Raw genomic sequence first — 41,764 nt, 5'->3', positions numbered from 1 at the left:
GGACCGTAGCTACGGTCCGGCTCTTTTGTAATGGTGCAGCCAGGGTTAGCGAGCTGCTATAGCCTAGCAGCAGTTTACAGCTTTTCGTAGCGTGAAAGCGTGCGGGCTAGCCCAGTATCTCGCCCACCTTCGTGTACCGAATATCGGGGTAGCGAGCGTTGTCTAGGCGGTCTAACTTCGCCACGCCGCTAAGCATGTTGTGCAAGTACTGCATGCCCTGCCAAGGCGGAAATATCTCGTTGGGGGCGGGCATTAGGGTGCGCGTCACCTTTATCATGGTCGCAAGGGTGCCCAAGCTGCCCGCCCGAAAGAGCTTGAAAGGATGCCCCAGAGCAGCGCTGGCAATTGCTTGCAGTTCACGAATACTGGCTACCTCACCAGCTACGCGCAGGTAGCGGGGCGTGGTAGGATCGAGGGCCGCGGCGGCCGTGAAGTTGGCCGTATCCACCATCGTTGTAAAATCCAGGGGCTGATCGGCGTCGCCCCAATACACTACCCGGTGCGGGCCTGGCAGGATAACCGGGGCTTGGCCTTTCAGCAGATCCATGAACATGCCGTTGAGAATGGAGGTGGCCTGAATAGGGGCCTGATCGAGCCGCTGCTGAAACTCTCGGCGCAGGTCGAAATTGCGGTTGGAGCCCTCGGGCAGCTTCGTGAAGTCGGCAGAATAATCGGAAGGAATGAAGCGCGGTACGCCGGCTGCTACGGCCGCATCAAGCAGCCGCGTTTGCGTATCCACAATAGTATCGCGCAGCCCCGATAGGCCGATACAACGCAAGCGGCTCCGGTGCAGGCTTGGGTTAGGTCAGGGAGGCTGTTGTAGTCTACAGCTACTACTTCCGCACCTTGCACGCGTAAGGATTCAGCTTCGGCCTTATGGATGGATGCGGGGCGGATGAGCGCCCGTACGGTGGCACCCCGCTGGCGTAGGTGGTGGGCAATGAGCAGGCCAAGGGCCCCGGTGGCGCCGGCCAGCACAACGGTAGCGGGCGCAGCAGAAGAAGATTGATCAGGCATATGCAAAGACAGTGAAGGCAGGCGAATGATACTGGCGGTTGAGCAGGCCGCTTCCGTACTAGAGAAAGGGTAGCGTGCCTGCGGGCCGCTAGTAATACCGTAATAGCCCCTTGGTAGTTGTGCCGCCGAGCTTAGTAGTCAAGCTAGAGGGGGGAGAAATCGGTAGGGAAAGTCAGTCTGTATAGAGGTGCTTTACAGCGTTGCTGTGGTGAGGGCCATACCCACCCAAGGTTCCGCTTGAGTGGGTGCCGCACCAGAACTAGCAAAACAATCGGGTTGCCGCCCGGGTAACTATCCATACATCAATCTTTACGCCGCTCCTCGCCGGGCTGCGTGGGTGACAGTGCTCCTGGCGCTGCACCCAGATACTAGCTAACCTTACTGCATGGACGTAACTAAAAGCCACCGCTCCACCAAGCCCTACATTATAGCCTGGGTGTTTTCCCTGATTTTCTATTTTCTGGAGTACGCCGTGCGCTCGGGGCCAGCGGTGATGATATCGGAGCTGGCTGGCGTGTTTGGGGTTAGCAATGTGGAGGTAGGCACTATTCTCGGTACGTATTACTACACGTATTCCTTGGCGGGGCTGGTAGCCGGCATTGCCCTAGACCGGACGGGAGCCAAATACGCCTTACCAACGGGGGTGGCAATTGTGGCTCTGGGGTGTTTGCTGTTTGCGGTGCCCGGCACGGTAGCCGGCAATAGTGGGCGCTTGCTACAAGGAGCGGGCTCGGCATTTGCCTTCACCGGCTCGGTGTACTTGGCCTCGCGCGGGTTTCAAGCTCGGTCTTTGGCTACGGCCATTGGCGCTACGCAGTGCTTGGGCATGCTGGGGGGCGCCCTGGGCCAGTCACTGGCGGGTCCGCTAATTCACGGAGGCTTCGCTGTTCGCACCTACTGGTTAGTGATGGGCCTTGCCAACCTTGCTACGGGGCTGGCCTTGTATTTCATCACGCCAAATGATGCGCCCACCCAAGCCCAGCCAGCAGCGCCCAGCACGGGGCTGCTGCAGCCCTATAAGATTGTATTTAGCAATTCACAGTCTTACCTGTGCGGTCTGATTGCGGGTCTGCTGTTTGCTCCTACTACCATCTTCGCCATGAACTGGGGCGTAGCGTCCTTGCAGCAAGATCAGAAAATGAGCTTCGAGGCAGCGGCCTGGGCGTGCTCCATGGTGCCCCTGGGTTGGGTAGTTGGCTGCCCGCTGCTAGGGTGGGCTGCCGACCGGTTGGGCCGCCGTAAGCCAGTCCTGTTTGCCGGGGCCGCTGGCATGATTCTCATGGGCTTACAGGAGCTGTACTTGCCCAATGTCATGCCCCTGTACGTCAGTCTTTTCCTCTTTGGCGTGGCTTCCGGAGCGGCCATGATTCCGTATTCCATCATCAAAGAAGCTAATCCTGACCATGTGAAAGGTAGTGCCACCGGAGCTATGAACTTTCTCACCTTTGGCGTGACGGCCGTACTCGGCCCCCTGTTTGCGCGGTTGTACGGGCAAACCCTCGGAAGCGCCACCGACCCAGTTGCTCACTTTCACACCGGTGGCTTCTTCTGGGTTGGTACTACCAGCTTGGCTCTCTTGGCGGGGCTGCTGTTGCGCGAAACCGGAACGGGCCGGAAAGAAGCCCTTGCTGGCAGCCACTAAAACACCCGTCCCGATGGGGCGCCATGACCACTTCTGCTGCCTAGCATAGTGGTCGGCAAATCAGCCGGGAGAATTTAGCGAGGGTCGGCAAGTTGCAGGGCGTTGGTCCATTCTAGCTCGGTTTTGGGCGAGGCACTTTTAAGCGCGCTAGCCAAATCTGGGGCCGCTGCTAGTATGCTCTTACTGGTTAGCTTAACGGGAACAAGTTGAGCGTTGGGCCGCCGCAGAAAGTATTCACTTTTGTCCTCCAGTTCGGCGCCCTTGCTTTCCACGCCGTAGCCCGTGTGGGCCGGGGCTTTGCGCACGTGCACAACGTAGTGCTTTAGCAGCTCATAGCGCCCGGTGTGTAATACTTCCACAAAGTCGCTGCTCTGATTCGGGAGAGGTGCTTCCGTGAACCGCCGAAAGGTCCGCTGCCGGGCAGGCATGCCACCCGCCGCCGGCACCTGCAAGGTAAAACGGGTCACGTACCGGTCATCGAGCTGTAGCGAGTCAGTAGTGCCGTGTTTGCGCATCAGAATGCGGTGGTTGAACACGTCATACTTGAGCGGTACCACCGCCAGGGGCGTGTTATTCTTGGTAGTCAGCTGCCCGGGCAGCCAGCGTGCATCCACATAAGGGTTGCCCACTACGCCATCGTTGCGGCCTAAATACAGCGGGGCAGGAGCACCGGTAGCCAAGGCATCCAGGTTGGATTGGCCGGCCGCGCCGGACTGCTCGGGGCTGGCCTGCTGCGCTTGGGCAAGTTGGGCAGTAGCCACCAGTACGGGCAGGAGTAGGGCAGAAAGACGCATAACTGACACAAAAATTAGCGACACAATTAGGAGTAGCGTGAGGCCCCAAGATAACGGGAATTTCTACTGTATAATACCCGCCCGCGAGCAGAACACGGCTGTATACTACTCCTTGCTTATCAGAAGCTGACCGGGAAGCTGGCGTCAACTCGCGCGGAGGTTTGAAGCCGGCAACCGTCGTTAAAAGACGGAAGATGAGCCCGCCCAGCCACCATTCTTGGAGTGCTACCCACGGGCAAGTAGCTGCGTTGCGTGCTGGCGTGCCCGCCTCTCGCCACTGCTCGTATAGGGAAGTAAGCGCCACTATTCCCTGCCCCGCCCAATGAACCAAGACACCACCTCCGACTTTCCTGCCGGTGCCTTCCGCCGCCAAGACGAAACTCCGGACGCAAACTTCTACCACTTTCCGCGCTTCGTCACGCACATAGACGATGCCGCCATTGAGGCCGTTACGCAGCTATACCGGGAGTACTTTCCGGCAGGTAGCACTCTGCTAGACCTGATGAGCAGCTGGATTAGCCACCTGCCGGCGGAAGTGGCCTACCATCGGGTGGTAGGCCTGGGCATGAACGACGCGGAGCTGCGTGCTAATCCTCGGCTGACGAGCTACGTAGTGCAGGACCTCAATCAGCGGCCCACCTTGCCATTTGCCGACGCCGAGTTTGCGGGCGCCGCTATTTGCGTTTCTATCGACTACCTGACTCAGCCCGTAGCGGTACTGCGCGAGTTAAGCCGGGTGCTGAAGCCTGGGGCGCCCTTGGTTATTACCTTTTCCAATCGGTGCTTCCCAAGCAAGGCTATTGCCGCCTGGCATGCCCTGGACAGCCGCGGCCACCTAGCGCTGGTGCAACGCTTTTTGGAAGCCGCCGGGGGCTGGCACGCCATCCAACTCCTCGACCGTAGCCCCCAACCCGCTGGAGTATCCGACCCCTTATTTGCCGTCGTTGCCCGGGCTGGTTCTGCGCTAGCAGGAGAGTAGCACAAGAGAAAAACGGAAGGACCCGTTGCTATCATTCGCCAGGATGATTGTGCGCGCTAAAATTTCTTCGATTTGCTCTGCCGTTGGCGTATTTTCTTGCCTACCTATCAGTCTCTATCCACCTGCTCCATGCAATCTGCCAGTACCGTTTTTGTAGTTCGTCCCGCCCGCTTCGGCTTCAACGCCGAAACGGCACCCTCTAACTCTTTTCAGCAATCGGTGAGCGGGTTGAGCATGGAGGACCTGCAAAGCCAGGTGGCGGCCGAGTTTGACGGAGTCGTGTTGACGCTACGGAGCAAGGGGGTGCAGGTCCTCGTGTTCGATGACACGCCCGAGCCTCCAAAGCCCGACGCCGTGTTTCCCAACAACTGGCTGACCCTGCATGCGGATGGCACTGCGCTGCTCTACCCCATGTGTGCTCCCAACCGCCGCCCCGAGCGTCGCTCGGATATTGTAGCTGCACTGGGCGCGCAGTTTCATATTCGCCAGGTACACGATGTATCGGCGTACGAAACTCAGGGCCGCTTTCTGGAGGGTACGGGTAGTATCATCTTCGACCATGAACATCGGATTGCCTACGCGTGCTTGTCGGTGCGCACTGACGCGGAGCTGCTGCTGCAAGTAACGGCTCGCCTTGGTTTTCAGGCAGTCACCTTCCACGCCGAGGACACCCACGGGCAGGCCATCTACCACACCAACGTAATGATGTGCATTGGGACGCGTTTCGCCGTGATATGCCTGGAAAGCATTCCTGATGCGCAAGAGCGCGCTACCGTAACGGCTTCTCTGGCTAGCACTGGGCACGAGCTAGTGGCCATTACGCTGGCCCAAGCGGCTTGCTTTGCGGGCAATATGCTTACGCTGCAGCCCGCCGGTGATGGGCCGGAACTGTTGGCGCTGTCGCAGCGTGCGTACGATGCGCTGACGCCCCAGCAGTGTGCAATCTTGGCCCGCTACTGCGAGCTGGTTCCGCTGGCTATTCCTACCATTGAAACTATTGGCGGGGGGAGTGTGCGCTGCATGCTGGCCGAAGTCTTTTTGCCCCGAAAGAACTGATTGTGAACTGCCGAGTCAAGTAGTGAAAAATTCTTTTGAATTATTAGTATGTTGCTCATAATCAGAGAGAATAAACTGCTACATTCTCGTGTTTTATGGGTTTTACGGGAGCTATCCTGGGGGCTGTAGTGTTATAACTAGCTATGACCCAAACCCAGCTGTTTCCCTCGCTCGATATTCTTGCCCCAACCCCCGAAGTGCGTCAGCACAGCGCCAAAGTGTGGCTGCCGAAGCGCGTAGTATTCACGCCCGATGCCCTAAACCAGCCCTTCGGACAGCAAATCCTGGAGCGCGTTACCCGCCACGGGCTGGAAGTAGAACTGCTGAAAAGCAACCGTCTAACCGGCGTGCGTGGTGAAGACCCGCGTGAAACATACCGCCGGGCCAAAAGCACCCTGGCCGTGGTGTGCGCTCCGCCTAGCGCCTTACGCTTGCAGCCCACTCCACCCTCCGCCGACTGGCAAATGAACTTAGCCGAGGGCTGCCCGGCCCACTGCCAGTACTGTTACTTGGCGGGTAGCTTGGCGGGGCCGCCGGTGGTTAAGGTGTTTGCCAATCTGCCTCAGCTGTTGCAGAACACGGCCACGTACGAGCAGCCGGGCCGTGTCACGAGTTTTGAGGTAAGCTGCTACACCGATGTACTCGGCATTGAGCACCTGACGGGCAGCTTGGCGGAGTGCATTCGCTACTACGGGCAGCGCGAAGGTGCCCGGTTGCGCTTCGTGAGCAAGTACGACCATGTTGACTCGCTGCTGGCGGTGCCGCACAATGGGCACACCCGTGCCCGTTTCAGCCTGAATGCCGAACCGGCCGTGCGCAAGCTAGAAGGTGGTACGGCGTCCGTGGAGGCTCGTTTGCAGGCATTGCGCCAGATGGCGTTGCCGCGGGAGCAGGGTGGGGGCGGCTACCCGGTGGGGGTGGTGCTGGCGCCTATCATGCCCATCCCTAACTGGGAGCAGGAGTATCGGTCGCTGCTGGACAGGCTGCACGCTACCCTCGACTTCCCCTGCGACCTGACGGCTGAGTGCATTACCCACCGCTTTACGCCCGGCTCTAAGGACGTCTTGCTGCAGTGGTACCCCAATACCTCCCTGGACTTGGAGGAAGCTACCCGCGCCGTGAAGCGGAATAAGTTCGGGGGAACTAAGTACGTGTACCAGCCCACGGATATGCGTCAGCTGAAAGAGTTCTTTTACCATGAGTGGCAGCAGCGCTTTCCCAACGCTCCGCTGCTGTACTGGACCTAGTAAAGCCCGGCTGACCACAGACTAGGTTAGTATCAACAACGCAAAAGCCCCTAGTATTACTAGGGCTTTTGCGTTATCACCTTGTTCTGAAACCCAGCTAAGCAGCCGGTGAAGCTTCTTTGAGACCCAGCACCGAACTGGTGCGGCTGCGAAGCTCCGCTACCATTTGCGGATTGGCATTCAAATCTAGCCCAAAGGAAGGTATCATCTCGCGCATCTTGGCTTGCCACTCGGGCGTAGCAGCCTGAGCTGGGAAGCAGCGCTGCACCAGCCCAACCATAATGCTCACAGCCGTGGACGCACCGGGCGAAGCACCTAGCAGCGCGGCAATAGAGCCATCGGCGGCGGCTACTACCTCGGTACCAAATTCCAGCACCCCGCCTTGCTTTTCATCCTTCTTGATAACCTGCACCCGCTGACCTGCAATTTCCAGCTGCCAGTCCTCGGCGCGTGCTTCTGGTAGATACTCGCGCAAGGCCTCCAGCCGGTCTTGCGGCGACTGGCGCACCTGGTTGATAAGGTACTTCGTGAGGGGAATATTCTTTAGGCCCGCAATAATCATGGGGCGCATGTTGCTCAGCTTCACCGACAGGGGCAGATCCAGGTAGGAGCCCTGCTTCAGGAACTTAGTGCTGAAGCCCGCATACGGACCAAACAGCAATTCCTGCTTGCCATTGATAACGCGCGTGTCGAGGTGAGGCACCGACATGGGCGGAGAGCCCACCGCGGCTTTGCCGTACACCTTAGCGTGGTGACGCGCAATTACCTCGGGATTCACACACTTCAGCCACTGCCCACTCACGGGGAAGCCGCCAAAACCCTGGCCCTCTGGAATGCCTGACTTAATTAGGAGAGGTAACGAACCCCCTCCGGCGCCAATGAATACGAAGGGCGCACGGATTTTTACCGCCGCACCAGTAGATAGGTCTTTTGCCTTAAGACGCCACCGGCTGTCTTCCTTGCGGCTGATCTTCTCTACGTCGTGGTGGAAGTAGAACGATACGCCGGGCTTTTCCTGCAGCAGCGTAAACATGCCGCGCGTTAGGGAGCCGAAGTTTACGTCGGTGCCCAGATCCATGCGGGTAGCGGCCACGGGTTGGTTGGGGTCGCGCCCATCCATTACCAAGGGCATCCACTGCTCCATCTGGTCCCGGTCTTCGGTGTACTCCATGCCCTTGAACAAGGGCGATTGGGTGAGGGCAGCGTGACGCTTGCGCAGAAAGTTTACGTTCTTATCGCCCCACACAAAGCTCAGGTGCGGAATATGATTGATGAAGCGGCTAAGCTCCTTCACTTCGTATTTCTCCGCCAGAAACGACCAGAACTGCTTTGACTGCTCGAACTGCTCGGCAATCTTGATGGCCTTGCTGGTGTCAATGCTGCCGTCGGGCTTTTCAGGCGTATAATTTAGCTCGCAGAAGGCGGAATGGCCCGTGCCTGCATTATTCCAGGCATCGGAGCTTTCGGCGGCGGCCACATCGAGACGTTCGAAAATGGCAATGGTGAGGTCGGGTTGCAACTCCTTGAGCATCATGCCCAGTGTCGCACTCATAATGCCGGCGCCAATCAGCACAACATCAGCGGAAAGGCCAGCAGCAGGTTCGGTCGTACTCATGCGTAATCAGGAAAAGGACTAACGAAGTACGGTGAAAGTTGGAAAAGGTGGCTTCTGTTTCGGTAGGGAACCCAAAAAAAATTAGCCGCCGACTTCGTGTAAGAAATGCGTACGTGAGGATTATAACAGCTTGTTTTGCGCAATATACGGCCTGCGCTATATCATTTCTATGGTAGAAACCACGGCCCTGTGATGTCGGCCCGCACAGGCAGCACGTACCAACAATGGGGCGGCTTGCCTCGGTTCCATGCTAGCTACCATAGTACCAGGAAGTTTTGCCAGTAGGCTACCCTAAGTAGGCGGACGTAAGATAGTATCTGCTAGCAGGTGCTATCGGCGGTAGCTGCGCCGGCCAAGCCGCATAGCTAACCAAATGGGCGCGTGGGGAGTTACTACGTGCTGAAACTTCATCTACTATCCCCTCATCCTATGAATCTGGCAGAAAACACGGTATTGATTACGGGCGGGGCGTCCGGTATTGGGCTGGCGCTAGCCGAGCGGTTTCAGCGGGCCGGAAGCACCGTCATCGTGTGTGGCCGCCGGGAAGATAAGCTTCTGGAAGCCCAGCAGCACCTACCCGGCCTGCACACCCGGGTGTGCGACGTGGCGGTGGCAGCCGAGCGCGTGGCGCTACTTGAGTGGGTGCAGCAGGCTTTCCCTCGCTTAAATGTGCTGGTAAACAACGCTGGGGTGCAGCGCCGCATTCAGCTTGCCGACGACGAGGCCTGGGAAGTGCGCCGCCAAGAGCTGCTCATCAACGTGGAGGCGCCCATTCATTTAGCTACGTTGTTTATTCCGCATCTGCGGGAGCAACCAAACCCCGCAATTATCAATGTCACGTCGGGTTTGGCGTTTGCGCCCATGGCGCTGGCTCCCATTTATAGCGCCACGAAGGCTGCATTGCATTCCTTCACTATTTCCCTGCGTCATCAGCTGGCCGCTACTCCCATTCAGGTGCTGGAAATAGTGCCCCCCGCCGTGAATACCGACCTGGGCGGCGCTGGCCTCCACACGTGGGGAGTGCCCGTAAACGACTTTGCCAACTCCGTAATGGCGCGCCTGGCCGCCGGCGAGCAGGAGGTAGGCTACGGCACCTCCGAAGAAATTCGCCGTGCTTCCCGGGAACAGATTGACGCCCGCGTTGCGGCCATGAACAACCGGTAAGTGCAATACCCTCCTCAGGGTAGAAAAAAAGCGAGGGAATGGCGAAGGCACTTGCGCCTTCGCCATTCCCTCGCTTTTTAAATGCTAGCTACTACGGCTTCTTATCCAGCCATATCCACGGTAGGGTCCAGGGTGAAGGGTTGGTCGGTGGGTTCTACTACGGAGCGGGTTTTGGGCAAGCTAGTAGGGTGCTGCTGCTGAATGAACTTGATCAACTGCTCGCGCACGGCGCAGCGCAAATCGAAAGCTTGGCTGGAGTTGGCAGCACTCATCAGGCAGCGTAGCTCTAAGGTACGTTCCTTGGAATCAGTAACCTGTAGCAAGCACACGCGCCGGTCCCAAAGCGGGTGGCTTGCTACCACGCGCTGAAGCTCCGCCCGCACGGCATCAACAGGATGGTATAATCGGTGTACAAAAACACGGTGCCTAGCAGTTGAGATGTAGAGCGCGTCCAGTTCTGAAAGGGCTTCTCTATGAAGTAATTGAGCGGGAGTACCAGTCGACGCTCATCCCAAATGCGCAGTACTACATACGTGAAAGTAATTTCCTCAACCCGTCCCCATTCGCCCTCTACCACCAGCACGTCATCCAGCCGAATGGGTTGAGTAAAGGCAATCTGAAAGCCCGCCAGCAAGTTGCTGAGGGAGCGTTGAGCCGCGAAGCCGATAATTACGCTGGCAATACCGGCTGAAGTGAGCAAGCCAGTACCAATTTTGCGAACCGTAGCAAAGCTCATCAGAACCAAGGCAGTAGCCACAAAGATGATAAGCGTAACGGCCAGCTTCTTGACAAATTGCAGCTGCGTGAACAGCTTCCGCACCCGAAAATTATCATCCTGGTCGAGGCGGTAGTGCTCTTCCACTAGGTCCTGGGCTACGTCTACCGTCTTCACGAGGCCCCAGGCAAAGGTGGCAATCAGGGCGGTTTCTACCAGGCGCCGCACTACCTCGAAGGGGCGGTCCTCCAGGGGCGTAAGCGGGAGCATGAACGACAGCGCCAAGACGGGAAAAAACCAGGCACTCGGGCTGTTCAAGTGGCGCGCAACGGACTGGGTGAGCAGGGTTTGTTCGCGCCGGTTGTAGGCATTGAGTAAGGCAAAAATGATGACTTTCACTAGCCAGCCCCCAAATAAGCTAGCGGCAATGATGCCTGCCGTTTGCAGAAGAAAGCGTAGGTGGTCGGTAAGGTCAGGAAAATGGTCCATGCGGTAAGGTCAGGCGCAGGCAGTAGAGGATTCAGCCAGATGTACCCCGAACGGTACGCAAAGGTTGAACGAAACCGAGCAAATGGGCTGTTGAGCTTGATGCTGGCACACCAACCTAGCGTATTATTTCCACGTAACATGGGTTAGATGATGAGCTTGTATCAGATTACCTATACCAGCGTAGCAACTCAGCAGCTAAGTGAAGCCCAGCTGGCTGCGCTGCTCGAACAGGCTCGCTCCAAGAACGAAGCCCAACGCATTTCGGGCCTCCTGTTGTACAGCCAGCAGCGCATTATTCAGGTGCTGGAGGGAGAAGAAACGGCGGTGCGAACTATCTACGAAGTCATCCAGCAGGATCCCCGCCATACTCAGGTAGAAACCCTCATGGCAGGGCCAGTTGCCCGGCGCTCCTTTCCCGACTGGAGCATGGGATTTGCCTCCGTTAGCCCCCAAGATTTTGCGCCTCTAGTGGGCTACATCAACCCACAACGGCGGCACTTTCTGCTGCCTCGTGCCCACAACACCAGCCCTGAACTGCTGCAATTGCTAGAAGATTTTGTGGCCTCCCAGCCGACAAGCCACTAGCCATCTGCGGAAGTAAATTGTGCTACCGCAACTCTGTGCTAGTAAGCACTTTGCCGCCGCGACTGCGTAAGTCGGCGCGCGCTTGCTGGTAGCCTTCTGCCGAAATAGCACGGGTGGCGTCTTCCAGAAAGAAAACCTCAAATTGCTGCTCTAGGGCATCCTTGGCGGAAAAGTACACGCAAAAATCGGCGGCTAAGCCAGCTAGGTATACCTGCGTTACGCCGCGCCCGCGCAGGTAGTCCGCCAGCCCAGTAGCTTTCCGGTGCCCATTATCGAAGAATCCGCTGTAGGAGTCTATTTCGGGCGTAGTGCCTTTGCGAAAAATGGCCTCAATCCGGTTTTGGTCGAGGTCAGACGAAAACTCGGCACCTCGGGTACCCTGCACGCAGTGGTCAGGCCACAGGGTTTGGGGCAAGCCGTGCAAGTCAATCTGGTCGAAGGCATGATGGCCTGGGTGCTGGCTCGCGAAGCTTTTATGGCCAGCCGGGTGCCAGTCTTGCGTAGCTACTACCAGCTCAAACTGCGGCTGCAAATGGTTCACCAACGGTATAACCTCGTTGCCACCGGCTACGGCTAGCGAGCCGCCCGGCAGAAAATCATATTGAATATCAACTAGCAGAAGAGTGCGCATGGGTTGGCATGAGTGATAAAAAACACGTGGTAAGCAAACCCGGTTGTTGCTTCGCAAGACCGGACAGCTGCAACGTACGATGGTTTGCAAAATAGGACAATGGATTCCCACGGAAAGAATTTATACTCGCCACGTGAAATACCATTTTTGCCTTCGCTAACGTACTTAGTTCATCTTATTTAGTTTATGTATCATATTATTTATCAGAGTATTGAGAGTATTAATTTGTCGGAGGAGGATTTGTGTATAATGCTAGAGCAAGCCCGAACTAAAAACCGCCAGTGCGGTATAACCGGTCTGCTGTTGTATAGTGAAGGACAATTTCTGCAAGTTATTGAGGGGGAGGAAGCCACAGTACGGTCCTTGTACGAAGTAATAGAGCAGGACTCGCGCCACGCCTATGTGCAAAAGCTGGCCGATGGTCCTATCCCGCGGCGGTATTTTGCCTCCTGGGCCATGGGTTTTGCTGCCACTGGGCCGGTAGCGCTTACCCAGGTGGCTGGCTACTTGAACACCCAAACGTCGGGTGAGCTGCTAACCCGCACCATGGGGTGCGATGATGAGTTGGCTAGCTTGCTGCATTCCTTTGCGAAGGATGCCAGGGAACAGGTATACTAGGTAGGGTCCTCCACGGGAGTTGTTGCGCATTTGCCTCGCATTCCTGCCTACCTTGCGCCCTGCTGACAACCTTTTGGGGCTGGATAGCATCACTGGTTTGCTATGAGTACAATGCGCGTTTCGTTTTTCTTGCTGCTTCCGGGGGCTTTGCTGTGGGGTGCTACCACCGTTCGGGCCCAACAAGCTCTTCCTCGTCTTATTCCGGGCACCCACGTGGTGCTGGTGCCACCCGCCGGATTTAATCCTGCCCCCGGGCTGACGGGAGTGCGCAAGGGCGATGCTGCCATTCAGGTATTTGACTTGGTGGGCGGCAACTACTACAAAAACGCGGCCTCCTTTAGCAAGGCTCGGTTTGAAGCTCGCGGCACGAAGGTGCTAGACTACCAGGAGCTGACGGTGCAGGGCTACCCCGCCCGCCTGGCCCGTGTGCAAACCACTCCCACGCAGGAGTCGGCCCAGCTTATGTTTGGCGACTCCACGTTTGCCGTGCAGCTAGTAGGGATTTACCCCGCCGCCGATGCGGCCACGGGCACGGCCGTCCGGGAGGCACTCCTGACGGCCGCCTACCAGAAAAATCTGGCTTCTGACCCATTTGCGCGCGCCGTATTTGCCTTCGACGAGAAAAAGTCGAGCCTGGCCTTTGCCAAAGCGAGCGGCAACCTCTACGTGTATGCCCCCGGTGGCCAGCGCAAGGACGACTACGGTATGGAGCCCTTGCTCACCGTTACACCCTTGCCCTACAACCCCTCCCTTACGGCCGCTTCCATCAGCAACGAGCTGCTGCGTGGGCTAGATCGGTTCGGCTTCACGGGCTTCACGCCTCGCAAAATGTCATCTGCCAAGGTGAACGACTTGCTGACCTACGAAACAGAAGGTTTCGGCCAAATGCAGGGACAGCGGGTGCTTCTCTACCAGCAAGTCACCATCATCGGCAATACGGCGGTAGCATGCAGGGCTTAGCCCGCCAAGAGTATGAAGCTGCTCTCACCCAGTTCAAAGCCCTAACGCATACCATTACTGCGCGCAAGAAATAAGCGACCGGGAACATCTGCAGCTCATTGTTTTCGCCGGAATTCAAGCCACCGGCAAGTCTGCTTTCTATCAGCAGCAGTTCTTCCACTCGCCCGTGCGCAACCGGGAGCGGCACTTCCTGTCCCTGTGCCTAGATACCCAAATGCGCTGCGTTATCGACAGTACAAACCCCACTGCTGTTGAGCGAGCCCGATACATTGAGCCGGCCTAGGCGGCGGGTTTCCAAATTGTGGGTTACTTCTTTCAATCGGTGGCGGCGGAGGCGCCGGTACGGAACCAGCAGCCCGCCAAGTACCCGAGGTGGGCATTCTGGCCACGCTACGCGACCAGTTGGAAGTACCTCGCTACGCCTAGGGCATCAATGAACTGCACTTTGTGCAGGTAATAGGCAACCTAAAATTCAGCATCAGCCCCTGGCAAGATGAAGCTTGCTGACTACGACGCCATATGCGCGTCGTGGTTGCAGCGCTACTTTCTCGGCGGACTACGCCCCGAAGGGGAACTGGTGGAGCTTTTCCCAAGGCCCGCCTTTGTAGGCCCACAGCGTGAGGCCCGTTCCTGTGGCCTGGAAGGGCGCAAACTCTTCGGTAAGTTTTTGGTGGAGGGCGCGGGCCTCGGCCGGGTCTACCTTGTTTTGTACGGTGATGTGAGGCTTAAGCTTCTGCTGGTCCTGGGGGGTAAGCAAGCCAGCCCAGGCGGCTTGCAATTGCTGGTGCAAGCGAGGTAGCTCGGGGTTGTGCAGGTCGTAGGCCACGCCCCGGCCCAGAAAGCGCAGGCCCGTTACCTGAAGAGGCAACTGCGGGGTAGTAGTCGTTACGTGCGTGAGGTGGTCTGCAATGGCAGATGCCTCTGGGCCAGGCAAGTGATGAAATAAGGTTACGTGGGCGCGCAGATAATTCCGCTCCGGCGGGAAGTAGCGCTGGCGCAGGGCATCAAAGTGAGCCTGCGCGGCTTCATCGAGGCTGAGAGTGAGAATAAGCGGAGCAGAAGTAGGCGCAAGCATAGTACGGAGGAAAACTGCCTATACGTAGTTCGCATCTAGCAAGGCGAAGCCCCACGGGAGCACAAAAACAACGAGCGTCGTGTAAGGCCTCATGCCTCTCCACGACGCTCCATTGCGTGAAGCACTACAGCGCCTGAATCTCCGCTACCAGTTCGGCTTCCGTCACGGGGCGTAAGGTGGGCCTGAAGGTATGGCTGGGACCCACGTTGGCAGTTTGCTTGCCGAAGTACAGCTGGTTGTTTTCTCGCCGTAAGACTACTGCCGTAACGGTGCTGCCCAAGGGTATAGCGTTAGAAAAAAACGTCGAGGAATTAGAGAAACTGCGAAAGGCGTAGAGCATACCGTTGAACGTGTTTAGCACTAGCATTACCTGCGTATTGTCGAGGGTTATATCGGTTGCATGCACTTCTACCTCCACGTTGGTGGTAGCCATTCCAATAAATCGGTCACAGTTAATCCAGTTAAGACTAGTACGGTTGGTGTTGTAGAGGTAGCTGTTCAGTGAAACAAAATACTGGGTGTTGCCGGCGGGAGTAGTTTGGGTAACAAGCCGGCTGGTATCTGGCTGACCGGTGGTGGGTGCCAGAGCCCATCCACCTACTTGCTGGCGCACGGCACTATCGGGGAGGGCCGTAAACAGCTCCATGTTGGCCGATGAACTGGTTGCGCCCGGCTTCACAGTCACTAGATTCAGCTTGGTGCCCGCGGCTAACTGTAGGGGTTGGCCATCCTGAGAAAAGCGGATATTAAACATGCCCCCCGATTCTAGCGCCCGCCCATAGGAGACAGTGGGTAGCTGCATGAAGACCATTTCACTCCGCGTGGTCACTTCCTGCACTTCTACCTGAATACTGTTATTCGAAAGAGCGGTGCCATCTACGCGCTGTAGTCCGCTGGGAACGTAAATAGTGGCGCCCTTGGCCGTAGTTAAGATAGTAGTCACCCTGGGCTGCACGGTAAATTTCTGGGTAGGCACGCGGTGCTCCTGCAATACCGCGCTGATGCTATTGGCCACTGGAGAAGCAGGGTCTTCACACACAATAGCATCAGCTTCCTTCTGGCAGCTGCTGAACAGAGGAAAAGCTAAGAATAGGGAGTAAGCGAGGATGCGTTTCATAAAAGCGTTGGGTTAATAAGTAGGTTATCGTTTAAAAGGAAGCTCAACGGAGATGCCCCCCTGGATACCTACGCTCCAAGGACGCCGCGGCGCCTGGCCGTAGGCGGGGTCAGTAATAGAAGTAAAGAAGTACTGTGCTTGGGGCCGAAGCATCAGCCATACTCCCGGCATGGCTTGGTAGCTTACCGAGCTCCCGCCGTAAACGTCAGATTGAGGCGGCCAAGGCCCGTGCTGTCGTTGGGCTGCCACTGTTGCTGTTGGCAATTGCAGGCCGTACCCTCAGTAGTGCGGGCGCTAAAGAGAAGCGCGGGCACTGCCCCCGCCTGCACCCCATAACGCCAGCGGTGGGTGCTGCCTACCTGGTACTGGGCTTCTAAGGGCAGAGTAAACAAGCGGAAGTAGTTGCGGAAGTCTACGGTGCGGGAGCTAGCTGCTGCCGTCAAGCTAGCGGGCTTCTGAATACGCAGGTGCAGGCGTGAGGCAAACCTGGCGTAGCCCAGGCCGCCGCTTACGGAAAAGCGCGGAGTAATTGTCCGCGTCAGGCTGAGTTGGCCCCCGAAGCCCGCGGCAGGCCGCTCTAGCTCTTCCACTTGCTGGGCGCCACTGCCTAAGGTTCGATACGATAGGGTAGGGCCAGCTAGCAACTGCACGCTCCAGTTCTGCTTGGGAAGCTGCTGCGCCTTTCTTTCGGTCGCAACGGCATACGCCAACTGCGGAGCTGATACCTGCGGTACTTGTAGCCGCACCAGCAACAAGGCTAGCCGCTCCTGGCTACCCGGTGCGCTTACGGAGGCTCTCGCTAACCCCAGCCGGTAGTGGCTACTAGGCCTAGTAACAGATAGCACACTGCGTGCTTCCGGCTGAGCTGCTGAGGTAGATAAGGTAGCCGCCGAGTGAGAATTGATGGTAGCAGTAAGAGAAGGCAGGGTGGGCTGCGGTGCTGCATGCTGCCGACCACTCGGGCGAGTTTCCCCACGCTCAGGATGGCTAACAGCTAGTAAAGCCTTGGTGCGGCGCCGCTGGCGGGCAGCTCCCTGGGAAGCTACTAGCGGAGTTGTTCGGGCTGTTTCGTGCGGGGTCAGCTTACCAGCAGGTTTACCGACTGCGGCAACATAGCGGCCCTTCGTGCCCGATGTAGAGGTTGTGTCTACTTTGGGTAGGGTAGGGGCAGGCTGCCCCGCTAGGGTACCCATCTTCCCTTCATGAGAAGAGGAAACTTCTGGTGTAGTAGCTAGTTTCAGCGGGGGGCGTTGGGAGGCGGAAGCACTACCCATACCTACTGTTGCATCGGGTGCAGTAGTCCTGCTACCGTTGGGAGAAATTGTTGTCGCGGGCGATGCTGAATTTGGGGCGGTACCCGCAGTAGGTGCCCCAGTAGCAACAGGCTGGCGGGAAGTAACGCTTGTAGGTTTAGTAGTCGAGACTGGGGTAAGGGAGCCCGTACGCCAGAAAGAAGGGCCAGTAGTGACGTACGCAACGGTGGCTATCAATACAACCAACACCGCAAGCACCGCGCCCCGCCCCCAACGGCGACGCACAGGCACCTGCTCCCGAATGCCGGCCCACACCGATTCGGGCGGCGCACTGCCGTAGTCCTCCAGCTTGCGCCGCAGGTCGTCGTAGAATTGTTCCGATTCGCGTTCAGTCATGGTAGGGAGAAATATTGGCTTGCGCGTGCAGCCGTTCCTCCAAAAGGCGGCGTGCCCGCGAGAGCTGCGACTTGCTGGTGCCCTCCGAAATACCCAGGAGTTCCCCGATTTCGGCGTGCGTATAGCCTTCGACGGCGTAGAGGTTGAGCACTGTGCGGTAGCCCGTTGGCAGAGTATTAATCAGGCGCACCAAGTCGGTTGCGGAAAGCTGGTCGAAGGGAGTGCCATCGGTTTGGTGTAAGTCGTGAGCCTCATCAGTATCTACCTGATGGCCGCGCTGCTGGTGCTGGTGCCACAGGTTGAGAGAGGTAGTCACGGCAATGCGCCGCGCCCATGCTTCAAAAGGTCCCTGACCACGGAATTGGTCAAGGCGGGTAAATATTTTCACGAAGGTGAGTTGCAGTGCGTCTTCGGCCTCTACCCGACTAGGGCAGTAGCGCAGGCACACCCCCATCAGTCGGTACGCTAGGTGGTCGTATAGCGCGCGCTGGGCCGACGGCCGACCCCGGCGGCAGCCATCCAGAATCGCGTCGAGAGAATCAGCCATAGGCAGCTGCAATAGATATAATCAGGATGTCGTACGCTAGCGTTGTGCCCCCATGACCGCCGGACCCGGGCAGGCGTTGCGTGGGAGCTAAGAAATACTTGAGGGCCCTGCTTTCTGCCCGCCGCAAGTAGCGAATAGGGCTGGCTCAGGTAGTGAGATAAGTATTGATAATGAGGTTATCTGGCCTGTTGCGCGCAAAATATCCCAAGCAATATCTAGCTTCGCTGCACCACTTTCAACTCTGGTTGCTTTTCTCTTCTGCCATGTCCCAGCCCATTTACCAGGTAGATGCTTTCTCCAACCGGCCATTTGCCGGTAATCCTGCCGCCGTGTGCCCGCTTGAAAGCTGGCTACCTGCCGAAACCATGCAGGCCATTGCCGCCGAAAATAATCTAGCTGAAACGGCCTTTTTTGTGCCTCTTCAGGGCGCCGAGTACGAAATCAGATGGTTTACGCCCGCCGTGGAAGTAGAGCTTTGTGGGCACGCCACGCTGGCGTCCGCTCACGTGCTCTACCATCACCTCAGCTTCCAGGGGCCGGAAATTGTGTTTCATTCTAAAAGCGGCCCATTGCGCGTAAGCCAAGGCACGGAGGGCCGCCTCACCCTCGACTTCCCGGCCCGGCCTCCGCATCCTATCCACAACCACCCGGAGGGCTTGCTCGATGGTCTGCGCGCTACCCCACTTGCCATTCTGGCTGGGCCCGATTTGGTGTGCCTCTTTGCCACGGAAGCGGAAGTGCGGGCCCTGCACCCAGATATGAGCCACTTAGCCAAAGTAGACTACCGGGCCGTTATTGCTACTGCGCCCGGCCCCGATGGCGTCGACTTTGTATCGCGCTTCTTTGGGCCTCGCGTGGGCGTGCCCGAAGATCCCGTTACGGGGTCGGCTCATACCACCCTGGTACCCTACTGGGCCGAGCGGCTCGGCAAGACCGTTTTGCATGCCCGCCAGGTATCGGCCCGTGGGGGCGACTTATGGTGTGAATTGCGCGGCGACCGGGTGCTGATGAGCGGCCACGCCGTTACGTACCTGCGCGGCGAAATTGAGGTGTAGGTCTTCGGCTGCCACGCACCACTACCTGTCTCTTTATTGGGTACCCGCTCACGGGTTGTTATGCAGGAAGCAGTGCGGCCGGGCAATGGCTTGTGAAGGAGGGCCTAGGGCAGGCGGCGGTACCGTAACTGCTCAAACACGTGTAGCTCCGGCGCCCAGATTGGAAACTCAACCTCTAGTAGTTTGCGGTTCAATCGGATGATGGTTTGGGCGTCGGCCGCCGCGGCATCCTGCGCGGTGGCATAGCTACGCAGCACGCCGTTTTGCACGGAGTAGCGGCCGTGCTCCGTGTAGTAAGGCTGGGCCTCCAGGCGGCGTTGCATAGAGTAGTTGTACGTGCCATCGGCTCGGTATTCTACCTGAACGGTGAGGGTGCCGTTCCTGATGGCATTGTTGGTTTCGCCGGCTGGGCTGTGGTACAGCTTCTCAACTAAGGAGTCGGGTAGGGTGTGTCGGGCTTCATAGGAAATGAGTTCCAGCGCCCAGCGTCCCACTACGTTGTCTTGCGCCCAGGCTGGCAAGGCCGCTGCTACTAGTAAGCAAACAAGAAGTAGATAGCGCATATAAACGAATGAAAACGGTGAAGGTGTACTTTGCATAATGCTATCTATAATTGTGGTAGAGCGGCTAAAAAATTGCTGGCCAGACGGAAAGTGACAGATTGTGAATAGGTAAATGTCCTTTTATCGGGTGCTAAGCCCTTGTTCTTGATTATGCAATATTGTTGCATAAATAACTGTTCGTAAATGCATCAATGTTTCATAATTGATAAAATATAGTTTTCAGTTATTAGCTGCACAACTGGGGTAAAATAAAAAAGCCAACCTCCCAATGGTGTAGTGGAAGGTTGGCTTCAAGAAAAGCAGAAAATACTGATATTACGGCGTGCATTCTCGGCACACTCCTGCCAGCAGATAATCGCGTGTTTTAGCCTCGAACTTAGCGGGCAGCGTCACGGCCGGAATGGCTACCTGATTAAGGCAGTAGATGTGATGACAATTGGTGCATTTGAAGTGCACATGGTTGTCGAAGTGCTCGTGCGCGCTGCACTCTATAGAGCAGGAGGCGTAGCGCACAATGTCGCTGGTGTCAACTACACGGTGAATTAGGCCACTGTCCTCGAAGGTTTTGAGCGTCCGATACAGCGTAATCCGATCAGTGTCGGCACCGATTCGCTCCTCGATTTCGTGGCCGGACAGTGCGTAGGAAGAATCCAACAGCACTTGCAGCACAGCGCGCCGCACGGGCGTCTGGCGAAGCTCGTGGCTGGTAAGGGTCTGGGAAATACGGTCGGGACTAGGCATGACAAAACAAAGATACGGGGAATGGATGGCCGCGCCACTGGTTACGTGCGCTAACTACGCCCAGCGTAACCGGGTTCCGCTGGGCGTGTAGGGCTAGGCGGCAGGCTTCTTTTTAACGGCCGTAGCTTTCTTACCAGCTACTGGAGCGGCCAACTTGCCGGGGTTGTCGGCTAAGAACTTGCCCCAGCTTTTGCCGCCGGCTTTCGCGTTGTTGCCCTTCTGGTAGTGGTGGCACATTGCCACGGCCAGGGCATCGGTAGCGTCCAGAAACTTAGGTGCTTCCTCAATGGGCGGTAGCTCTAGCGTCTGCCGAAGCATGTGCGCCACCTGCTCCTTGGTCGCGTTGCCCGACCCCGTTACGGCCTGTTTTACCTTGGTAGGAGCGTACTCTACGTAGGGAATCTGGCGGGAAAGGCACGCCGCAATGGCTACCCCCTGGGCCCGGCCTAGCTTGAGCATGCTTTGCACGTTCACCCCAAAAAATGGTGCTTCAATGGCTAGCTCGTCGGGCAAAAATTCCTCAATCAGCTCCGTCATACGCTCATAAATACGCTTAAGCTTGAGGGCATGGTTGGTGCCCAGCTTCTTCATATCAATGACGTCGTAGCGGAGCACGCGCACTTTCTGGCCTTGCACCTCAATCACGGCGTACCCCATAATCTGGGTGCCAGGGTCGACACCCATGATGACTTTGGGAAGTAAATCGGTAGAGGCCAGGGGCAGAATCATGCGCGTACGGAGTGGTGGGAGTAGGGAGCAGGTGCGCCGTTGACTTTCCGGCGGTAACTTGCCGCCTGTATTCCAGCCTAGCACATCCTCGTCTTGCCCGACCACCTTCTACAAAACTACGCCCAAAAGCCGGAACGTGCTACCCACCGTCGGCGCTGGCTCGTTGTGGGAGGCAAGCTAGTCGTGACGCTGCTTACGCTGGGGCTGCTGTGGCACTCCGTGTTTCAAGACGCCGACACGGCTGCCGCTTGGCGTGAGCTGCTGGCGCGGACGCTAAGTGGGGAAGGGCGCGGTCCCGTGCTGCTCGCCCTGGCCCTGGTGCCCGTCAATTGGGGGGTTGAGGCCTGGAAGTGGTGGCGCCTAGCCCGCCACTTGGAACCCGTATCGTTTGCGCGCAGCTTCCGGGCCGTGTTAGTTGGCCTGACCTTGGGCTTCGTAACGCCCAATCGGGTAGGCGACTATGCCGGCCGTATTATTGAATTGAAAAGCCGCCGGCTTGATGCGCTGGGGGCCGTGTTTCTGGGGCGCTACTGCCAATTGGTAGTGACAGTGCTAGCTGGTACGATAGGGCTACTATACTTTCTGCTGCGATTTTACTTGCGCGGCTACCCCGCCACCGCGCTTGGGCTAGTAGTAGCCACTTTGCTTATCCATGCGGGGGTGCTGCTGCCTTTGTACCGCTCCCGCATTCTGGTGGCCGCCGTTACGGCAGTGCGCCCATTGCGCCGGTTTCGTCGGTTTCTAACCATCATGCCTACCTATCCGGCGCGGGCGCTGCACGCCGTCCTGCTGCTCTCGGGCCTGCGCTACGCAGTGTTCTGTACCCAGTTTGGCTTGCTGCTGTGGGCCTATGGGTCGCGGGCGTCTGTGGGGCCAGGCGCGGCGGCAATAGCCAGTACTTTCCTGCTTAAGTCGCTGGTGCCCTCTTTGAATGCACTGGCTGACGTGGGCGTGCGGGAGCTGTCGGCTACGCACCTGTTCGGGTTGCTAGGTGAGCCCGTATTGCCCGTGCTAAGCGCCAGCCTGAGCCTGTGGGTGCTCAATATTGCGCTACCCAGCGCCACTGGTCTGGCCTTTGTGCTGCGGCTACGGGTGTTTCGCAAGCGTACCAAACGCTTGGCCTCATGAGCAGTTGGGCGCTGAATACCTTGCTAGCCGGGCAGGTGGTCGTAGCGGCCGTGTACCTGAGCCATATGTTACGCTTACGGCACGCCTGGCTGCACTCTGCCTACGTGGCCGGCGGGCAGCCGACGGTAGAAACTGGGGCAAATGAGAACCAGCCCGCCACTGAGATACCCCACGCGGCTACGCCCAGCCTCCCAAAAGATAAGCAAGCTCTTGCCTTCTCTATTCTGGTAGCCGCTCGTAATGAGGCTGCTACGCTTCCGCAGCTACTCCACGACATCGGCCAACAGCAAGCAATAGCCGGAGGCTTTGAGGTGATAGTGGTGGACGACCATTCTACGGATGCCACTGCCGCCATTGTGCGGGAAGCCACTCGGCGGGTACCTTTCCCTCTTCGCTTGCTACAGTTGGCCGCCGAATCGGGTGGGGGGCGCACCGGCAAAAAAGCCGCCGTAGAGGCTGCCGTGCGGGTCGCTCGCGCCCCGTGGGTTTTGTTGACCGATGCAGACTGCCGCGTGCCCGTAGGATGGGTACGAGCCTACGCCGAGCTGTTGGAGCAGCATCCAGATACGCAGTTTATAAGCGGCCCAGTGCTGCTGACGGGCAGTGGGTGGCTAGCTACCTTGCAAGGCCTGGAGTTGGCGGGCTTGGTAGGCGTAGGGGCCGCATCGGTGGGTGTAAGCCAACCTACCATGTGCAACGGGGCTAATCTGGCGTATGCCCGCGTTGCCTTCTACGCCGTGGAGGGCTTCCGCGGCAACGAGGCTATACCCAGCGGCGACGATGAGTTCCTCCTGCACAAGCTGCACAAGGTGTACCCCACGGGCATTCGGTTTCTGCGCGACGCGCGCGCTATCGTCAGCACGGCAGCACAGCCTACGCTCCGTCAGTTGCTGTGGCAGCGGGTGCGCTGGGCCAGCAAGTGGCGCCACTACCAGGCGGCCGCCCCCCAGCGGCTGGCAGTGCTGGTGCTGCTCGCCAACCTTACCTTTCCGGTAGGAGCGGCCCTCTGGTTGGCGGGTGCGCAATACAGTTGGCTCGCTCCGCTGGCGTGGGCGCTCAAGCTAGCCGCCGATGTGCTACTACTGGGGCCCGTGCTACGGTTTTTGGGGCGGCCGGGCTGGCTGGCCTGGGTGCCCGTGCTTCAGCTCGCCTACGCTCCCTATGCCGTAGCTACCGGCCTGCTGGGTTTGCGCGGCGGCTACGAGTGGAAGGGACGAAGCGTAAAATAAAGCCGCTAGGGTAGTTGAATTTCTAGCAGTTGGCGCCGTACTTATCCGCCGAAAGTAGGTGTCGCATTGTAGAAAAAACAGCTATGAATAGGACGTGGTTAGAAATAATTTTCCCGGCCAGCCTGGCCCTACTGGTGTGTACTATTGGGATGCTGCTACTAACTATGATGGGCGTGTTGGAAGTACCGCTCACGGAGGATGCAGGTGCCGTAAGCACGTCGCCATCTCCCGTAGCACTAGCAGACTCTGCTGCCAGCGCCCAGGGCATTACAAACCCGGAAATAGCGGCGGGCGATGCTCTATTTAAAAGCAATTGCGCCCAGTGCCACGCCGCTGATGAGGTAGTGGTTGGGCCGGCCCTTGCGGGCATTAGTCGGCGCCGCCCGGAGAAATGGGTGGTAGCGTGGGTTAAGAATTCCTCCAAGCTTGTAGCCAGCGGCGACGAGTACGCCGTTAAGATTTTCAACCAGTACCAAAAGCAGCAGATGCCCAGCTTTCAACTCACGGACGAAGAAATTCGTCAGATCCTGCTGTACATTGATGATAATGCCCCCGTCTCTAACACAACTAGTACCGGCAAAACGGTATCTCTGCAGGCTGTATATTGCCAGTAGTGTCCCTGTCTCAGCAGTTGCTTACTGCCAGTAATCCCACCATGCTGGCGCGCGAAAACCAGCCGGCAACGTTACCTTTGCTCAATACAGCATCCTTCCTGCCTTCTGTGACTGACCCTGAATTTGACATTCTTGACGAACTGTACTTCGTCACCTCCTTCCCCGATTTAGCGCGCAAAACGGGTCTTACCCCGCCCGAGCTAGAGCGCCATCTGCGCAGTTTGCTAGAGCAGGGCTTGGTGCGTAGCTACTGGCCCGACCCTGATACGGAGCTGGCTTTCGAGGAAAGCTCCTTCGGCGCTATCGTGCGCGACTGTTTTTTTCTGGCTTCCAAGGAAGGCCTCCTCCAGCATAATACTCGCTAACTGTGGCCGTAGCCGCTGCTCCCGCCCCGGCCGTGGAGGCCCCCGCATCGGTTGCCCGGCCGCCCGGGTACTACGTTCGCCGGCGCCTGCTTCAAAATAAGCCGGCCATGCTGGGGCTCGGCTTTATTTTGCTCTGTACCCTAGTAGCACTCCTGGGCTACTGGGTTTTGCCCGATAACTCGCCGAGCGCCAACCACGGATTTGCGCAGCTGCAAAAGCAGCCTCCGGGCTTACACGTGCGCTTCTTACAGCGCGGCCAAGCCGATTCGGCCCAACCAGTTGGCAACATCTTCACTACCTGGTGGCGAGGCCAGGATGCTCCCGAAGAACTACCCATAACTAGTGCTCGTGTAGTACCAGGGCCTGTCGATTCGGTGGTGGTTCGGCCGTGGTCGGCACCGGGTACTCGTCCTCTTGCCGAGCAACGGTTGGTCCTGCGCGATTGGGTAGGCAGCCGGCCGGCAACTTCGCAGGGCCTGCGCTACACGGAGCGCACCTATTGGCTGGGCACCGACAAAGCCGGCCGCGACGAACTGAGCCGGCTGTTGCTGGGCACGCGCGTGAGCTTGGGCATTGGCTTGGTTGCCGTGCTGATTTCTCTGGCCCTCGGCATGGCTATTGGAGCAGTGGCTGGTTACGTAGGCGGCTGGGTTGATAGCTTATTGCTAGGCGTAATGACGGTAGTTTGGAGCATCCCGGGCATTATGCTGGTCATTGCTATTTCTTTGGCTCTCGACAGCAAGGGCGTCTGGACATCCTTCGTGGCCGTGGGCCTGACGATGTGGGTAGACGTGGCCAGGGTAGTGCGCGGGCAAATGCTTAGCCTGCGTTCGGCAACCTTCGTCGAAGCAGGCCGCGTACTAGGGTTGACCCAGAGCCGCTTAATCTGGCGCCACTTGCTGCCCAATATGACCGGCCCGCTGATTGTATTGGCAACAAGTAATTTTGCGGCGGCTATCTTGCTGGAAGCAGGCCTGAGCTTCTTGGGTCTGGGTGTGCAGCCACCGGCTCCTTCGTGGGGGCTGATGGTAAACGAAGGCTTCCAACTGCTGGGCACCGAGGCTGGCTTGTGGCTTACGCTCATGCCCGGCCTGGCTATCAGCCTGCTGGTGCTGAGCTTCAATCTGCTCGGCAACGGCCTGCGTGATGCCTATGACCCCAAAACGCCCGTGGGGTAGTAGCGAAGTAGCGGAGCAAGCAGGTCGCGCTGTACATCTACAGCAATCCTACTTCCTACACTGCTTCCTTTCCTTACTCTTTCACAACCTTACTTTATATGTCTACTCCTCGCGCTATTACTCCCGAAAAGCGCCTTTTTCTAAAAGAACGTGAGTTGGGAGCCCTGCTGGAAATCACCCAGGCCATCAACCAGGATCCGACGGAAGGCGCACTGTATAAGATTTTCCAGTTCACGTTGCTGGGCCAGCTCAACATCCGGCGGCTGGTGCTCTACGTGAAAGAAGAGGGGCTGTGGCAGTGCATGGTGTCGTTCGGCGCTGGGCTGCCCGATTTCCGAAAGCTGACGTTGCCCGACGCGGTGCTGGAGCAGTGCACGGCTCAGCCAGGGCCCATTGCCGACTTTGATCTGAGTAAGGAATGGCAACTGCTTGAGACGATTATTCCAGTGGTGCAGAACGGAGAGGTCTTAGCTTACGTGTTTATTGGCAACGTGAATGAGGATTACGCCAACGAGGAAGCCACCAAGTTCTTGCAAACCCTGGCCTATATTCTCATCGGGGCCATTGAAAACCGGCGCCTTGCGCGGCAGCGAGTAGCCGCCGCGGCCATGCGCAAGGAAATTGAAATTGCGCAGGAGGTGCAAACCATGCTTTTCCCGCGCAAGCTGCCCAACGATGCCGCCGTGGCCGTACATGCCAGCTACGTACCCCACACGGCCGTAGGAGGCGACTATTACGACGTAGTAAGTCTCGATGATAACCGTTTCCTGTTCTGCGTTGCCGATGTGTCGGGCAAAGGGGTGGCCGCTTCCCTGCTGATGTCGAACTTCCAGGCAGGCCTACGCACCTTGCTGCGTCAGCAGGCCGACTTAGCAACGGTAGTGCAGGAACTCAACAACCTCATCTTCCGCAATGCCGGTGGCGACAAGTTCATTACAGTATTCTTTGGACTTTATGACCGCGCAACCCGCCGCTTGCAGTACGTGAATGCCGGCCACAACGACCCGCTGCTGGTGCCTGACTACGGCCCCGTAGTGTTGTTGAAGGAAGGTACCATTATGCTGGGCGTGATGGATGAGCTACCCATGTTGAAGGTAGGCGAAATTGAAGTGCCGCCCCGCGCCTTGCTCTTTACCTACACCGACGGCCTCACCGAGGTATTTGATGCTGACCAGGAAGAGTTCGGGGAAGAGGGCGTTCTGCGCGTGGTGAACCACAACCGCTATGCTCCGCTAGCAACCATGCACAAAGAGTTGCTCCGCGAAATTGAAGCCTACAACCTCAATGGCAGCCGGTTCGCCGACGACGTAACCATCCTTAGCTGCCGGTTTAAATAAGTTGTTAAAAGCGGGACTACTGGTTGGCTACCGAACAATCTGTTCGGTAGCAACCAGTAGTCCCGCTTCTTTTTGCTCTTATAAGCGAGCATGCCAACCGTCATCCAGACACATATCAGCCGCATTCAGATGGCGGTGCAACAGGTGTTTGCGCAGCTAGATGCGTGGTTTCAGGCCCCCGCCGAGGTATGCCACTTCCGGCCCGCCAGCGGCGGCTGGACGATTGATGAAATCCTGGAGCACACCGCCCTGACAAATCATTTCTTACTCGTGCTGATTGAGAAAGGAGCAGCAAAAGCACTCAGGAATGCGGGGGGCTTACACTTGCAGGAGGAACTAGCTACCTACTCGTTCAAGCAAACGAAGCTTGATGAGGTAGGCCTGCACCAGTATTTTCCATGGATGCGACCCAACCACATGGAGCCCACCGGGACCAAGCCTAGTGCGGAGGTGCAGACTCAACTGCACCAGCAACGTAAACAGTGTGAGCAGGTATTGGCGCGGCTGCCTAATGGAGAAGGCGTGTTCTACCGCACTACTATGTCGGTGAATGAACTCGGGAAGCTGGAAGTATACGAGTACGTATACTTCCTAGCCAAACACGCCGAGCGCCACTTGATGCAAATAGCGAAGACAGCCGCCGAGTATCACCACCAAGCTACGCAACCTACCTAGTCATTTACGGCCCAGGTGTACGCTTAGGTGGTCGGTTCTCCTTCGCGTATCCAGGTGCTCATTCGAATTAGCAGCGCGAGATTCACGAAGAAGAAGGAGCCAATCTTATCAACTTCCACCAATTCGTTTAGCAGGAGGTGAAATACAATGATGATAAAGCTCATACTGGCCGCCAGCACCACATAGCGTAACTGCGTTTTGGGAGAGGTGCGGTGGTAGAGACTCTCAATGATAATGATAACTGAGCCTAGCAAAACCATAAATAGCAGCATGCCCGGGAAGCCCTGCTCGGCTAGCAGCAGCAGAAAGTAGTTGTGCGTGGTTGACTTTTCGGGGTTGCCGCTCACGTAAGTGCGGAAGCTGCGCACAGTGTAGCGCTTGTACTCGGGATAAAATGTACTGGGGCCACTACCTACTATTGGCTTATCGGCGGCCATGCGGCTGGCCGCTACCCAGCGGTACACTCGCTCCATGCCCGACATGTCCTGCAACTTATAGGTTGCCTCCAAGTGCTTCTCGAAGTCTTCGCCGTTGAACACGGTTTTCTCGAAGTCGGGGGCGTAGAGCATATAATTGTTTTCGTGCAGGAAGTACCCGGCGCCCGCCAGTACACTTACCGCGACGCCTACCAATAGCAAGCGCGTTTGACGCAGGCGCACAATCCAGTAAAACAAGCCTGCTACCGGCAACGATAGGATAGAGGCCCGCGTGAAGGACGTTAGCAGCCCGAATAGCAGTAGGCCCGATGCAACATGCCAAGCCAAGCGCACCATCCCTTTGCTGCGGCGGGCACCGTAGAGCGTGTAGGGAAGAAGCAGAGCCAGTACCGTAGCGTAGGTTACGTGGTTGCGGTAAATGGGCTGCACGGCCGAGTTAATGGTATCGAAGCTGAAGCCCGTAGCAGCGTGCCGAGCTACAATAATAACCACGGTAATACACGTGCCCACTACATACAGCGCCGCTACGCGCCACACCTCACTTGTCCGGCGTACCAGCAGTAGGGTGCCTAAGATAAACGGCACCAAGTACCATATCTTAGCCAAGATGTACTTGATGGACTTTGTGCTATCTACGGAAAAGAACGAGGATACCACCGACCATAGCAGCAGCAAGGCAAGCAGCACAATGATGGGATGCAGCATCTCGCGGCTACGTAGCACCCCGCGTTGCAGCACCAGCGTGCCCAATACGCACACGGTAAGCACCAGCATGAGGGGCTCGGAAGGTACATCTAGCTTAAGCCGCCCCCAACGCCAATTTCCCGCGAGAAGGCTAGCGTTAGAAAGAGCAGGTAGTAAATCAGGCGCCACTCGATGAACACTATCAGTGCCCCAACTACCAATACCGCTGGCACCAAAGCCAATGGCGTTTCCAACAGCGCCGCCACGGCGCCCCCGCCCACGAGCATCAGTACAAAACCAATGAATAGGCGCTGGAAAGCGTCCTGGGGCCGGAGGCGGCTCAGTAGTTTGTTCACAGTCCCGGGGCTGAGGACATCCGCCGGGTGCGACGCAGCAATTCCAGCAGCGTAATTACTACAATGGACAAGGCAAACGTCAGGGCTACCGACCCTACTACTATTAGCCAGCGCACGGGCTTGCTTTTCTTGGTAGCAGGGTAGGCTTTCTGCACCACGTACAACGATGATAGCTTACCCTTGAGGGTTACGTCGGCCGTTTCGTATTCGCCCCGGGCTTTCACCAGGCGCTCCTGAAGATCGGTAAGACGAGCCGTAAACATGGCGAGCGAGTCAGTACCACGAACATAGTTTTCCAGATTGATGACGTTGCCACCATCTGCTTGCGTAAGACCTCGCAGTGCCCGGCGCAGGCCAGCCACGTTGCCAGGGCCACCAGCTTGCGCCTGATTCAGCTGACTTTCCACCTTGATGATTTCCCGGGCCAAGTAACGCGACTGTTGCTCCAGGCCATAGATACCGTAACGACGACGGGCCTGCACCAACTGGCGGCGGGAGCGTTCATATTCTGTGTTCAAAAACTCGTAGCGGGTGCGGTAGAGGCCCAGCACGTTGCGGCGGTTCTCTAAGGTCAGTTGCTGGTTCACCGAGTCAATGATCTGCACTAAGTCATTGGCAATACGTGCCGCCAGCTGCTTATCATAGTCTTGGAAAGTAAGCTCAATAGCCTCGCGCTCATTGTGCACGATGCTCAAGTTAGAACTAAACTCCCGCAGTGCTTTGTCATCGGCTGCGTCGTCGCCGGGCTGGCCGGTGTCGTAGTGCCGATGCAGATCAAAGCGCTTAATAATTAATTCCGCCACGGGCTGCGACTGACCAATGGTGATGACGCGGTCCAAGTCTTCGGTGCGACCACCTAAGTCCAGCTTGCCGCCTTCCACAATGCGGTCGGGGTCACTGCTTTGTGGGTTGGTAGGGAAGAATACTGCCGTTGAGGTATAGATGTTGGGTAGCAGGAGCGCAACTATCAAGCTTACTACCAACGCTAACGCTAACGCTGCTCCAACTAAAGACTTCCAACGGTTGATAATAGGCCACAGGCCGAGCAATGAGTACGAACGTTCGGACATACACGAGTAATGCCACCGGCCCGCTGCGTGAATGAAGCAGACCTCGGAGACGGGCAAATATAGAGGAAAATGACCACCACAGCGTGTTAGTGGTGCGGGGGTAGGGAGGCATTTTTGCGTAGCTTCGCGCTTCTCCTATTAGCTCAGCCAGAAGATAAGAAGGGTGCTAAAAGCAGATGGAAGAAGTTTTTCGCGCTTAATCCCAAAGTCTTATCAAACGCTTTTTTGGAAATATTAGTCTAGTGGTACTGCTCAACCTGCTGGTGAAGCCGGGCTGGGTTATCCTCGAAAACATCGTGCAGGACCGCCTGGGGCACGCAGCATTTGGGCTGTTCACGGCCCTTTCGGCCCTGGCCGTAGTGGTGGCTACTATTTCCGATCTGGGCCTTACCCATTACAGCATCAAGCGCCTAGCAGGCGAGCCCACTTTTCTTCAGACGCACTTTCCCGCCATCTTATCTCTGCGAAGCCTGCTGACGGCCCTAGCCCTTGGGCTCCTGCTGGTGGGGGGCTGGGTTATTGGGTACCGGGGTGCCGAACTGGGGCTGCTAGCGGCCGTGGGTGGCGGACTACTACTTACCCAGTACGGGCAGTTTCTGCGCGGCACCCTGCAAGCTCACCAACACTTCAACACCGATGCGGTGCTATCGGTGTTCGAGAAGTTTCTGCTGGTAGGGTTAGTATTAGGGTTACTGCCCCTGGGCCTTTCGCTAGAGCGCTACGTGGGCGTGCGGTTGCTGGCTACGGTGTTTGCGGTGGTCCTCTCGTACGGCTGATGCGACGCTTTTTTGGTGCTGTGCGGTTGCAGTGGCAAGGCAGCTCGGCGTGGCAAATGCTGCGCGCGGCAGCTCCGTTTGCTGTTATTACTCTGCTCTACGGGGTGAATGAGCGCGTGGACATGATTATGCTCGAGCGCCTGGCCTCACCCACGGAAGCAGGCTACTACGCCGGCGCCTACCGCTGGGTAGACGCCGTAATGATGTATATCTGGACGGTGCTACCCTTGTTTTTCGCCCGCTTCTCGGCGGCCATAGACCAGCCGCAGGAGCAGCAGAAACTACTTTGGTTTGGGCAGCGCATCGTCACGGTACCCATGTTGTTTATTGGGGCCTTTGTGCTGTTTCGGGGCGAGGTGCTGTTTTGGCAGTTTCAGCATAGCTCATCCCATGAAATAGCCCGCATGACGTGGTGCTTGAAGATTCTGTTCATCAATGTGTTGGTTCATTCCTTCTTTGCGCTCTACGCTACCTTACTAAACACCACGGCCGTAGTGAGCACCGTGAGCCGACTAGTAGCTTGTAGCGTGGCTCTCAACATAGGGCTGAACGTAGTACTACTTCCGCGCTTCGGGGCTGTGGCCGCTTCCTGGAACACCCTAATTTGCGCCGCGGTGGTTTCGGTGTGCTATGTAGGCTGGTGCAGCGCCGCTTGCAGGTGCCGGTGCCGTGGGCTACGCTTGGGCGGCTGGTAGCATTGCTAGGTGTTTTATGCACGGCGTGGTACGCCATGCAGTCCTATCTGCAACTGCCCTGGCTGCTAGAGACTACTGCCGCTGGGGTGCTCTTTGTAGGCTTAGTGTTGGGCTTGGGCGTGGTGCGCCCGGCCGAATTAAAACAGTTGCGCAAACGCCCCACAGAAATATAAAAGCCGATATTTAGCCGCCCGGCTGCTACTGGCAGTGCTGGGCCCGCTATTACGTCCCTTTCTTTCCGCATGAATTCTCTATTGACGCAGCTTGATAAAGTAGAGGCGCTGGCTGCGGCCTCCAAATGGCATCGGCTGTGGCACGCTCCGGCGAAGTACCTATACGCCATTGGATTCCGGCGGCTGGTGTATGCCCGTCATAAAAAAGGAGTTGTGAAGCAAGTAGCCACGTTCTTCGGCATTCCCATGCAGGTAGTACTCCCCGCGGGTACCGATATTTACCTCACCGGCGGTAAGTCGCACAGCTCCGAAATCCGCCTCGCCCGCTTCCTCATCAATACCCTGCAACCCGGCGACGACTTCCTGGACGTGGGCGGGCACTTTGGCTACTTTTCCCTGCTGGCCTCTCAGTTAGTTGGCGCTTCGGGTAGGGTAGTAGCCTACGAGGCCTCGCGCAGTACCTACGCGGTGCTGGCCGAAAATGTGAAGCGCCTACCCAACATTCGGGCAGTGCACAGCGCCGTGTCCGACCGGCAGGAGTCGATTTCGTTTTACGAGTTCCCGGTGCTCTACAATGAGTTCAACTCCATGGACGTCACTCAGTTTGCGGGAGAGAAGTGGTTTGAAGAGTTTAAGCCCACCCGCATTGATGTGTCCGCCGTGCGGATTGACGATATTCTCACCGACTCAGGGCTTGCCCCGCACGTAATTAAGATTGACGTGGAAGGAGCTGAGTTGAAAGTGATTGGGGGAGCCGCCGCTAGCTTGCGCCGCCTCGCTCCGTACGTAGTGATGGAGTATCTGGAGCCGAAGCGCCACAACACGGAGCATCAGAAAGCCGTGATCCTGCTGCGGGAACTGGGCTACCATGCCCACACGCTGCAAGAAAATGGCACGCTTCAGCCCTGTACCGATCTGGATGCGTATCTGATTCAGCACGGCCACGACTCTGACAATTTCGTTTTCGTAAAACAGTAGGCTGCCTCTGCGGTATGCCAACTTCTAGTTCGGACCCTATTGCCCTAACACCGCCTTGGAAATAGCCGTCAACGTCCGTTTTCTGCTGCCCGGCGACAAGCTGGAAGGAATTGGGCGTTTCACTTACGAAACGCTCCGCTACCTAGTGCAGCAGCATCCGGAGCACACGTTTCATTTCCTCTTTGACCGAGCCTTTGATGAGCGCTACTTGCTGGGCCCCAATGTGGTGCCTCACGTGCTGGCGCCGCCGGCCCGCCATCCTTTGTTATGGCTCGCGTGGTTTGAAGGGGCCGTCGCCCGGTGGCTGCGCCGCCACCGCCCCACCGTATTTCTGAGTCCCGATGGGTTCACGACGCTGCGCACCAGCGTACCCCGCGTAACGGTCCTCCACGATTTAGCCTTCGAGCACTTTCCGCAGGATGTGGACCGCCTAGTGCTGCGCTACTACCAGTACTTCACGCCCCGCTTCGCCACTGCTTCCCGGCGAATAGTGGCCGTTTCGGAAGCTACTCGACAGGATATTATCCATACCTACGGAGTAGCCGCCGATAAGATAAGTGTTGTGTATAATGCCGTGGGTACGCACTTCCAGCCTCAGCCTGCGGAGGTGCAGCAGAAAACGCGCGACCGGTTTAGCGCTGGCAAGCCGTACTTTCTCTTCGTGGGTGCCCTGCAGCCGCGCAAGAACCTCGTGAACCTGCTGCGAGCCTTCGACCAGTTTAAAGCGGCTACCGGCGCTACCGCAAAACTATTGGTTGTGGGCCGTACCGCTTGGAAGGCGGGTCCTATCTTCGATGTGTACCAGCACATGCGCCACCGCCACGACGTGCACCTAACGGGCCGCGTGACGGACGCTGAACTGGTAGACCTCTATGCCGCGGCTTTAGCCACCTGCTACGTGCCGTACTTCGAGGGCTTTGGCATTCCTATTATTGAAGCCCAAGCCTGCGCGTCACCCGTCATCACATCCAACTGCAGCTCCATGCCCGAAGTAGCCGGTGATGGCGCCCGGCTGGTAGACCCCTTTTCGGTAGATTCTATTGCCACTGGCCTTGGCGAGGTCTATGCCTCAGATGCCTACCGGGCCGAGCTAGTGGAGCGGGGGCTGCGCAACGTGCAACGCTTCTCGTGGGCTGACAGTGCCCGGCGCCTGTGGCAGGAAATTGAAGCAAGTGTGGGTTAAGCCGTAGCTTGCAGCACTCAATGGGCTCGGGTTGCTGGACCGGGCGCAGTAGCCCAACGGGTACCTTTTACGTGGCACAACGTACTCTCATGCATCTACACCGAATGCCAGGCCTGGTTCAGCGGCTGTTTCCGGACTGCTGCTGGAAGATGCCCGCTACCACTCCACCAACCCTGTACCTCACCTTCGATGATGGCCCCATCCCCGAAGAGACGCCCTTTGTTGTGGAGCAGCTGGCCCAATACAATGCTAAAGGCACGTTCTTTTGCGTGGGCGACAACTTGCGCCGCCATCCGGAGGTGGCGGGCTTGGTTGTGGCGCAGGGGCACCGCCTGGCCAACCATACCTTCCATCACCTTAGTGGTTGGAGTACCTCGCGCGCCCAGTACCTGCAGGATGTGGTCCAGTGCCAGGAGTTGCTAGATGCTCTGCAGCCGGAGGCCCGTCCTCTATTGCGCCCGCCCTACGGCCGCATCACCCGGCCCTTAGCGCGTGAGCTGCACCGCACTCACCAAATTATCATGTGGGATATGCTCACCTGCGACTATGACCAGCAGTTTGCCCCGGAGGAGTGCTTGGCTACCGCTATCCGATTGTCGCGGCCGGGCTCCATTGTAGTGTTTCATGACAGCCTGAAGGCCAGCCGCAACCTACGCTATGTGCTGCCGCGCTACTTAGCACATTTTGCCGAGTTGGGTTACGGCTTCGCCTCATTATAAAGGAATATGGTTGGCCTGTTGTGGGTGTACTTCCTGGGATGGTTTGGGCTGCTAGCTGTTGCCGTATGGCTTTTTGCCCGCCAGCCAGGTAGCCAGCCAGCCCTCGTGCCGCAGCCCTTGCCGCGGGTCAGCATTCTAATTGCGGCTCGCAACGAAGCCACTGCCATTGCGCGCTGCCTCCGTGCTATCCGGGCCTTACAATACCCCCCAGAGCTAGTCGAAGTTCTCCTTGGCGATGATGGCTCTACCGATAATACCGCCGCCGTGGCCCAGGCAGCTATGGCCGGCTACGGCGGTTCTTTCCGGGTAGTACCCATCACAGTGGTGCTAGGAGGCGCCCAGGGAAAAGCCAATGTACTAGCCCACCTTGCCCGGGCAGCTACCACTGCGTACTTTTTTATCACCGATGCCGATATTGCCGTGCCAGCTACGTGGCTGCAGGGGCTGCTAGCCCACGCCCAGCCGGGGGTAGGTATCGTCACGGGGCTAACACTGGTGCGCGGGCCTCGCCTGTTCCACCGGCTACAGGGGCTCGATTGGTTGCTGGCGTTGGGCCTAGTGCAAATAGTGACGGACTTGGGACGGCCCGTAACGGCCATGGGCAACAACATGCTGGTGACGCGCGCGGCCTACCAAGCTACGGGCGGCTACGAGGCCTTGCCGTTCTCCGTAACTGAAGATTTCGAGCTATTCAAGGCTGTACTTCTGAGGGGCTACTCATCGCGCAACCTGTTCCGTCCCGAAATCTTAGCGGAGTCGGAGCCATGTATACCTGGGGTGGGCTCCTGCACCAGCGGCGGCGGTGGATGCGGGGAGTAGAGCAGTTACCTGGGTGGCTCCAGGCATGCCTGGCGCTCTACGGGTCGTTTTACGTGGTACTGGCGGTGCTGGCCGTGGTTGTTTCTGTTCCAGTAGCGCTAGGAGTTTGGGGCCTGCACCTAGTAGTGCAGGGCGCACTGGCCGCCTTATGTTTCCGGCGCGTAGGGCAGCGTCCTCCGCTAGAACTGCTTCCTCTCTTTACAGCTTATACCATTGCCCTGACGGCTGGTCTGGTAATTTTTCGGCTGCTTCCCTTGCGTTTTCATTGGAAGGGGAGAAGTTACCGCTAAAATGTCGTTGTTTTTTATCAGCCGCAGCTCCGGCGGAAAGGGTGCCGATTAGCTTGCTGCTCTAGGAATGCGTGTGCAGTAAGCGTTCAGCAATGCCCAAAGCCAGCCGTGCAGGGCTGCTACTAAGGGTTTTTGACTGGCTTTTGCTCGCGTAGGCCGATACCTTTGACTACGCTGGATCTAGTTGCTACCTCCTGCTGAAGGCGTAAGCTAGTTACTTAGTCCGCTACGCTCCCTGTTCTTTTCCTGGCCCACATTTCATTTATTCGCGTTTTTCGCCGTTCTATGTCCTACTTTCCACCTTGCTCCCGGGCCGTACTATTAGCGGCCCTGTTCTGTGCTACTAGTCCCGTGGTGCAGGCCCAAACAAAATCAACCAGCACTAAAACTACTGCTGCCACCATGGCCAGCGCAACCAGCAACCGCCAGCAGCGGCTGCTCGCTAACGAAGCTAAAATAGATGGGCTGCTGAAAAAGCTGACGGTAGAGGAAAAGATTGCCATGATTCACGCTAACTCAGCCTTTGCGGCGGGCGGAATCAAGCGCCTTGGCATCCCGGAGCTGATGATGTCGGACGGACCCCACGGTGTGCGCGCCGAGCAGGGCCGCGACTGGAAGGGGGTAAAGAACGCCAACGATGCGGGCACTTATCTGCCCACTGGTAATACCCTGGCTTCTACCTGGAACCCCGCGCTCGGTTACGCATTCGGCTCGGTGCTGGGTAGTGAAGCCGCCTTCCGGGGCAAGGACATAATTCTGGGCCCAGGCATCAACATTATCCGCACACCCCTGAACGGGCGCAATTTCGAGTACCTGAGCGAAGACCCCTTCCTCATTTCCAAAATGGTAGTAGGCTACATCAAGGGCGTGCAAGACCAGGGTGTGTCGGCCTGCGTGAAGCACTTCGCCGCCAACAACCAGGAAGCGCACCGCAACGACATTGACGTGGACATGAGCGAGCGGGCCCTGCGCGAGCTGTACCTGCCGGGCTTTAAGGCTGCCGTGCAGGAAGCCGGCGTCAACACGCTCATGGGTTCCTATAACAAGTTTCGGGGTACCTATGCCACCGAAAATGCCTACCTGATGAACGACATTCTGAAGGGAGAATGGGGCTTTAAGGGGCTAGTAATGAGTGATTGGGGGTCGGTGCACGATACCCAGAAAGCCATGCGCAACGGTACCGATTTGGAAATGGGAACCGACTTGTCGTTGATGTACGGCAGCGTAGACCAAACCGCCAGCGGGGCCAACTCTACGGCCAGCCTATACGACCGGTTTTTCCTGGGTAATGCCGCTCTGGAAGCTGTGAAAAAGGACAAATCCTTAGAGCCGCTGCTCGACGATAAAGTGCGGCGTATTCTACGCGTGATGTACGCCACCAACATGCTCGATGGGGCCAAGCGCAAGCCCGGCGCCTACAATACCCCCGAGCACCAAGCTACGGCCCTGAAAGTAGCCGAGGAAGGCATTGTACTGCTCAAAAACGAAGGGAATATTCTACCCCTCAAGAAGACTACCAAGACCTTTGCTGTCATTGGGGCCAATGCTACCCGCGAAAACGCCATGGGCGGGGGCAGCTCCCAAATCAAAGCCAAGTACGAAATTACCCCGTTGCAGGGCCTGCAAAAAGCATTAGGCTCCTCAGCCAAAATCACGTATGCCCCGGGCTATACCATTGCCCGCGACCAAAAGGCCGATCCGCAGCTGATTGCGCAAGCCGTAGCTGCTGCCAAGGCCGCCGACGTCGCCATCATTGTGGGTGGCTCAACCCACGGCTACGACTACAGCAAGTGGAGCGACAATGCCTACGATGCGGAGGGCTTCGACAAGCCCGACATGAAAATGCCCTTTGGACAGGATGAGTTGATTAAAGCGGTACTGCAAGCCAACCCCAACACAGTAGTGGTACTGATTGGCGGCGGTCCCATTGATATGTCGGCGTGGATTGGGCAAACCAAGGGCGTGGTGGAAGCCTGGTACCCCGGGATGGAAGGAGGCAATGCCATTGCCCACGTGCTGTTTGGTGATGTAAATCCTTCGGGCAAGCTCCCCATGACCTTCCCTGTGAAGCTAGAAGACTCGCCGGCTCATAAGCTGGGCGAGTACCCCAGCACCCCTGGCAACGAGCTGAAGCAAACCTATAAGGAAGACATTTTTGTAGGCTACCGCTACTTCGACACCTATAAGGTAGCACCCCAGTTCGCCTTTGGGCACGGCCTGAGCTACACCACCTTCGACTACAGCAAGCTAGCCGTGAAGCCCGGCAAGCAGAGCGCTACTGTGACACTGAGCGTGCGTAACACCGGCAAGACGGCCGGCGCCGAGGTAGTGCAGCTTTACGTGCAGGATGAGCAAGCCAGCGTGAAACGCCCCGAGAAGGAGTTAAAGGCTTTTGAGAAGGTATTTTTGAAGCCCGGTGAATCTAAGTCGGTAACTCTAAGCCTGCCTGCTGATGCTTTCCGCTACTACGATGAGGCCAAGAAGCAGTGGTACTAGAGCCCGGCAAGTTTAAGCTGCTAGTAGGAAGCTCTTCGCGGGATATTCGCCAGACGGGAGTAGTCAGCCTGTAAACGACACCTCCGCATGGGTACTACAGGGTTGCTGAAGCGCCCCTCTTTCTAGAGTAATCTGCTGTTATGCAAGCCCCTAGTGCCCCACGGTGCTAGGGGCTTATTGCTTGTAGAAGCCTGTGGGCGGGCGTATAGGTGGCCGCCGGGTAGCTAATGCACTAGAAGCAAGTAGCCCACAAGTTCAGCGCATGGGGTACCTTCGTGCCATGCAACTCTCTGATTCGCACGCCCACGTTTATTCCGAGCAATTTAAGCCCGACCGAGACGACATGCTGCTCCGCGCCTTTGAGGCCGGGGTGCGCACTATCTTCATGCCCAACATTGACCACACCAGCATTGACGCTATGCTGGAAGTGGAAGCCAACTATCCAACCCAGTGTTTTGCCCAAATGGGCCTGCACCCCTGCCACGTCACCCGTCAGTTTGAAAAGGAGCTGTACGAAGTAGAAACCTGGCTAAACCGTCGCCCCTTTGCGGCAGTAGGAGAGTGCGGCATTGATTTATACTGGGACAAAACGCACTTGGCTGAGCAGCAAGAGGCCCTGCGCATTCAAGTAGGCCTAGCCAAAAAGCACAACTTGCCTTTGGTGCTGCACACCCGCGAGGCCTTCCGCGAAGCCGCCGATATTATTACGGCTGCTCAGGATGGCTCTCTGCGCGGAGTATTTCACTGCTTTTCCGGTACGCGCGCAGAAGCCGAAGAAGTTATCCGCTTGGGATTCAAGCTGGGCATTGGGGGCGTAGCCACTTTCAAAAACGGCGGCCTCGATAAAGTGCTGCCCGGTTTGGATCTGGAGCACCTGCTGCTAGAAACCGACTGCCCTTACTTGGCGCCGGTGCCTCACCGGGGCAAGCGGAACGAGCCAGCCTACCTACCCCTAGTGGCGCGCCGGGTGGCCGAAATCCTAGGCAAAGACGTGGAGGAAGTAGCCGAGGCCACCACGCGCAACACCTTGGCGTTGTTTGGGGAGGCGCCTACACGCTAACCCCGTACGTAGCCGTATTGTGCTAAGGAGTAGGTGGGGCTGTGCGAGTTCAGGCTGGCCCCACCTGCTACTCAGTGGGAGTAGGAAGGCAATTGGGTAAGGGTTGCCTGCAACGGTCAGTCTGCAATCCTGTGAGGAGGTAAATCATCTTGGGATGTGCGCTTGACAGAGGAGTTGGGTTTATCTTGCCGCCCACCTACGGTACAACCCTCTTCTTTCGCTACTCAAACTACCCACCCCTTGCCTACGCCACCTGCTCCCAATGCCAAGTCGTCAGTTCTCATAATTTATACTGGTGGTACGGCCGGTATGGCCTACAACAAGCGGGGCGAACTGATCCCCATGAACTTCGAGCAGATTCGGAAACGAATGCCCGAACTGCGGCAGCTGAACATGGAGGTAGAGGTAGTAAGCCTGGGGCCGCCCATTGACTCTAGCAACATAACTGTGGCCGACTGGCTGGCGCTGGCTGCCTACATTCAGGAGAGCTACACCCGCTACGATGGGTTTGTGGTGCTTCATGGTACCGATACTATGGCCTACTCAGCAGCGGCCATGAGCTTTCTACTCGAAAACTTAAGTAAAACGGTGGTATTTACGGGCGCCCAAGTACCCGTAGGCCGTATTCGCACGGATGCTCGCCGCAACATCGTAACGGCAATGGAGCTGGCTGCCGCCCGTCACCCCGTGGCTGGTACGGTGCGCGTGCCCGAGGTGTGTATTTTCTTCAACGACCTGCTCATCCGGGGCAATCGAGCCAAGAAAGTGGAAAGCCAGCAGTACGATGCCTTCCGCAGTGAAAACTATCCGCCGCTGGCCCGCGCTGGCATTGAACTGATCTTCAATGACGAGCAGATTCGGTTGCTGCCCGCTGCTCCGCTTCGGGTTCATACTCACCTCGATGATCGGGTAAGCGTACTGCGCCTCTTTCCTGGCATCACGGAGCGAATGGTACGCGCCCAACTAGAGGTAGACGACCTCCGCGGATGCGTGCTGGAAACCTACGGTTCGGGCAATGCCCCTACGGCCCCGTGGTTTCTACAGTGCTTGCGCGACGCCACCCAGCGCGGGGTGCATCTACTCAATGTTAGCCAATGCGAGGAGGGCCGCGTGATGCAAGGACGCTACGAAACCAGCGCCCACCTCTCGGAGATAGGCGTGCTGGGCGGTGATGATATTACAGTGGAAGCGGCCGTAGCGAAACTCATGTTTGTGCTGGGGCTCAATCAGAACCATACCGTAACCCGCCGCCTGCTCACTCAGGACCTACGCGGCGAAATCACGCTAATCTAACCTAAACCACCGTCGGGGCTTGCGTATCCCGAAAATCGGGTGTTATTTTGCGCCACTTCCCCGCATCTTAGAGAGGTGTCCGAGTGGTCGAAGGAGCACGCCTGGAAAGTGTGTATGGGTCTCAAGCTCATCGAGGGTTCGAATCCCTTCCTCTCTGCTATAAACCCCGTTTCTGATATAGGAACGGGGTTTTTGCTTTCTGAGGGTACGCGTAGGGGTACACAGGCCACCGTAAACGGTATTGCCACACTATAGGCCGGTGCATTCTTGCGTCGGCCGCTTATCTTTGCCTTACCTGCTGGGTAAGTAGTTGCCAGCTCCTACCTACGGGCAAGAGCCGCTGCGTCATTCGACGTGGCGGCCTTTCTTTTGTAGGGGTTTGTTAAAAATATTCGGAGTGAGTATCTGAGTACCGGCTACCGCTACATATGAGTACCGCCAGGATGCTCCGTAAAAGTTAGGGGGCTTACCTGCCGCCGTGCAACAACGTCTGACAGTTCTATCAATCGCAATAGCCTGCCTTAGTTGGGCAACAGCAAGCGTGCGGCTTGGGCGTTGGCTTTCTGCTGGGCTGGGGTGCCGCCAATACGTAGCGTTACTTTGATTCGGCCTGTGTCGGCATCATCGGCAGCCAGGGCGGTACGTTGCAGCTTGGGTGTTACGAACTCTGCCAGCTTCACATAGGCATCTATGAAGTCTTTACCGTTGAGGGCTGCCAGCTTCGCTTGTAGGCTCTCGGCAGTGACGCCGGAGAGGGCCGCGGCTATAGCTTCGCGGGCGTGGGCCGTGGCTTTGTTGGGCCGGCCTTTGGGGCGGCCGGCGGGGTTGCCGCTTGTTCCTTTATCGTACTGCATTGGCGGTGTCTGTTTCGGCCTGTTATTTACAGGGAAGATACGGGGCACGCCGGTTTTGGCGGCGCAATTTTGCGCCGATTGCAGACGTATCTGAGCATGTACTTTTGGGGTTCCATTTTACACGTCTACGCCGGCTCCCAATAATCTATTTTACTGTTGCTACAGTAAATGTGCCGGTAGCAACTCGTATTTAAGAATCTTGCCGGTGAAGCCGTGGGAAGTAGTCCGTTTTTGTGGGCAACTTCTCTACCTGCTAGTTCGGGGCGTGCGTGGGCTGCTACAAGTTGACCGTAATAGAGCGTTGTTGTAGCTCTGTAAAATCTACAGAGTATAAATCGGCGGTGAATCCAAAATTGGATTTAGGCCC

The 41,764-nt window shown here is 57.4% G+C and carries 45 protein-coding genes and 1 tRNA gene; 28 read left to right on the top strand and 18 right to left on the bottom strand.

Going from position 1 to position 41,764, the window contains the following annotated elements:
* Nucleotides 1-106 precede the first annotated feature (106 nt).
* Together VI25_RS09365 and VI25_RS28410 are read right to left on the bottom strand one after the other, a co-directional pair.
* On the bottom strand, nucleotides 107-739 hold the full coding sequence (locus tag VI25_RS09365; RefSeq protein ID WP_316934292.1) for an NmrA family NAD(P)-binding protein: 633 nt from the start codon (nucleotides 737-739) through the stop codon (nucleotides 107-109).
* On the bottom strand, nucleotides 703-1,017 hold the full coding sequence (locus VI25_RS28410) for an NmrA family NAD(P)-binding protein (RefSeq protein ID WP_316934291.1): 315 nt from the start codon (nucleotides 1,015-1,017) through the stop codon (nucleotides 703-705). The genes VI25_RS09365 and VI25_RS28410 overlap by 37 nt, the downstream gene beginning before the upstream one ends.
* Nucleotides 1,018-1,402: 385 nt before the next feature.
* On the opposite strand from VI25_RS28410, the gene VI25_RS09360 reads away from it, so the two are divergent.
* Entirely contained in the window at nucleotides 1,403-2,659 is a 1,257-nt protein-coding gene (locus VI25_RS09360; RefSeq protein WP_055562452.1) for an MFS transporter, read from the top strand.
* Between the two features lie 74 nt (nucleotides 2,660-2,733).
* Here the strand turns inward: VI25_RS09360 and VI25_RS09355 are convergent, their stop codons facing one another.
* A complete protein-coding gene (locus VI25_RS09355) occupies nucleotides 2,734-3,453 on the bottom strand; it encodes a hypothetical protein (protein ID WP_045689396.1) in 720 nt (239 codons plus the stop codon).
* 322 nt (nucleotides 3,454-3,775) lie between these two features.
* Here VI25_RS09355 and VI25_RS09350 point away from each other — a divergent pair, with 322 nt between their 5' ends.
* The 3 genes from VI25_RS09350 (at nucleotide 3,776) to VI25_RS09340 (ending at nucleotide 6,735) form a co-directional block, all read left to right on the top strand.
* Nucleotides 3,776-4,432 carry a class I SAM-dependent methyltransferase gene (locus VI25_RS09350; RefSeq protein ID WP_045689395.1) on the top strand — a complete coding sequence of 219 codons (657 nt, stop codon included), beginning with the start codon at nucleotides 3,776-3,778 and terminating at the stop codon, nucleotides 4,430-4,432.
* 129 nt (nucleotides 4,433-4,561) lie between these two features.
* The gene (ctlX, locus tag VI25_RS09345) at nucleotides 4,562-5,488 is read left to right on the top strand and encodes a citrulline utilization hydrolase CtlX (RefSeq protein ID WP_045689394.1); all 927 of its coding nucleotides are present in this window, start codon (nucleotides 4,562-4,564) and stop codon (nucleotides 5,486-5,488) included.
* 143 nt (nucleotides 5,489-5,631) lie between these two features.
* The gene (locus VI25_RS09340) at nucleotides 5,632-6,735 is read left to right on the top strand and encodes a spore photoproduct lyase family protein (RefSeq protein ID WP_082455464.1); all 1,104 of its coding nucleotides are present in this window, start codon (nucleotides 5,632-5,634) and stop codon (nucleotides 6,733-6,735) included.
* Between the two features lie 97 nt (nucleotides 6,736-6,832).
* On the opposite strand, the gene VI25_RS09335 is transcribed toward VI25_RS09340, so the two are convergent.
* A complete protein-coding gene (locus VI25_RS09335; RefSeq protein ID WP_045689393.1) occupies nucleotides 6,833-8,350 on the bottom strand; it encodes a malate:quinone oxidoreductase in 1,518 nt (505 codons plus the stop codon).
* A 429-nt stretch (nucleotides 8,351-8,779) separates the two neighbouring features.
* On the opposite strand from VI25_RS09335, the gene VI25_RS09330 reads away from it, so the two are divergent.
* Complete coding sequence (locus tag VI25_RS09330; protein ID WP_045689392.1) at nucleotides 8,780-9,514, top strand: SDR family oxidoreductase; 735 nt, start codon at nucleotides 8,780-8,782, stop codon at nucleotides 9,512-9,514.
* A gap of 101 nt (nucleotides 9,515-9,615) precedes the next feature.
* Here the strand turns inward: VI25_RS09330 and VI25_RS26695 are convergent, their stop codons facing one another.
* A complete protein-coding gene (locus VI25_RS26695; protein ID WP_052694883.1) occupies nucleotides 9,616-9,897 on the bottom strand; it encodes a hypothetical protein in 282 nt (93 codons plus the stop codon).
* The gene (locus tag VI25_RS26690) at nucleotides 9,870-10,718 is read right to left on the bottom strand and encodes a mechanosensitive ion channel family protein (RefSeq protein ID WP_052694884.1); all 849 of its coding nucleotides are present in this window, start codon (nucleotides 10,716-10,718) and stop codon (nucleotides 9,870-9,872) included. The genes VI25_RS26695 and VI25_RS26690 overlap by 28 nt, the downstream gene beginning before the upstream one ends.
* Before the next feature lie 147 nt (nucleotides 10,719-10,865).
* On the opposite strand from VI25_RS26690, the gene VI25_RS09315 reads away from it, so the two are divergent.
* Entirely contained in the window at nucleotides 10,866-11,303 is a 438-nt protein-coding gene (locus tag VI25_RS09315) for a BLUF domain-containing protein (RefSeq protein ID WP_052694885.1), read from the top strand.
* Between the two features lie 22 nt (nucleotides 11,304-11,325).
* Here the strand turns inward: VI25_RS09315 and pncA are convergent, their stop codons facing one another.
* Entirely contained in the window at nucleotides 11,326-11,934 is a 609-nt protein-coding gene (pncA, locus tag VI25_RS09310; protein WP_045686950.1) for a bifunctional nicotinamidase/pyrazinamidase, read from the bottom strand.
* A 186-nt stretch (nucleotides 11,935-12,120) separates the two neighbouring features.
* Between pncA and VI25_RS09305 the strand changes: the two genes are divergently transcribed.
* Nucleotides 12,121-12,552, top strand: a complete 432-nt coding sequence (locus VI25_RS09305; protein WP_072144784.1) for a BLUF domain-containing protein — start codon at nucleotides 12,121-12,123, stop codon at nucleotides 12,550-12,552.
* Between the two features lie 111 nt (nucleotides 12,553-12,663).
* Entirely contained in the window at nucleotides 12,664-13,512 is an 849-nt protein-coding gene (locus VI25_RS09300) for a hypothetical protein (RefSeq protein ID WP_045686951.1), read from the top strand.
* 556 nt (nucleotides 13,513-14,068) lie between these two features.
* Here VI25_RS09300 and VI25_RS09295 read toward each other — a convergent pair.
* From VI25_RS09295 to VI25_RS09280, 4 genes are all read right to left on the bottom strand, one after another.
* Nucleotides 14,069-14,587 (bottom strand): 2'-5' RNA ligase family protein, encoded by a 519-nt coding sequence (locus VI25_RS09295; protein ID WP_045686952.1) that lies wholly within the window; start codon nucleotides 14,585-14,587, stop codon nucleotides 14,069-14,071.
* A 124-nt stretch (nucleotides 14,588-14,711) separates the two neighbouring features.
* A complete protein-coding gene (locus VI25_RS09290) occupies nucleotides 14,712-15,704 on the bottom strand; it encodes a hypothetical protein (protein WP_045686953.1) in 993 nt (330 codons plus the stop codon).
* 182 nt (nucleotides 15,705-15,886) lie between these two features.
* Nucleotides 15,887-17,353, bottom strand: coding sequence for an outer membrane beta-barrel protein (locus VI25_RS09285; protein ID WP_055562449.1), 1,467 nt, complete (start codon nucleotides 17,351-17,353; stop codon nucleotides 15,887-15,889).
* Entirely contained in the window at nucleotides 17,346-17,900 is a 555-nt protein-coding gene (locus tag VI25_RS09280; RefSeq protein ID WP_045686955.1) for an RNA polymerase sigma factor, read from the bottom strand. The genes VI25_RS09285 and VI25_RS09280 overlap by 8 nt, the downstream gene beginning before the upstream one ends.
* A 263-nt stretch (nucleotides 17,901-18,163) precedes the next feature.
* Here VI25_RS09280 and VI25_RS09275 point away from each other — a divergent pair, with 263 nt between their 5' ends.
* Entirely contained in the window at nucleotides 18,164-18,955 is a 792-nt protein-coding gene (locus tag VI25_RS09275; RefSeq protein WP_045686956.1) for a PhzF family phenazine biosynthesis protein, read from the top strand.
* Nucleotides 18,956-19,059: 104 nt separating this feature from the next.
* Here VI25_RS09275 and VI25_RS09270 read toward each other — a convergent pair whose 3' ends face one another.
* The 3 genes from VI25_RS09270 to ruvC all read right to left on the bottom strand — a co-directional run bounded on the left by VI25_RS09270 (nucleotide 19,060) and on the right by ruvC (nucleotide 20,988).
* Nucleotides 19,060-19,518, bottom strand: coding sequence for a hypothetical protein (locus VI25_RS09270; RefSeq protein ID WP_045686957.1), 459 nt, complete (start codon nucleotides 19,516-19,518; stop codon nucleotides 19,060-19,062).
* Between the two features lie 315 nt (nucleotides 19,519-19,833).
* Entirely contained in the window at nucleotides 19,834-20,259 is a 426-nt protein-coding gene (locus VI25_RS09265) for a Fur family transcriptional regulator (protein WP_045686958.1), read from the bottom strand.
* 93 nt (nucleotides 20,260-20,352) lie between these two features.
* Complete coding sequence (ruvC, locus tag VI25_RS09260) at nucleotides 20,353-20,988, bottom strand: crossover junction endodeoxyribonuclease RuvC (RefSeq protein ID WP_045686959.1); 636 nt, start codon at nucleotides 20,986-20,988, stop codon at nucleotides 20,353-20,355.
* Between the two features lie 93 nt (nucleotides 20,989-21,081).
* Here ruvC and VI25_RS09255 point away from each other — a divergent pair, with 93 nt between their 5' ends.
* From VI25_RS09255 to VI25_RS09225, 7 genes are all read left to right on the top strand, one after another.
* Complete coding sequence (locus tag VI25_RS09255; RefSeq protein WP_045686960.1) at nucleotides 21,082-22,116, top strand: YbhN family protein; 1,035 nt, start codon at nucleotides 21,082-21,084, stop codon at nucleotides 22,114-22,116.
* On the top strand, nucleotides 22,113-23,345 hold the full coding sequence (locus tag VI25_RS09250; RefSeq protein WP_052694887.1) for a glycosyltransferase: 1,233 nt from the start codon (nucleotides 22,113-22,115) through the stop codon (nucleotides 23,343-23,345). Before VI25_RS09255 ends, VI25_RS09250 begins: the two co-directional genes overlap by 4 nt.
* Nucleotides 23,346-23,494: 149 nt before the next feature.
* Nucleotides 23,495-23,959, top strand: coding sequence for a c-type cytochrome (locus VI25_RS09245; protein WP_052694888.1), 465 nt, complete (start codon nucleotides 23,495-23,497; stop codon nucleotides 23,957-23,959).
* On the top strand, nucleotides 23,959-24,324 hold the full coding sequence (locus VI25_RS09240; RefSeq protein ID WP_236704989.1) for a helix-turn-helix domain-containing protein: 366 nt from the start codon (nucleotides 23,959-23,961) through the stop codon (nucleotides 24,322-24,324). Before VI25_RS09245 ends, VI25_RS09240 begins: the two co-directional genes overlap by 1 nt.
* Before the next feature lie 2 nt (nucleotides 24,325-24,326).
* Complete coding sequence (locus VI25_RS09235) at nucleotides 24,327-25,502, top strand: ABC transporter permease (RefSeq protein ID WP_055562448.1); 1,176 nt, start codon at nucleotides 24,327-24,329, stop codon at nucleotides 25,500-25,502.
* 98 nt (nucleotides 25,503-25,600) lie between these two features.
* Complete coding sequence (locus tag VI25_RS09230) at nucleotides 25,601-26,839, top strand: PP2C family protein-serine/threonine phosphatase (RefSeq protein ID WP_045686962.1); 1,239 nt, start codon at nucleotides 25,601-25,603, stop codon at nucleotides 26,837-26,839.
* 90 nt (nucleotides 26,840-26,929) lie between these two features.
* Entirely contained in the window at nucleotides 26,930-27,514 is a 585-nt protein-coding gene (locus tag VI25_RS09225; RefSeq protein ID WP_045686963.1) for a DinB family protein, read from the top strand.
* A 23-nt stretch (nucleotides 27,515-27,537) separates the two neighbouring features.
* On the opposite strand, the gene VI25_RS09220 is transcribed toward VI25_RS09225, so the two are convergent.
* From VI25_RS09220 to VI25_RS09210, 3 genes are read right to left on the bottom strand one after another with little or no spacing between them, the layout of a single operon-like run.
* Complete coding sequence (locus tag VI25_RS09220) at nucleotides 27,538-28,725, bottom strand: O-antigen ligase family protein (protein WP_045686964.1); 1,188 nt, start codon at nucleotides 28,723-28,725, stop codon at nucleotides 27,538-27,540.
* 20 nt (nucleotides 28,726-28,745) lie between these two features.
* Nucleotides 28,746-28,991, bottom strand: coding sequence for a hypothetical protein (locus tag VI25_RS09215; protein WP_045686965.1), 246 nt, complete (start codon nucleotides 28,989-28,991; stop codon nucleotides 28,746-28,748).
* The gene (locus VI25_RS09210) at nucleotides 28,988-30,061 is read right to left on the bottom strand and encodes a hypothetical protein (RefSeq protein ID WP_045686966.1); all 1,074 of its coding nucleotides are present in this window, start codon (nucleotides 30,059-30,061) and stop codon (nucleotides 28,988-28,990) included. The genes VI25_RS09215 and VI25_RS09210 overlap by 4 nt, the downstream gene beginning before the upstream one ends.
* 242 nt (nucleotides 30,062-30,303) lie before the next feature.
* Here VI25_RS09210 and VI25_RS09205 point away from each other — a divergent pair, with 242 nt between their 5' ends.
* From VI25_RS09205 to VI25_RS09155, 12 genes are all read left to right on the top strand, one after another.
* Nucleotides 30,304-30,837: an oligosaccharide flippase family protein gene (locus VI25_RS09205; protein ID WP_045686967.1), complete on the top strand. Its 534-nt coding sequence runs from the start codon at nucleotides 30,304-30,306 to the stop codon at nucleotides 30,835-30,837.
* Entirely contained in the window at nucleotides 30,837-31,532 is a 696-nt protein-coding gene (locus VI25_RS09200) for a lipopolysaccharide biosynthesis protein (RefSeq protein ID WP_045686968.1), read from the top strand. Before VI25_RS09205 ends, VI25_RS09200 begins: the two co-directional genes overlap by 1 nt.
* A gap of 35 nt (nucleotides 31,533-31,567) precedes the next feature.
* Nucleotides 31,568-31,705 carry a hypothetical protein gene (locus VI25_RS25110; RefSeq protein WP_161806908.1) on the top strand — a complete coding sequence of 46 codons (138 nt, stop codon included), beginning with the start codon at nucleotides 31,568-31,570 and terminating at the stop codon, nucleotides 31,703-31,705.
* Between the two features lie 69 nt (nucleotides 31,706-31,774).
* Nucleotides 31,775-32,683, top strand: coding sequence for an FkbM family methyltransferase (locus tag VI25_RS09195; RefSeq protein ID WP_045686969.1), 909 nt, complete (start codon nucleotides 31,775-31,777; stop codon nucleotides 32,681-32,683).
* Between the two features lie 55 nt (nucleotides 32,684-32,738).
* Nucleotides 32,739-33,866 (top strand): glycosyltransferase family 4 protein, encoded by a 1,128-nt coding sequence (locus tag VI25_RS09190; RefSeq protein WP_055562447.1) that lies wholly within the window; start codon nucleotides 32,739-32,741, stop codon nucleotides 33,864-33,866.
* A 104-nt stretch (nucleotides 33,867-33,970) separates the two neighbouring features.
* A complete protein-coding gene (locus tag VI25_RS09185) occupies nucleotides 33,971-34,585 on the top strand; it encodes a polysaccharide deacetylase family protein (RefSeq protein WP_082455463.1) in 615 nt (204 codons plus the stop codon).
* A gap of 6 nt (nucleotides 34,586-34,591) precedes the next feature.
* Entirely contained in the window at nucleotides 34,592-35,404 is an 813-nt protein-coding gene (locus VI25_RS24005) for a glycosyltransferase (protein WP_055562446.1), read from the top strand.
* Nucleotides 35,350-35,694 (top strand): hypothetical protein, encoded by a 345-nt coding sequence (locus tag VI25_RS24000; protein ID WP_152981552.1) that lies wholly within the window; start codon nucleotides 35,350-35,352, stop codon nucleotides 35,692-35,694. Before VI25_RS24005 ends, VI25_RS24000 begins: the two co-directional genes overlap by 55 nt.
* A gap of 285 nt (nucleotides 35,695-35,979) precedes the next feature.
* On the top strand, nucleotides 35,980-38,190 hold the full coding sequence (locus tag VI25_RS09170; RefSeq protein ID WP_201783277.1) for a glycoside hydrolase family 3 C-terminal domain-containing protein: 2,211 nt from the start codon (nucleotides 35,980-35,982) through the stop codon (nucleotides 38,188-38,190).
* A 262-nt stretch (nucleotides 38,191-38,452) separates the two neighbouring features.
* Entirely contained in the window at nucleotides 38,453-39,250 is a 798-nt protein-coding gene (locus VI25_RS09165; protein WP_236704988.1) for a TatD family hydrolase, read from the top strand.
* Between the two features lie 240 nt (nucleotides 39,251-39,490).
* A complete protein-coding gene (locus VI25_RS09160) occupies nucleotides 39,491-40,543 on the top strand; it encodes an asparaginase (protein WP_045686972.1) in 1,053 nt (350 codons plus the stop codon).
* Nucleotides 40,544-40,612: 69 nt separating this feature from the next.
* Nucleotides 40,613-40,700: transfer RNA gene (locus VI25_RS09155), tRNA-Ser, on the top strand.
* A gap of 364 nt (nucleotides 40,701-41,064) precedes the next feature.
* On the opposite strand, the gene VI25_RS09150 is transcribed toward VI25_RS09155, so the two are convergent.
* Entirely contained in the window at nucleotides 41,065-41,397 is a 333-nt protein-coding gene (locus tag VI25_RS09150) for a DUF5681 domain-containing protein (protein WP_045686973.1), read from the bottom strand.
* Nucleotides 41,398-41,764 lie beyond the last annotated feature (367 nt).

This window comes from Hymenobacter sp. AT01-02, assembly GCF_000961955.2.
Taxonomy (GTDB): Bacteria; Bacteroidota; Bacteroidia; order Cytophagales; family Hymenobacteraceae; genus Hymenobacter; species Hymenobacter mucosus.
This window is presented reverse-complemented; position numbering and strand designations above follow the sequence as displayed.

Excerpts from the sequence above, each read along its gene's own strand:
- VI25_RS28410 (WP_316934291.1), bottom strand. The coding sequence starts at position 1,017 with ATGCCTGATCAATCTTCTTCTGCTGCGCCCGCTACCGTTGTGCTGGCC.
- VI25_RS09360 (WP_055562452.1), top strand. The coding sequence starts at position 1,403 with ATGGACGTAACTAAAAGCCACCGCTCCACCAAGCCCTACATTATAGCC.
- VI25_RS09355 (WP_045689396.1), bottom strand. The coding sequence starts at position 3,453 with ATGCGTCTTTCTGCCCTACTCCTGCCCGTACTGGTGGCTACTGCCCAA.
- VI25_RS09350 (WP_045689395.1), top strand. The coding sequence starts at position 3,776 with ATGAACCAAGACACCACCTCCGACTTTCCTGCCGGTGCCTTCCGCCGC.
- ctlX (WP_045689394.1), top strand. The coding sequence starts at position 4,562 with ATGCAATCTGCCAGTACCGTTTTTGTAGTTCGTCCCGCCCGCTTCGGC.
- VI25_RS09340 (WP_082455464.1), top strand. The coding sequence starts at position 5,632 with ATGACCCAAACCCAGCTGTTTCCCTCGCTCGATATTCTTGCCCCAACC.
- VI25_RS09335 (WP_045689393.1), bottom strand. The coding sequence starts at position 8,350 with ATGAGTACGACCGAACCTGCTGCTGGCCTTTCCGCTGATGTTGTGCTG.
- VI25_RS09330 (WP_045689392.1), top strand. The coding sequence starts at position 8,780 with ATGAATCTGGCAGAAAACACGGTATTGATTACGGGCGGGGCGTCCGGT.
- VI25_RS26690 (WP_052694884.1), bottom strand. The coding sequence starts at position 10,718 with ATGGACCATTTTCCTGACCTTACCGACCACCTACGCTTTCTTCTGCAA.
- VI25_RS09315 (WP_052694885.1), top strand. The coding sequence starts at position 10,866 with ATGATGAGCTTGTATCAGATTACCTATACCAGCGTAGCAACTCAGCAG.
- pncA (WP_045686950.1), bottom strand. The coding sequence starts at position 11,934 with ATGCGCACTCTTCTGCTAGTTGATATTCAATATGATTTTCTGCCGGGC.
- VI25_RS09305 (WP_072144784.1), top strand. The coding sequence starts at position 12,121 with ATGTATCATATTATTTATCAGAGTATTGAGAGTATTAATTTGTCGGAG.
- VI25_RS09300 (WP_045686951.1), top strand. The coding sequence starts at position 12,664 with ATGCGCGTTTCGTTTTTCTTGCTGCTTCCGGGGGCTTTGCTGTGGGGT.
- VI25_RS09295 (WP_045686952.1), bottom strand. The coding sequence starts at position 14,587 with ATGCTTGCGCCTACTTCTGCTCCGCTTATTCTCACTCTCAGCCTCGAT.
- VI25_RS09290 (WP_045686953.1), bottom strand. The coding sequence starts at position 15,704 with ATGAAACGCATCCTCGCTTACTCCCTATTCTTAGCTTTTCCTCTGTTC.
- VI25_RS09285 (WP_055562449.1), bottom strand. The coding sequence starts at position 17,353 with ATGACTGAACGCGAATCGGAACAATTCTACGACGACCTGCGGCGCAAG.
- VI25_RS09280 (WP_045686955.1), bottom strand. The coding sequence starts at position 17,900 with ATGGCTGATTCTCTCGACGCGATTCTGGATGGCTGCCGCCGGGGTCGG.
- VI25_RS09275 (WP_045686956.1), top strand. The coding sequence starts at position 18,164 with ATGTCCCAGCCCATTTACCAGGTAGATGCTTTCTCCAACCGGCCATTT.
- VI25_RS09270 (WP_045686957.1), bottom strand. The coding sequence starts at position 19,518 with ATGCGCTATCTACTTCTTGTTTGCTTACTAGTAGCAGCGGCCTTGCCA.
- VI25_RS09265 (WP_045686958.1), bottom strand. The coding sequence starts at position 20,259 with ATGCCTAGTCCCGACCGTATTTCCCAGACCCTTACCAGCCACGAGCTT.
- ruvC (WP_045686959.1), bottom strand. The coding sequence starts at position 20,988 with ATGATTCTGCCCCTGGCCTCTACCGATTTACTTCCCAAAGTCATCATG.
- VI25_RS09250 (WP_052694887.1), top strand. The coding sequence starts at position 22,113 with ATGAGCAGTTGGGCGCTGAATACCTTGCTAGCCGGGCAGGTGGTCGTA.
- VI25_RS09245 (WP_052694888.1), top strand. The coding sequence starts at position 23,495 with ATGCTGCTACTAACTATGATGGGCGTGTTGGAAGTACCGCTCACGGAG.
- VI25_RS09230 (WP_045686962.1), top strand. The coding sequence starts at position 25,601 with ATGTCTACTCCTCGCGCTATTACTCCCGAAAAGCGCCTTTTTCTAAAA.
- VI25_RS09225 (WP_045686963.1), top strand. The coding sequence starts at position 26,930 with ATGCCAACCGTCATCCAGACACATATCAGCCGCATTCAGATGGCGGTG.
- VI25_RS09220 (WP_045686964.1), bottom strand. The coding sequence starts at position 28,725 with ATGCTGGTGCTTACCGTGTGCGTATTGGGCACGCTGGTGCTGCAACGC.
- VI25_RS09210 (WP_045686966.1), bottom strand. The coding sequence starts at position 30,061 with ATGTCCGAACGTTCGTACTCATTGCTCGGCCTGTGGCCTATTATCAAC.
- VI25_RS09200 (WP_045686968.1), top strand. The coding sequence starts at position 30,837 with ATGCGACGCTTTTTTGGTGCTGTGCGGTTGCAGTGGCAAGGCAGCTCG.
- VI25_RS25110 (WP_161806908.1), top strand. The coding sequence starts at position 31,568 with ATGCAGTCCTATCTGCAACTGCCCTGGCTGCTAGAGACTACTGCCGCT.
- VI25_RS09195 (WP_045686969.1), top strand. The coding sequence starts at position 31,775 with ATGAATTCTCTATTGACGCAGCTTGATAAAGTAGAGGCGCTGGCTGCG.
- VI25_RS09185 (WP_082455463.1), top strand. The coding sequence starts at position 33,971 with ATGCCAGGCCTGGTTCAGCGGCTGTTTCCGGACTGCTGCTGGAAGATG.
- VI25_RS24005 (WP_055562446.1), top strand. The coding sequence starts at position 34,592 with ATGGTTGGCCTGTTGTGGGTGTACTTCCTGGGATGGTTTGGGCTGCTA.
- VI25_RS24000 (WP_152981552.1), top strand. The coding sequence starts at position 35,350 with ATGTATACCTGGGGTGGGCTCCTGCACCAGCGGCGGCGGTGGATGCGG.
- VI25_RS09170 (WP_201783277.1), top strand. The coding sequence starts at position 35,980 with ATGTCCTACTTTCCACCTTGCTCCCGGGCCGTACTATTAGCGGCCCTG.
- VI25_RS09165 (WP_236704988.1), top strand. The coding sequence starts at position 38,453 with ATGGGGTACCTTCGTGCCATGCAACTCTCTGATTCGCACGCCCACGTT.
- VI25_RS09150 (WP_045686973.1), bottom strand. The coding sequence starts at position 41,397 with ATGCAGTACGATAAAGGAACAAGCGGCAACCCCGCCGGCCGCCCCAAA.